At 51.0% G+C, this 56,044-nt stretch carries 54 protein-coding genes, 2 tRNA genes and 1 pseudogene (1 of these 57 cut by a window edge); 30 read left to right on the forward strand and 27 right to left on the reverse strand.

Translation table 11 applies throughout. The annotated features are described in order from the left end of the window. Positions 1-760: 760 nt before the first annotated feature. The 9 genes from VGN67_RS03845 to VGN67_RS03885 all read right to left on the reverse strand — a co-directional run bounded on the left by VGN67_RS03845 (position 761) and on the right by VGN67_RS03885 (position 6,721). On the reverse strand, positions 761-1,570 hold the full coding sequence (locus VGN67_RS03845) for a relaxase/mobilization nuclease domain-containing protein (protein ID WP_327485450.1): 810 nt from the start codon (positions 1,568-1,570) through the stop codon (positions 761-763). Beyond that, positions 1,567-1,896 (reverse strand): plasmid mobilization protein, encoded by a 330-nt coding sequence (locus VGN67_RS03850; protein ID WP_327485451.1) that lies wholly within the window; start codon positions 1,894-1,896, stop codon positions 1,567-1,569. The genes VGN67_RS03845 and VGN67_RS03850 overlap by 4 nt, the downstream gene beginning before the upstream one ends. A gap of 237 nt (positions 1,897-2,133) precedes the next feature. Continuing rightward, on the reverse strand, positions 2,134-2,664 hold the full coding sequence (locus VGN67_RS03855; RefSeq protein WP_327485452.1) for a hypothetical protein: 531 nt from the start codon (positions 2,662-2,664) through the stop codon (positions 2,134-2,136). After that, the gene (locus tag VGN67_RS03860) at positions 2,645-3,355 is read right to left on the reverse strand and encodes a hypothetical protein (RefSeq protein ID WP_327485453.1); all 711 of its coding nucleotides are present in this window, start codon (positions 3,353-3,355) and stop codon (positions 2,645-2,647) included. Before VGN67_RS03860 ends, VGN67_RS03855 begins: the two co-directional genes overlap by 20 nt. Further along, complete coding sequence (locus tag VGN67_RS03865) at positions 3,352-3,708, reverse strand: hypothetical protein (RefSeq protein ID WP_327485454.1); 357 nt, start codon at positions 3,706-3,708, stop codon at positions 3,352-3,354. The genes VGN67_RS03860 and VGN67_RS03865 overlap by 4 nt, the downstream gene beginning before the upstream one ends. Beyond that, the gene (locus tag VGN67_RS03870) at positions 3,656-4,564 is read right to left on the reverse strand and encodes a toprim domain-containing protein (protein WP_327485455.1); all 909 of its coding nucleotides are present in this window, start codon (positions 4,562-4,564) and stop codon (positions 3,656-3,658) included. Before VGN67_RS03870 ends, VGN67_RS03865 begins: the two co-directional genes overlap by 53 nt. A 369-nt stretch (positions 4,565-4,933) precedes the next feature. Further along, on the reverse strand, positions 4,934-5,911 hold the full coding sequence (locus VGN67_RS03875; RefSeq protein ID WP_327485456.1) for an AAA family ATPase: 978 nt from the start codon (positions 5,909-5,911) through the stop codon (positions 4,934-4,936). A gap of 45 nt (positions 5,912-5,956) precedes the next feature. Beyond that, entirely contained in the window at positions 5,957-6,250 is a 294-nt protein-coding gene (locus VGN67_RS03880; RefSeq protein ID WP_327485457.1) for a helix-turn-helix domain-containing protein, read from the reverse strand. 398 nt (positions 6,251-6,648) lie between these two features. Then, a tRNA-Phe gene (locus VGN67_RS03885) sits at positions 6,649-6,721 on the reverse strand. Positions 6,722-6,983: 262 nt separating this feature from the next. On the opposite strand from VGN67_RS03885, the gene VGN67_RS03890 reads away from it, so the two are divergent. From VGN67_RS03890 to VGN67_RS03915, 6 genes are read left to right on the forward strand one after another with little or no spacing between them, the layout of a single operon-like run. Continuing rightward, positions 6,984-8,327 carry a (Fe-S)-binding protein gene (locus VGN67_RS03890; RefSeq protein WP_327485458.1) on the forward strand — a complete coding sequence of 448 codons (1,344 nt, stop codon included), beginning with the start codon at positions 6,984-6,986 and terminating at the stop codon, positions 8,325-8,327. 31 nt (positions 8,328-8,358) lie between these two features. Next, the gene (locus tag VGN67_RS03895; RefSeq protein WP_327485459.1) at positions 8,359-8,646 is read left to right on the forward strand and encodes a nucleotidyltransferase family protein; all 288 of its coding nucleotides are present in this window, start codon (positions 8,359-8,361) and stop codon (positions 8,644-8,646) included. Next, complete coding sequence (locus tag VGN67_RS03900) at positions 8,636-8,992, forward strand: DUF86 domain-containing protein (RefSeq protein WP_327485460.1); 357 nt, start codon at positions 8,636-8,638, stop codon at positions 8,990-8,992. The genes VGN67_RS03895 and VGN67_RS03900 overlap by 11 nt, the downstream gene beginning before the upstream one ends. Then, positions 8,989-9,126, forward strand: a complete 138-nt coding sequence (locus VGN67_RS03905; protein WP_327485461.1) for a hypothetical protein — start codon at positions 8,989-8,991, stop codon at positions 9,124-9,126. Before VGN67_RS03900 ends, VGN67_RS03905 begins: the two co-directional genes overlap by 4 nt. An 11-nt stretch (positions 9,127-9,137) precedes the next feature. Beyond that, a complete protein-coding gene (locus VGN67_RS03910; protein ID WP_327485462.1) occupies positions 9,138-9,461 on the forward strand; it encodes a DUF3784 domain-containing protein in 324 nt (107 codons plus the stop codon). A 36-nt stretch (positions 9,462-9,497) separates the two neighbouring features. Beyond that, positions 9,498-10,295, forward strand: a complete 798-nt coding sequence (locus tag VGN67_RS03915; RefSeq protein ID WP_327485463.1) for a (Fe-S)-binding protein — start codon at positions 9,498-9,500, stop codon at positions 10,293-10,295. Positions 10,296-10,360: 65 nt separating this feature from the next. Here VGN67_RS03915 and VGN67_RS03920 read toward each other — a convergent pair whose 3' ends face one another. The 3 genes from VGN67_RS03920 to VGN67_RS03930 all read right to left on the reverse strand — a co-directional run bounded on the left by VGN67_RS03920 (position 10,361) and on the right by VGN67_RS03930 (position 14,934). Then, positions 10,361-10,873: a GNAT family N-acetyltransferase gene (locus VGN67_RS03920; protein ID WP_327485464.1), complete on the reverse strand. Its 513-nt coding sequence runs from the start codon at positions 10,871-10,873 to the stop codon at positions 10,361-10,363. A gap of 138 nt (positions 10,874-11,011) precedes the next feature. Continuing rightward, positions 11,012-13,921: a PVC-type heme-binding CxxCH protein gene (locus VGN67_RS03925; RefSeq protein ID WP_327485465.1), complete on the reverse strand. Its 2,910-nt coding sequence runs from the start codon at positions 13,919-13,921 to the stop codon at positions 11,012-11,014. 158 nt (positions 13,922-14,079) lie between these two features. Continuing rightward, entirely contained in the window at positions 14,080-14,934 is an 855-nt protein-coding gene (locus VGN67_RS03930; RefSeq protein ID WP_327485466.1) for a sugar phosphate isomerase/epimerase family protein, read from the reverse strand. A gap of 154 nt (positions 14,935-15,088) precedes the next feature. On the opposite strand from VGN67_RS03930, the gene VGN67_RS03935 reads away from it, so the two are divergent. Genes VGN67_RS03935 through VGN67_RS03945 form a run of 3 tightly spaced genes read left to right on the forward strand, consistent with a single transcriptional unit; the run spans position 15,089 to position 16,772 of the window. Next, on the forward strand, positions 15,089-15,586 hold the full coding sequence (locus tag VGN67_RS03935) for a hypothetical protein (RefSeq protein ID WP_327485467.1): 498 nt from the start codon (positions 15,089-15,091) through the stop codon (positions 15,584-15,586). A gap of 58 nt (positions 15,587-15,644) precedes the next feature. Further along, complete coding sequence (locus VGN67_RS03940; protein WP_327485468.1) at positions 15,645-16,133, forward strand: gliding motility lipoprotein GldH; 489 nt, start codon at positions 15,645-15,647, stop codon at positions 16,131-16,133. Positions 16,134-16,142: 9 nt separating this feature from the next. Next, a complete protein-coding gene (locus tag VGN67_RS03945; protein ID WP_327485469.1) occupies positions 16,143-16,772 on the forward strand; it encodes an LON peptidase substrate-binding domain-containing protein in 630 nt (209 codons plus the stop codon). Here VGN67_RS03945 and VGN67_RS03950 read toward each other — a convergent pair. Beyond that, on the reverse strand, positions 16,744-18,024 hold the full coding sequence (locus tag VGN67_RS03950) for an AI-2E family transporter (protein ID WP_327485470.1): 1,281 nt from the start codon (positions 18,022-18,024) through the stop codon (positions 16,744-16,746). The two genes, VGN67_RS03945 and VGN67_RS03950, sit on opposite strands and share 29 nt — an antisense overlap. Positions 18,025-18,029: 5 nt before the next feature. On the opposite strand from VGN67_RS03950, the gene VGN67_RS03955 reads away from it, so the two are divergent. Together VGN67_RS03955 and VGN67_RS03960 are read left to right on the forward strand one after the other, a co-directional pair. Continuing rightward, complete coding sequence (locus VGN67_RS03955; RefSeq protein ID WP_327485471.1) at positions 18,030-18,857, forward strand: hypothetical protein; 828 nt, start codon at positions 18,030-18,032, stop codon at positions 18,855-18,857. Positions 18,858-18,953: 96 nt separating this feature from the next. Next, positions 18,954-19,661 (forward strand): response regulator transcription factor, encoded by a 708-nt coding sequence (locus VGN67_RS03960; RefSeq protein ID WP_327485472.1) that lies wholly within the window; start codon positions 18,954-18,956, stop codon positions 19,659-19,661. A 24-nt stretch (positions 19,662-19,685) separates the two neighbouring features. Here VGN67_RS03960 and VGN67_RS03965 read toward each other — a convergent pair whose 3' ends face one another. Continuing rightward, the gene (locus VGN67_RS03965; RefSeq protein WP_327485473.1) at positions 19,686-20,366 is read right to left on the reverse strand and encodes a hypothetical protein; all 681 of its coding nucleotides are present in this window, start codon (positions 20,364-20,366) and stop codon (positions 19,686-19,688) included. 147 nt (positions 20,367-20,513) lie between these two features. On the opposite strand from VGN67_RS03965, the gene VGN67_RS03970 reads away from it, so the two are divergent. Then, positions 20,514-21,977: an NADH-quinone oxidoreductase subunit N gene (locus VGN67_RS03970; RefSeq protein ID WP_327485474.1), complete on the forward strand. Its 1,464-nt coding sequence runs from the start codon at positions 20,514-20,516 to the stop codon at positions 21,975-21,977. A 20-nt stretch (positions 21,978-21,997) separates the two neighbouring features. Here VGN67_RS03970 and VGN67_RS03975 read toward each other — a convergent pair whose 3' ends face one another. After that, positions 21,998-22,870 (reverse strand): TraB/GumN family protein, encoded by an 873-nt coding sequence (locus VGN67_RS03975; RefSeq protein ID WP_327485475.1) that lies wholly within the window; start codon positions 22,868-22,870, stop codon positions 21,998-22,000. A gap of 301 nt (positions 22,871-23,171) precedes the next feature. Here VGN67_RS03975 and VGN67_RS03980 point away from each other — a divergent pair, with 301 nt between their 5' ends. Continuing rightward, positions 23,172-25,064: an amidophosphoribosyltransferase gene (locus tag VGN67_RS03980; protein WP_327485476.1), complete on the forward strand. Its 1,893-nt coding sequence runs from the start codon at positions 23,172-23,174 to the stop codon at positions 25,062-25,064. 64 nt (positions 25,065-25,128) lie between these two features. Here VGN67_RS03980 and VGN67_RS03985 read toward each other — a convergent pair whose 3' ends face one another. Continuing rightward, positions 25,129-26,523 carry a vanadium-dependent haloperoxidase gene (locus VGN67_RS03985; protein WP_327485477.1) on the reverse strand — a complete coding sequence of 465 codons (1,395 nt, stop codon included), beginning with the start codon at positions 26,521-26,523 and terminating at the stop codon, positions 25,129-25,131. A gap of 280 nt (positions 26,524-26,803) precedes the next feature. Beyond that, the gene (locus VGN67_RS03990; protein WP_327485478.1) at positions 26,804-28,453 is read right to left on the reverse strand and encodes an OmpA family protein; all 1,650 of its coding nucleotides are present in this window, start codon (positions 28,451-28,453) and stop codon (positions 26,804-26,806) included. A gap of 183 nt (positions 28,454-28,636) precedes the next feature. Here VGN67_RS03990 and ubiE point away from each other — a divergent pair, with 183 nt between their 5' ends. The 3 genes from ubiE to VGN67_RS04005 all read left to right on the forward strand — a co-directional run bounded on the left by ubiE (position 28,637) and on the right by VGN67_RS04005 (position 30,228). Beyond that, on the forward strand, positions 28,637-29,359 hold the full coding sequence (ubiE, locus tag VGN67_RS03995; protein ID WP_327485479.1) for a bifunctional demethylmenaquinone methyltransferase/2-methoxy-6-polyprenyl-1,4-benzoquinol methylase UbiE: 723 nt from the start codon (positions 28,637-28,639) through the stop codon (positions 29,357-29,359). Positions 29,360-29,364: 5 nt separating this feature from the next. Then, positions 29,365-30,045: a porin family protein gene (locus VGN67_RS04000; protein ID WP_327485480.1), complete on the forward strand. Its 681-nt coding sequence runs from the start codon at positions 29,365-29,367 to the stop codon at positions 30,043-30,045. A 108-nt stretch (positions 30,046-30,153) separates the two neighbouring features. After that, positions 30,154-30,228, forward strand: a tRNA-Val gene (locus VGN67_RS04005). A 293-nt stretch (positions 30,229-30,521) separates the two neighbouring features. Here the strand turns inward: VGN67_RS04005 and VGN67_RS04010 are convergent. Continuing rightward, positions 30,522-31,607, reverse strand: a complete 1,086-nt coding sequence (locus tag VGN67_RS04010) for a hypothetical protein (RefSeq protein ID WP_327485481.1) — start codon at positions 31,605-31,607, stop codon at positions 30,522-30,524. A 478-nt stretch (positions 31,608-32,085) separates the two neighbouring features. After that, positions 32,086-32,426 (reverse strand): annotated as a pseudogene (locus tag VGN67_RS24485) (Fic/DOC family N-terminal domain-containing protein). Positions 32,427-32,882: 456 nt separating this feature from the next. Here VGN67_RS24485 and VGN67_RS04015 point away from each other — a divergent pair. The 9 genes from VGN67_RS04015 to VGN67_RS04055 all read left to right on the forward strand — a co-directional run bounded on the left by VGN67_RS04015 (position 32,883) and on the right by VGN67_RS04055 (position 42,338). After that, positions 32,883-34,994 (forward strand): bi-domain-containing oxidoreductase, encoded by a 2,112-nt coding sequence (locus tag VGN67_RS04015; protein WP_327485482.1) that lies wholly within the window; start codon positions 32,883-32,885, stop codon positions 34,992-34,994. A gap of 24 nt (positions 34,995-35,018) precedes the next feature. Beyond that, positions 35,019-36,926, forward strand: a complete 1,908-nt coding sequence (locus VGN67_RS04020; RefSeq protein WP_327485483.1) for an alginate lyase family protein — start codon at positions 35,019-35,021, stop codon at positions 36,924-36,926. Positions 36,927-36,938: 12 nt separating this feature from the next. Continuing rightward, a complete protein-coding gene (locus VGN67_RS04025) occupies positions 36,939-38,168 on the forward strand; it encodes a glycosyltransferase family 4 protein (RefSeq protein WP_327485484.1) in 1,230 nt (409 codons plus the stop codon). Positions 38,169-38,229: 61 nt separating this feature from the next. Beyond that, the gene (locus tag VGN67_RS04030) at positions 38,230-38,682 is read left to right on the forward strand and encodes a methylglyoxal synthase (RefSeq protein WP_327485485.1); all 453 of its coding nucleotides are present in this window, start codon (positions 38,230-38,232) and stop codon (positions 38,680-38,682) included. A gap of 157 nt (positions 38,683-38,839) precedes the next feature. Next, on the forward strand, positions 38,840-40,306 hold the full coding sequence (locus VGN67_RS04035; protein ID WP_327485486.1) for a 4Fe-4S binding protein: 1,467 nt from the start codon (positions 38,840-38,842) through the stop codon (positions 40,304-40,306). A gap of 124 nt (positions 40,307-40,430) precedes the next feature. After that, entirely contained in the window at positions 40,431-40,952 is a 522-nt protein-coding gene (locus tag VGN67_RS04040) for an NADH-quinone oxidoreductase subunit J (protein WP_327485487.1), read from the forward strand. Beyond that, positions 40,949-41,260 carry an NADH-quinone oxidoreductase subunit NuoK gene (gene nuoK / locus VGN67_RS04045; RefSeq protein ID WP_327485488.1) on the forward strand — a complete coding sequence of 104 codons (312 nt, stop codon included), beginning with the start codon at positions 40,949-40,951 and terminating at the stop codon, positions 41,258-41,260. The genes VGN67_RS04040 and nuoK overlap by 4 nt, the downstream gene beginning before the upstream one ends. A gap of 46 nt (positions 41,261-41,306) precedes the next feature. After that, complete coding sequence (locus VGN67_RS04050; RefSeq protein WP_327485489.1) at positions 41,307-41,753, forward strand: DMT family transporter; 447 nt, start codon at positions 41,307-41,309, stop codon at positions 41,751-41,753. Between the two features lie 15 nt (positions 41,754-41,768). Continuing rightward, the gene (locus tag VGN67_RS04055; protein WP_327485490.1) at positions 41,769-42,338 is read left to right on the forward strand and encodes a hypothetical protein; all 570 of its coding nucleotides are present in this window, start codon (positions 41,769-41,771) and stop codon (positions 42,336-42,338) included. Positions 42,339-42,367: 29 nt separating this feature from the next. Here VGN67_RS04055 and VGN67_RS04060 read toward each other — a convergent pair whose 3' ends face one another. The 6 genes from VGN67_RS04060 to VGN67_RS04085 form a co-directional block, all read right to left on the reverse strand. Then, positions 42,368-42,874, reverse strand: coding sequence for a DUF6265 family protein (locus tag VGN67_RS04060; RefSeq protein WP_327485491.1), 507 nt, complete (start codon positions 42,872-42,874; stop codon positions 42,368-42,370). Between the two features lie 84 nt (positions 42,875-42,958). Then, complete coding sequence (locus VGN67_RS04065) at positions 42,959-44,092, reverse strand: ATP-binding protein (protein WP_327485492.1); 1,134 nt, start codon at positions 44,090-44,092, stop codon at positions 42,959-42,961. A 148-nt stretch (positions 44,093-44,240) separates the two neighbouring features. Continuing rightward, on the reverse strand, positions 44,241-47,678 hold the full coding sequence (locus VGN67_RS04070; RefSeq protein WP_327485493.1) for an efflux RND transporter permease subunit: 3,438 nt from the start codon (positions 47,676-47,678) through the stop codon (positions 44,241-44,243). A 90-nt stretch (positions 47,679-47,768) separates the two neighbouring features. Continuing rightward, a complete protein-coding gene (locus VGN67_RS04075) occupies positions 47,769-48,902 on the reverse strand; it encodes an efflux RND transporter periplasmic adaptor subunit (protein ID WP_327485494.1) in 1,134 nt (377 codons plus the stop codon). 49 nt (positions 48,903-48,951) lie between these two features. Continuing rightward, a complete protein-coding gene (locus VGN67_RS04080) occupies positions 48,952-50,322 on the reverse strand; it encodes a TolC family protein (protein WP_327485495.1) in 1,371 nt (456 codons plus the stop codon). Beyond that, a complete protein-coding gene (locus VGN67_RS04085; RefSeq protein WP_327485496.1) occupies positions 50,319-50,939 on the reverse strand; it encodes a TetR/AcrR family transcriptional regulator in 621 nt (206 codons plus the stop codon). The genes VGN67_RS04080 and VGN67_RS04085 overlap by 4 nt, the downstream gene beginning before the upstream one ends. Positions 50,940-51,359: 420 nt before the next feature. Here VGN67_RS04085 and VGN67_RS04090 point away from each other — a divergent pair, with 420 nt between their 5' ends. Then, entirely contained in the window at positions 51,360-52,844 is a 1,485-nt protein-coding gene (locus tag VGN67_RS04090) for an arginine decarboxylase (protein ID WP_327485497.1), read from the forward strand. Between the two features lie 142 nt (positions 52,845-52,986). Continuing rightward, entirely contained in the window at positions 52,987-53,112 is a 126-nt protein-coding gene (locus VGN67_RS04095; RefSeq protein WP_327485498.1) for a hypothetical protein, read from the forward strand. On the opposite strand, the gene VGN67_RS04100 is transcribed toward VGN67_RS04095, so the two are convergent. Continuing rightward, positions 53,109-53,642 carry an HAD family hydrolase gene (locus VGN67_RS04100; protein ID WP_327485499.1) on the reverse strand — a complete coding sequence of 178 codons (534 nt, stop codon included), beginning with the start codon at positions 53,640-53,642 and terminating at the stop codon, positions 53,109-53,111. The two genes, VGN67_RS04095 and VGN67_RS04100, sit on opposite strands and share 4 nt — an antisense overlap. A 137-nt stretch (positions 53,643-53,779) precedes the next feature. Between VGN67_RS04100 and VGN67_RS04105 the strand changes: the two genes are divergently transcribed. Further along, on the forward strand, positions 53,780-54,169 hold the full coding sequence (locus VGN67_RS04105) for a VOC family protein (protein ID WP_327485500.1): 390 nt from the start codon (positions 53,780-53,782) through the stop codon (positions 54,167-54,169). 15 nt (positions 54,170-54,184) lie between these two features. Here the strand turns inward: VGN67_RS04105 and hemE are convergent, their stop codons facing one another. Further along, positions 54,185-55,213, reverse strand: a complete 1,029-nt coding sequence (hemE, locus tag VGN67_RS04110) for a uroporphyrinogen decarboxylase (RefSeq protein ID WP_327485501.1) — start codon at positions 55,211-55,213, stop codon at positions 54,185-54,187. Between the two features lie 91 nt (positions 55,214-55,304). On the opposite strand from hemE, the gene VGN67_RS04115 reads away from it, so the two are divergent. Together VGN67_RS04115 and VGN67_RS04120 are read left to right on the forward strand one after the other, a co-directional pair. Then, positions 55,305-55,838, forward strand: a complete 534-nt coding sequence (locus tag VGN67_RS04115; RefSeq protein ID WP_327485502.1) for a DUF4442 domain-containing protein — start codon at positions 55,305-55,307, stop codon at positions 55,836-55,838. Positions 55,839-55,858: 20 nt separating this feature from the next. Continuing rightward, positions 55,859-56,044, forward strand: partial view of a DinB family protein gene (locus tag VGN67_RS04120; protein WP_327485503.1) — the 5' end (the start) only. 294 nt of this gene lie beyond the right edge of the window; 186 of the gene's 480 nt are visible here — the first part of the coding sequence; its start codon is at positions 55,859-55,861; its stop codon lies off the right edge, out of view.

Below are 56,044 nucleotides of genomic sequence, written 5' to 3' on the forward strand. Positions count from 1 at the left end.
GTAGGCAACGGACTGACCATTAGCCAACATTTTGAGCACTTCTGCTTTGAAATCTGCATCGTACTTCCGACGTTTTTTTACGTACTGCATAGTCTTGCTAAGTTAAGCAAGTTTACTGTGCCGATAAACCGGACCATCTCATATTACCAAATTTAGTATATAGCTGGGACATGGACAACTTCCTGCTTCTGAGTGGCATTACCCACTAATCGGGTAGTTCCATAACGGCCAGGTAGACCAGTTTAAGCAGGTTCCTGTCTGAGGTGAGCACGCCTTTGGCCTTACTTACTTTCCTGATTTGTCTGTGCATTCCTCAATGGCATTGGTCGTATAAATAACTCGTCGGATATCGGTGTCATACACATAGAAGGCTGACAGGTTCACCCAGAAGTCCACCTAAGGTTTAACCAACAAAGGATACTTATTTCCCTATTTTTCCTCAAATTCAACCAGATTCTCATAGTCTAGATATGCGCTAACAGTCTTATTGAACGGTTTTATATTTTGGGCTACAGCCCCTTTGTCCTTTCAAAGATATAGCGTAGGCAGGTTCATGTTTGGTGAATGTACTAAGCAGGCCCTGGTTTTAGGAAAGACTGCGGCGACCGCTTCACGGATATCATTCTCATGCACCTTTAAATGTCCCACGTTTAGACTCCTGACCGTCATGTGTTGCCCTGATAAAAGTTGACACCTTTTCGTGCCTCTTATAATTCTTACTTTCAAAAAACACCAATTATCGTAGCTTTTACTATACCTCCTACCTCTTTAGCTTTGGTCTCCCAAGCCGTTCAAGGGACTTAATCTTATGATCTTCAGATATCAGTAAGTTCTTGTCCAGCCTAGCCTGCAGTTGCTTAGCTGTAAACCCTACGTCCTGCCCTTTGATGGGTATGCCCTGATAGCAATAGCTGGAGTATTTCAATTTTCCTCCTTCCAACTGATACCTACATTCGATCCCCTTTTCTTTCAGCCGTCGCTCTATGTCTGCTGGGCTTTTTAATTTGGCCTTCAATGCTTCCTGAATGGCCAATTGAACTACTTGCTGAGCTTCTAATTGGTTAGGAGCTACATGCCGTAGCTGCCCTTCTTTGATTCGTTCTACTTTGGCAAAGCCCATTTCCTGACTTATCTCCCTGCATATTCGTTCGTTTCGGGCATAGTTATGTGAGGTAGCCAGAGCTGGACCTCCATCGGTAGGTACCCTGTTAATGTATATGTGAATATGCCGGTGAGGCTGGTCATGGTGTTGGTACACTACGATCTGATGATCGGTAGGATCAGCCCCCATCTTCTGACAGTAGCTATTCGCCGCTACGATCATCTGCTCCCGCGTAGGATGTTCCTCCGGCTTCCAGCTCAGGGAAGTGTGCCAGACGGGCTTCTTACACCGTCCGTAGGCAGCCTCTTGCTGCATCTCAGCGGCAATCCCTTTAGGATCCTGTGATATAACATTGTTGAGAAGCAATAACTCTGCTTTCCCTTTGATTATAGTCCCGTCCAGACGATACCCTGCACCATAGTGAATGGCTCCGTGGAAGTCTGAGCCGATAGTGGTTTTTGCAATCATTCCTTTAAGAGGTTTTTGAGTTTATCCAGCACTTCCAGCAGCGGCTTTTCATACAGGAGGCCTTTATGCGCATAGGCCGTTAGCTGATTTAGGTTATTCCCGATGCCCTGTAGATTTCTCTTTTCTTCCTTCTCAAAGCGGGCTTTTACCGGATGGTTTGTGCCCAGCCTCCGGAGGTAGTTCGATACGCTAAGACCAGCCAGGGTAGCGTTGGATTTGATGGTTTCATACTCTTTCTGATTGACCCGCAACAAGATCGTCTTATCTTTCTTTTCCCGCTTTGAAATAGTTGTCTTGCGGGGTTCATAATGAGGGTTATCTTCCATAGCTATGGTAGTAGGATTAACTAATAAGGGGCTTGGGGATGATCCCCAACAAGGCAAGGGAGGAACGACCGTTGTGTTTGTATATACTGTTCGTAAGAATGTATATACAAACACATGGCTTGCTTTACTCAGCAAAAAGGTCGTAGCATAATCGGGTCGAAAAAAGTCGAAACAGGCCGTATTGGTTAGTTTCAGTTCTATTTCGTTCGATTTGGGTTGAACTGGTTCGAATTAAGGTCACTTCTTGGGCTCCAAAGGCATCAGGATGGCATCATCAGTTTTCAGGTAGTAACAGTCCAGGCCTGCCCGGGTATCCGACAGGCTCTTTTGAGGTTTGAGAACCAGGTAATGTCTGCCTCTTATCTCTTCCACCCAACTCTCCTTAATTACCTGCCGAAATAGTCTGGCTTTGGGAGAGGCATTCAAAAGAGTATTCATTTCCTGGTAGTCCTGTGACTGGCTGACAAAGTAGGCCGTAATAAGTACTGCTACCAAACCAACTACCGAAGGTGCCAGCCACTTTCCCAGGCCGTACAGGAAAGCCTCCTTAGTATTGCAGAAATAGACCGGCTGGATTTGTCCCTTGATTAACCGACTGGCCTTATCGATGGACTGAACGGAGCTTTGCACCTCGTTATTGAACTGGTAAAACTTCTCGTTGATTTCGGTCATTAGAACTGCCGTCCATTCATCCATTTCAAAGCCGTATTTGGCCTGAAACTTTCCTTTGATCCGGATCAGTTCCTCCTTACTGATGGATGAGCTCATCTTTGAAATGATCGTTTAGTTCCTTGTTCAGCCGGATTCGTGCTCCTGTCTGGTACTCGTCGCGGCCGTATCCCCTCCTGATTCCATCCAGAATCTGGCTGCCCAGGTTAGAACCAGGATCAAAATCCCCAAAGGTTCTGAACCGTAGTCCCAGGTTCTCACAGTTTGCTTTCAGCTCCGTAGCCAAGGCAGGAAAGTTGTTGAAGGTGGTAATACTCTGCCATACGATGACCTGAAATTGCAGGTTCAGCGCTCTGAGCAGCCGCTGTAGATATTCAACTGATGCCTTGTAAGCTCCACCCCCGCCAATGACCACGTGAAAAACAGCCTGGTAATTCATAGCATCCGTAAATTCTTGGAATGGGAGATCACGCTCCAGCAGAGCTGGAAACTGTTCTGATTCCGGTGCCCCAAAGTCAAAGTAGATGCGCTGGAAAGGGGAATCTGACAGGCTCTCCAGATAAGAGATAAGATTGTCCCGGACCAGGACTTCTTTCTCATTCAGAAGAGACAGGGCTTCCATACGGGCTTCACCCAAAAATTTAAGCTGCCGACTGGAGGTTTCGGTCGAGCTGTCTACATCCACAAACAGGGTTTGTTCCGAGTGTTGATTAGCCAGGCCCAACAGGTAGGCCAGCAGGCTTTTACCCACACCACCCTTTGACTGTAAAATGAAATGAAGTTCTTTCATCGTTTTGAAAATTTAGATTTGACTGGATTATTTAAATTAAAGTTCTGATCATCGGGGTCCGTCCAGGAAACCTCCTTGCCTGACTCTTTCTTGCCCACAGGTACTTTACTCTCCCTGTGGGCACTACTTATTGTAGCGGGTCTGGACGTGGCTTTCCCGGAGAAATAGTACCGGCAATACTTAACATCGGCCTCGGAAACCATTTCTTCCTGCCCCAATTCCTGATTGATTAATCCGGCTATAAACCGTAGAGAGGCATTTAACTGAATGGTATCACTGAACAGGTCAAAAAGGACGCGTCTACGCTTTCGGTCCTGTTTCTGATATAGTTGAATCACAAGCTCTTTGCTCATTAGAAATGGGGTTTTGAGTTAAAAAGTCATTCAGGTCTTTATGACCGGAGTAAAAGACTGACATGTCAATCACCTGAGAATGCCCGGCTCTTAGTTGACCGGACGCTTTCATTCCTGCCTTGTCATTATCCAGAAAGAGATATAGTCGCTCGTACCTGGATATGTAGGCTGAGATACGGCTTAGAAAAGAAAGCGAATTCAAAATCAGGTAATCAGAATCAACTACATGAAAAACAGGCAGCATCTGGTAGGACAGAAAGTCCATGAAACCCTCGAAAATAGACAGCTTAGCTCCACCATTGGCAAGAAAGGAGATATCCTTCGGAGCCAGAGTGGATTTAAAACCCGGACCGCTCAGCTCATATCCTCGTGAGACATTTTCAAAGGCTATACTGCGAAACAGTCTGCCTTTATTTTCGTAGACCAGTTCCGTACAGAACTGGCTGGCGACATCAGGTGCAATCCCTCGTGACTGCAGGTACTCCATCAGCTTAGGATCTCGTAGCTCATGCTTTTCGATTACGTGTAGCCCTTTGCTTTTCCCCGTTGAGATGAAGCTGGCGGTTGGGTGCGGGTGAAAAGAAAAAAAGCTGCTTTTGATTTCCCCCATGACCCGCTTCACATCATCCGTCCGGAAAAGAAGACAGGCCAAGTCAATGAGGTTACCTCCTTTGCCAATTCCGTGATCATACCACAAATTCCTGTCAGCATCCACCTTGAAGGAAGCGGTCTGCTCGGTTTCACGAATCATGGATTGATACCAGTAGTTGGCACCTTTGATGCTGACAGGCTGAAAGCCTTTGACCGTTAAAAATTCCACCAGGGAATACTGTTGATTGATCTGTTTAGCATTCATATTTTTTCTTTTTCACCCGCAACTGTCCCGTCCCGTCCCATTTCCCGTTTGTCCCACTTGTCCCATTTGTCCCATTTTGAAAAACGGGCCTTGATAATCAGGGACTTAGCTTTTCATGCCTTTTTACCCCGGAAAAAATGGGACAAATGGGACGGAATGGAACAGATGGAACATCTGGGACAAGTGGGATTTATGGGACAAATGGGACAAATTCAGCTATTTTAAGCCTAAATGGGATAAGTGGGACGGAATGGAACATGTGGGACGAATGGGATAGTTGGGACAAATGGAACAAATGGGACAACTCAATACTAAATGGGACAAACGGGACAAGTGGAACAGTTGGGACAAATGGGACAAACGAAACGCTTATTCACTCAGCCATCGGTGAATGGTTGATCTTCCCCGATTTAAGATTCGTGCAATCTGATCTATTGATTTTCCCTGATTTCTGAGTTCCTTCGCCAGATCCTTTTGCTCGTCCTTTTCGGGCAGTACATCAGCACCTATATGCTGAGACTCGTCAATGTTATCCTGTACGAAATCGAACCACAACGAATCCGGATTCAGCCTCAGAAGCTTAGCTCCGTCCGTTTCCTCGCAGTGCCTGGATTTGGATCGCTTGAAGATTCGGTACTGAATATCCTGCTTGCTCTTCCGGAGAAACATATCACTGTCGGTCAAATCAGATTTGACACCCGAGCCACTCTGCAAATCACTATCCGTAAGCAGGTGCCGGGTGTGTTTTCGGGTATGGTCCGTAATGATGATCGTGGTATTGAGCATATCCCGTAGGGTCAGGATCAGGCGCATGGCCTTAGCCACCTCCTTGTTGTTATTGGTATCCGAATTCAGAAAAGCCACCCGAAAGTTGTCCAGGACAATCAGTACAGGCTTATGGATACTGGACATTTCAATAATGGCCTGGACTTCTTCTTCCAGGCTGTTTTTGGTAGTGTACACCAGGCTGCGGTAGTTAGGAAAGCTAATCGTACGAGGTGGCTCCTCGAACAGTTTGGAAAGTCGGCGGCTGATGGTGTCTTCGCTAAGCTCACAATTAATGAAAAGTGTGTTGCCATGGTACTCAATCGGCTCGTTCCAGAGGGACTCCCACTCGGCGGAAATAGCAATGCACAATTGCAGACCCAGTAAGGTTTTGCCGGTTCCGCGTTCGGCGGCGAAGATCACGGAGGAGTTCTCAAGGATGTAGTTGCCCAAGAGCCTCTTAAGTGGAGCGAGGGTTTTACCCCGGCGGGCCAGTTCTTCCATCCCTGAAAGGGATGAGCTGGATATAATCTTTCCTGCCAAATGGTTGGATAAACCATTCAGTCCGTTTATTTTTGTCATATCGGATTTCTTTTAAAGTTATTTGGGGATAGCGCGGACGAGGCGCTATCCCTTTTTCTTTTTCTTCTGATTGGAGTGCATGTATTCCAGCACTTCTGATTTAATGAAATAGATCCGCCGGTGCAGCCGGTGGTAAGGGAGTCCATCCTTCTGCCACTGGTGCAGGGTCACAAGCGACACGTCCAGTTCTTTGGCCATCTGGACTCGCGTCAGGAAGGGCTCCTGTTTAGGGGTGTCAAATTGTCCGTTGGGGTAGAGCGCCTTTCTGATTTCCTCCTGGATCAGATTACCGGCAAACGCCTTAAACTCCTCAAATTCGATAAGCACTAATTTCGTCATGGCGCAATGGGTTTATGATTTTGCTGGCCGAATATGGAGAGTGAATTTGAAAAATGTCGGTAGGAATCTGGTAGGAATAACCTAAACCGCGTTTAAACGCATCTGGACGGGTTTTGGAGGAGTGCTGGTTCAGGGGCCACTGACAAAAAAACAGCCAATTAGGATAAGTAAAATAAAGATTGAAGGTAAAATGGGGGCTGGTTGTTTAGCTGGATAGAGCCAAATTGACTCTAAATTGGAAGAGTTCCGACGGTATCTTTGGATAAGTTCTCTACTTCTGATACAGGATTCGTGAGTAGAAATACGGGAAGCAGGAAGAGACTGTAAACTGGAATGTAAACTAAACAAAAAACCGCTCGACAATCTATTGATTATCAAGCGGTTTGCTTTGCATTCTGTGGTGATGGACGGAATCGAACCGCCGACACAAGGATTTTCAGTCCTTTGCTCTACCAACTGAGCTACATCACCATTCAGTTGGCTTGTTTTGGGACTGCAAAAATAGGAGGCGACTTTTGCTTTGCAAAACATTTTTGCAAAATCTTTTCAATTACTTCACTACAGTAAACATCTGCCTGTACTAATAGGTTGATTTATCAGTTTTTACGTACTTATTCCTAAATTATTCCCAACTTATCCCTTGGCAGACAATTCCTTTTTTCGATATTTGTGATAGTATGCTTGCATACTATTGCCTGAACTAGTTTATACATCCTATATAAAGTAAGTGACTATGGAGCTTTTCCAACGCATCCTATTTGCTATTGTTTTAGGAACAGTAGGTTGGTTGATTTACCGTCGCATTAAATTAATAAGAGATACCATACGCCTGGGGCAACCCGAAGACCGCACTGACCGCCCTTCTGAGCGACTGGGCACAATGCTGCGCGTGGCATTCGGCCAGAAGAAAATGTTTGACCGGCCGCTGGTAGGTATTTTGCACTTTATACTTTATGCTGGCTTTCTGCTCATCAACATTGAAGTACTTGAAATCATCCTGGATGGCCTATCGGGGCAGCACCGGATGTTTGCCCCATTTTTTGGTACTGTCTACCACTACCTGATAGATTTCTTTGAGTTTCTGGCGGTAGCGGTGCTGGTGGTCTGTGTTATATTCTTGATACGCCGAAATATTGTACGGGTAGACCGCCTACAGGCGGAGCGCCACCGTGAACTCATCGGATTTCCCTCGGTGGATGGTAACCTGATCCTGATCTTTGAAATTGTGCTCATGCTCGCTATTCTGACGATGAACGCGGCCGACACTGTATTGCAGGATATGAACAGCGCTCACTATACCCCGACGGGCGACTATATGTTCAGCCAGTTTCTGAAGCCACTCTTTGCGGGCTGGAGCGAAGGAGGCCTGATTGCCCTTGAGCGGGGAGCCTGGTGGTTTCATATCCTGGGCATACTAGGATTTGCCCTGTACGTGACCCATTCCAAGCACCTGCACATTGCGCTGGCATTCCCTAATACGTACTTTGCCCGGCTGGCTCCCCGGGGCAAAATGGAAAATATGCCTGCCATTACCAAAGAAGTAAAACTAATGCTGGGCATGGATACCGCTACTGATGCCCCACCTACCGAAGGTGGCTCGGATATTCCCGAGCGTTTTGGGGCAAAGGACGTCATGGACCTGCACTGGAAAAACCTGATGGATGCCTACTCCTGTACCGAATGCGGACGCTGTACGGCCAACTGTCCGGCTAATATTACGGGGAAGCTCCTTTCGCCGCGCAAAATCATGATGGATACCCGCGACCGACTGGAAGACCTGGGGCGTAACATGCAGGCCAACGGAGGTAAGGTGGTGGAAGACGGGAAAGCCCTGTTGGGCGACTATATCCTGGTAGAAGAAATAATGGCCTGTACCACCTGCACCGCCTGCGTGGAAGCCTGTCCGGTACTGATTAATCCGCTGGACATTATTCTGCAGCTGCGTCGCTACAAGATTATGGACGAAGCTCAGGCGCCCGGCTCCTGGAACATGATGTTCCAGAACATGGAAACCAGTCAGGCTCCCTGGAAATTTTCACCCGGCGACCGGTTCAACTGGGCTAATAATTTAAAATGATACTCCTAAACCAGACCAAAGAGTATTTACTATGGAGTATAACCATTTACAGAAGCAACTGGAAAAAGTTCTGGCGGGTAAGCCCATTGCCAAAGCATACCTTTTTGGGTCGCGTGCCCGGGGCGAGTCCCACCCCGAAAGCGACTTCGATATTTTAGTTGAGCTTGATGGGAAACTCACGCTTTTTGAACTGGCGCGAATCCAGCTTGACATCGAAGATGCGCTGGGACATAGGGTAGATATAGTAACCAGCGAAGGGGTACGGCCTCGTCTTAAACCCTATATTGAAGCTGATAAAATACTAGTGTATGAAAAGTAATTTGGGTGATAAAGAACGCCTGATTCATATACTGGAATGTATTATCTTGATAGAGGAGTTTACGGTCGGCGTTGACTACCCCTCCTACAACCAGGACTTAAAACTCCGCCTGGCACTCGTCAAGCTGCTTGAAACTATCGGGGAAGCCGCAGGCTTTGTTAGCTCAGAGCTGAAAAATGAGTTTGATGAGGTGGACTGGCGGGTCTTAAAGGCTGTTCGTAACCTGCTTATTCACGAATATTTTGGTATCAATTACGAGATAGTATGGGAATCAATTCGAAATGATATCCCACCTCTCAAAGAAAAGGTCAACCATATACTTAAAAAGAAATTTCCGGCTCCATGAGCGATAACACCTCCATAGCCGGGCTGGCCGCCAAAAGCGAGAATATGATGTTTCAGAACATGGAAAACAGCCAGTATCCATGGAAAATTTCACCTGGCGACCGGTTCTACTGGGCCAGTAGCCTCAGACAGTAACACTAAATAAGATGGAAGTCCTGCTTATATTTGGGCTTATAGCCTTGTTCCTCGTTGGCTTGGGTATCTTTATCTGGAAAAAGGAGGCTACGTACCTGCTGGCCAATTTCCCAAAGGACCCCCGGCAGATTCGCGACCCGAAGGGGCTCGCGCGTTGGGCAGGATTGTTCCTGCTCATGCTGGCCGGAATTATGCTGCTGGAAGGTTTCCTGCTCTGGAAGCTGGAAGGTACCCGCTACGAACTGGTACCGGCAGTAGTAATGATACCGGTCGTAAGTTTGCTGACTATACTCTTTTTAGTGGGCGGACAGCGCTTTATTTCATACAAAAATTGATATTACCGGCTCTATATAAGTACCTACTGAAAATATATGTCTGATACCACCTATCAAGTACCTACCATGGCCGAAATGGCCGCCAATGGCGAAACGCCCGAAATTCTGTTCTGGGTGGGCTGCCTGGGGTCGTTTGACGACCGCTACAAAAAAGTGACGATTGCCTTTGTAAAGATATTGAATAAAGTAGGGGTGAAGTTTGCGGTGCTGGGTACCGAAGAAAGCTGCACCGGCGACCCCGCCCGGCGGGCCGGCAACGAGTTTCTTTTCCAGATGCAGGCCATGACCAATATTCAGGTGCTGAACATGTACGAGGTGAAGAAAATAGTGACGGCCTGCCCGCACTGCTTCAATACGCTCAAAAACGAGTACCCCGAGCTGGGCGGCAACTACGAAGTCATTCACCACTCTACCTTCCTGCAGCAGCTTATCAACGAAGGACGAGTACGCCTGGAAGGCGGAGGTACCTTCAAAGGCCGCAAGATTACCTTTCATGACCCCTGCTACCTGGGCCGGGCTAACGGGGTATACGAAGCGCCGCGTGAGGTAATGGAGGCGCTGGATGCCGAGCTGGTGGAGATGAAACGCATTCGTTCCAAGGGCCTGTGCTGCGGAGCTGGGGGTGCCCAGATGTTCAAAGAACCGGAGCCGGGCCGTAAGGATGTCAATATTGAACGTACCGAAGAAGCACTCAACACCGGAGCCGACACCATAGCCGTGGCTTGCCCGTTCTGTATGGTGATGATGACGGATGGTGTAAAAAACAAAGAGCGCGAGGATTCGGTAAAGGTACTGGACCTGGCCGAGCTGATTGCCCAGGGGCAAGGGCTGTAACAAGAGCTACTATTTCATCTTCAAACAACGAAGGCGGGTACCCCACAAAGGTATCCTCTTTTGCTTCATACCCACTTCCGCATAAGGTCGTCGGTTTGCGGGTCGGTACCCAGCAGGAAGGTAGCTTCGCCTACTTTTTCGAAACTCAGCTTCTGGTAAAAGCGCACCGCCCGCGGGTTTTGCGGCCACACGCCGAGCCACGCCAGCTCGTAGCCTTCCGAATGCATCCAGTCCAGGCAGTGCTGCATGAACAGCCGGGCCAGTCCGGTACCCTGCTGGGGCGTATCCACATAAAATCGTGCTATCTCTACGGCTTTCGGCTCCGGCGCGGGAGGAAGCGGGCTGTCCAGCATCAGCTTTGTGTAGGCAAGAATATGCTTCTGTTCCACCGCCAGCCAGTACCTTACCTGCGATTTATTAAAATCAGCCGCAAAGGGTACTTCGGAAAACGCCTGCTGTACGTACAAAGCCATATTATCTGGTGTATTGAGTGCTTGGTAAGTATCAATAAACAGGCGCTGGCTGAATTGGCGTAAGGGTTCTAAGTCCTCGGGTAAAGCTATTCGGTAGTGTATCATTTCCTTTATAGTTTTTCCACAGAGTTAGGAGAGTACCTACACAGCGTTTCACAGAGGTATTACTCTTTGAACTCCGTGCTATAATTCCCTAAACTCCGTGGTAAAAATAGAGGCTTCCGAAGCTGCTTTACAAGTTTCTTAGTTTTTAAAACTCAGTAGGTACCCCGTCAAGTCGGCCAGGGCCTGCTCGTCGAGACCCAGTACCGTGGGCTCCGGCATGAGCGACTGCGGCATCTTTATCTTATCCTTGATCTGACTGGCTTTGATGGCGTGTTGTTTACCGGCGGCATCTTTAAGTACTACCGTAGCACCGTCGCTGAGCAGGAAGCCAAAGTAGGTATCGCCTTTTTTAGTAGTTACCGTGTACGCTTCGTAGCCGAATACCATACTGGCCGACGGATTCACGATGGCATCCAGCAGCGCCAGCTTGTCAAACTTCTGGTGAATCTGGGTCAGGTCAGGGCCTATTTCCGCGCCGTTTTCACCGTGGCGGTGGCAGGTGGCGCAGTTGGTAGCGAAGAGAGTTTTGCCTTTCTCCGCATTTCCGTTCATGCGGGCGATGAAGTCTATTTTAAGTACCTTTCCGTTGCGCGGAAAAAACTGACTCGCCAGTACCCGCACGTTCTGATCGGGATTGGCGAATATTTGCTCGCTCACTGCCTCGGTAATGGGCTCCGGTAGCTGTCCCTGCGCTTTCAGATCTACCAGCATGTTTCCCCCGTCGGCATCGGATGCCATCTTTTTTGCTGATTCTATCCGGGCCTCCAGGGGCTGGTTCTTGTCGGCCACCTGCTTTTTCAGGTTCAGCATCTGCCGGTAAGCAGGCGTAGTGGCCTGCGCGGTAGCTACTTCCCAGTCCAGCAAGTCGGCCCAGTCGTTGGTTTTTCGGAAATTGAGCCACCAGCCCGCCCCCGTGGCTACGTCGGGCAAAGCAGAAGCCGATAAACCCAACATGGCTTCCGCCGCTTTTTTATCCTGAATAAAACCCAGCGCTGTCAATGCCTTACGCCGCTCGTCGGCCGATACTTTGGCCGAACCGGCCCGTAGTTTCAGGTCCTCTACCGCCTGCCGGGGGTGCAGCCGCCAGGTCAGGTTGGCCCGCTGCGGCGACCAGACTTCCGGCTCGCCCTTATACAGCTCACGAACCAGTTGATACGTTTCATTTTCTTTTCCGTCGGCAGCCGTACCCAGGGCTTCGAGATACCAGCGGTCCTGTCCGTTGTACTGTTTCAGCAGCTTTGTAAGTACTGGTTTGGCTTGCTCAAAAGGTACATCGCGCAGGGCAATGGCAACCTCCCGGCGCACGGCGGCATTGGCATCATCGGCCATGAGCAGCGCGTAGGGGAGTACATCTTTAGTAATAGCCCGCAGGGCGCGAAAGGCCGTCAGGCGCAAGTTTTCGTCGGTACTTTGCAGGAGTTTTTCGGTTTCCTTTATCCCCAGCTTACCCAACTGCGGCAGCAGCCACACCGCCCGGGCCCGGTGGTAGGGATTTTCGGCCGAAAGTAAGGTTCTTACCTCACCCACTACCGCTTCACCTTTGCGGCGGAGGGCTTCAAAACCCAGCAGCCGCACATTCACCGCCGGACTTTTCAGAGCATCAATCATGCCTGCTGTAGTAGTAAGATTAAGTACCGGAGTACTAAGTTTTTTACCTTTGGGCGTAACGCGGTAGATGCGGCCGTAGCCTTTTTTGTCGTGCATGGCGTGGCCCCCCACGATGGGGTCGTACCAGTCGGCGATGTAAAGGGCGCCGTCGGGACCGGCGGCTATGTCGGAGGGGCGAAACCACTTGCGGGTGTCGGTATTGGTCTCAAACCATTCGTAACGCTCGGAAGCCTGTGGGAAGGAGCTAATCAGGTCGCGGCGCTGTAATTTAAATCCAGCGCCATCCTTCTGGGGCTGATAGGCAAATACTACGTTACGCCCGGCCTCGCAGCTCAGCAACGTACCCCGGTACTGCGGCCCCAGCGCATCGCCTTCGTAGTAAAGTACTCCGGTGGGTGAGCCCGCGCCGGTGTTATCGCCCGCAGGCATAACGCCCGGGTCTTCCTGGTGCCAGTGGGAGGTGAACATATCCTGACCGGGACGGCGGTCGGCCTGCCAGTAGCGGGTACCATCGGCGGAGAAGTACCCGGCGTTGCCGTTTTCGGGCAGGAAGGAGGTACGGCAGGTAATGACCTGGTCGTCGTTGTCGTTCTGCCACATGTTGCCGTAGCTGTCGAGAGCTACCTCGTAGTTGTTCCGAAAATTATGCCCCAGTACCTTCAGTCCGGTGCCGTCGGGATTGATGCGCAGCGCCAGTCCGCCTACCCACACGCGGCCATCGTCCGACTTTCTGTTGCCCCCATTTTCTTTGTTGTAGGGGGTACCACCGGTGTAGAGGCTGCCACTTCGGAGCGTCCAGCCGCTGCGGTCGGTCACCGTGTGCGGACCGGCGTTGCCGGTATTGAAGTACCAGCGACCGTCGGGTCCGGCTACCAGGGCGTGCAGGGAGTGGTCGTGGTCAAAGCCGCCGAAGCCGGTCAGCAAGACCTCGCGGCGGTCGGGGCGGTCGTCGCCATCGTCGTCGGTGTACACCAGCAGGTTGGGTGCACAGGATACAATCACTTTATTACCAATGACCGCTATCCCCAGCGGGGCCGTCAGCAGCGAATCTTCTACGAATACCTTAGAGCTTTCGGCTTTGCCGTCGCCGTCTTTGTCTTCCAATATCACCACGCGGTCGCCCTTTCGCCGGTGCGACAGCCGCTCGCCCGGCTTGGTGTTGAAGTCGCGGTAGTTGACGGCTTCGGTAATCCATACCCGGCCCCGGGCGTCGATGTCCATGTTGGTCGGATTATGAAACATCGGTGCTTCGGCCCATAGCGTCACGTCCAGGTCGTCAGGTACGTACAGTCGGGAGGAATCTTCTGCCGCTACGGGTATTGAAGCGGACTTTTGCGGAGTGGGTGCAGGCAGGTAGGAGGTACCGGCCAGTGCGCTAACAACAGCAGCCAGGGTGAAGGCGACCCGTCTGGGTAAGGGAAGAGGCAGAGATATAGTCATGGGTAAGTACCTGTATTATTAAATGCTTAAAATGTGCCGCCACTACGGGGCTTCTTTACTTGGGATAAAAACTTCTGGTATCGTCGGCTGTACAAGTGTATTCCGACCCTGCAACCTACTGGTTTAAGTTAAAACCTAACCACCTAACTCCTACCATCCTAAAACTTAAACAGCTTCTCGAGGTACTGGCGGTTGTGGCGGTAGCAATCTACAATATCGGCGTCTTTGGGGCTGGCCCACTCAATCTGCATCCAGCCCTGGTAGCCAATGTCCTGAACGGCGCGGGCAATGCGGGGCCAGTCGAGGGTACCTTCGCCGAGGCGGAAGCCATTTTCCTTCATGTGAATCTCGCAAATCTGCTCTTTGCCCAGCAGCGGTATCTCCTCGTATATATCGTAGCCGGCGTCGGCCGCGTTGCGGAAGTCATAGTATACCTTTACGGCCGGTGAGCCGACTGCCTGCATGATGTCCAGATGCTCCTGCGCGCTCAGGTACGATTCTATACCTAATATAACTTTCTGCTTTTCGGCGTGGGGCGCTACTTTCTTAAGACGCTCAATGACCGCTTTTTTACCGGCTTCATCGTTCCGAAGGTCTCCTTTTGAGAAAAAGGCCAGCAACACCACCGGTGCCCCCAGTGCTTTGGCGGCGTCTACACTATTCCACACCCACTCCTCCGTCCGGGCTTCTGACTTGTAGGGTACCTGATTCAGCTGCCCGATAGCCAGGCTTGATACCCGCACGCCCGTGCGTTTGGCCGCGTCACGAATAGACCGCAGCGTAGCCTGATTGGATAGCCCTGCCTCATCCTTACCCGTATTATAGCTGACCTGCAGGCCCTGTAGGCCAATCTGACGGGCCAGATCGAAGGCTTCGGGACTCATGGCTTTTCCTACCGACCAGTCGCAGGCACCCAGGTGATAGTGGGGTTTCGGTGCGGCGGAGAGGTCAAGGGTGGCGGTTGCGCCCAGCCACAAGGCAGCTCTTTGAATGGCTTCTCGGCGAGTAAGCATGATTTTTTTGTTTACATTTATATAAAAAATGAAAAGTAGTCAATCTACTGTAACCGAACCCGGAGCTGGCGGTGTACGTTGAAATTAGACAAAAAGGAAATAATTCAGCTTTGAATATTTTATCAATTCAGTACTAATCAATTCTTCTACAACTATGTATGTTCCATTTGACAAGATAGATTTTGGTGCCCGCCTTTGGATTTACCAAGCTTCCCGTGAACTTACCGACGCGGAAGTAGGTACTATAACCGAAACTCTCAAGGCCGCCCTCGATGACTGGGAGGCCCATAATAAGCCTTTGCTCTCGTCGGGCAAGGTTTTTCATAATCGTTTTGTGGTGATAGCGGTGGACGAAAAGCGCGAGCTGCCCAGCGGCTGCTCCATTGACAAAACCGTACACTGGCTGCAGGAAATCGGGCAAAGGCTCAACGTTGATTTCTTCGACCGTTCGGTTGCCTACCTGGATGCCCAGGGTAAAGTAAAAACCCTATCCATCGCTGAGGTCAAGCAGGCCATTGCCGACGAACAGCTTACACCTTCTACCACCGTGTTTGACAATCTGGTCAGTACCAAGTCGCAGTGGATGACCCGCTGGAAAGTAACGGCTGGCAGTACTTGGCTGAAGCGGTACTTTAAGCAGCAAACCACCTGAGCGTTTTGAAAGGTGCCCATTCGGAAGTAGATTTGCCCTGTACTTTATCTGATTCCGAATGAGACTTTTGACGATAGCAGGCGTAGTAACCTTGTGCCTCTGGCTAACGGGCTGTAACGACCCCAACACCGTATATAAAGCTTACGAGGATATTGATGATGGCCTTTGGTACGTCAATAATACCCCTACTTTCAAGATTGAAATTACAGACAGTACCCAGCGCTACAACCTCTACTACTTGGTACGGAACGGCCTGCAGTACCCGTACTATAACCTGTACCTGACGCGCAAAATTACCGGGCCGGACGGGCAGGTACTGTCGGCCCGCCTGGAAGAGCTGTATTTATCCAATGAAACCACCGGCAAACCGTACGGAAGTGGCTTAGGCGACCTGTTTGACCACAAGATTCCTTTTCTTCAGAATTACCGCTTTCCCCGCACGGGTACCTATACCCTCACCATTGAGCAGTCTATGCGTCAGAACCCGCTTCCATTTATACTGGGCATTGGGGTAAGCGTAGAAAAAGCTGGTCCAGGTACCCCTTAAGCTCACTTTATGCTTTCTTTTCTTCCCTTATTCCCGCTGAATCTGGTAGCTTATCCCGGTGAGGTACTTAATCTGCATATTTTTGAGCTTCGCTACCGGCAGCTTGTCAATGAATGTATTGACGAGCAGAAAACCTTTGGTATACCCGTTTACCTGAACGACAACTTGCCGGGCTTCGGTACCGAGGTAGAGATAGTGGCTCTGCACAAGCGCTACGACGATGGCCGGATGGACATATCTACCAGGGGTCGGCGCGTATTTGAGGTAGAAAACTTTGAAAACCCCGTGGAGGGAAAGCTTTATGCCGGAGGTGAAGTTACGTTTTCAACCGACCTGGTGGATCTCAGCCAGCCCCTGCCCGAGCTGCTGAAGCTACTCGACAGCCTGTACGAGCTACTTTCTATCAGTGTAGAATATGACAAAGAAGCAACGCAGTTTTCTTTTCAGGTGGCTCACAGGATAGGGATGTCGCTGGACGACGAGTACCAGCTACTCACCATGCCGCGGGAAAGTGAGCGACAGCAGTTCCTGATCCGGCACCTACAGAAAGTACTACCCATTGTAGCCGACATGGAGCACACCAAAGCCCGTATTAAGCTAAACGGCCACTTCAAGAACCTTGATCCTCTGAACTTTTAGGTCCCGGCGGAGATGGACGGGGAGCCCGCGGGGGCCTGGGCGTACCGGGGGTAGTACCTTCGGGTTGATTGGAGGCTGGTTTGTTCCGGTTTCGATGGCGGGGTGGACGGCGGCGTTTGGGCGGTTCTTCCCTATCCGGACGCCCTACTTCTTTGGCTTTTTCTTCGGCTACTTCCTGCTCGGGTTCGCCCAGCAGGTACCCGTAGGGTTCAAGACTGGGATTGGAGTCCAGTATTACTTTTGTAATGGCGGTCAGCGGTAAGGCCAGGATCAGGCCGGATAGCCCCCACAGTTGTCCCCCCAGAAACAACGCCACAATGGCCGCCAGCGGATTGATACTTACCTTGGAACCCACAATATTGGGCGTAATGAAGTTACCTTCCAGAAACTGCACAAAGGCCATAACCCCGATAACCCCCAGCGCATAAATAGGCGAGTCTTCGGTGACGATACTCATAAGGGCCGGCAGGATGGAGCCAATCAAGATACCGACGTAGGGAATCAGGATCAGGAAAGCCGCCAGAAAACCAAAGAAGATGGCGTTGTCAATGCCCAGCAGCAGCAGACCTATGGTATTCAATATACCCACGATTCCTATGACCAGCACCAGGCCGGCCAGGTAGCTCCGGATGACAACGTAAATTTTCTGTAGGATCTGGTCCAGCCTGTTGTCCGGCACCCGCTTGAACGCTTTGTGCAGAAAGCGCCGGAAGAAGTCGCGGTAGAGCAGGAAAAAGAAAACGTAAAGAGGTACCAGTATGGCCGTAGTGAGGGTACCGGTGGTAGATACAATGGTATTGAGCAACATGGTACGACTTTCGCCCAGCGCGTTCAGAAAGTACCTTTTCCCTTCGGTTACCTGCTGGGTACGGCTTACATTAAAGTACCGCTCCCCCATGGTAAGCAGCTGCTCGAGCAGGCTCTCCGCTTTTTGGGTAATGCGGGGAATCTCATCGGCAAAACCGGCGATCTGGATGGAAGCCAGGTAAATCAGTCCGGCCAGTACCACGATAAAAATAAGGAGGCTAATCAGGATAGCGAGCACCCGCGGTATACGCCAGCGCTCAAAACGCAGGCACAGGGGATGCAGCAGAATAGCGAACAAAACCGAAAAAGCCAGGGGAATCAGGGTTTCCCGGAGTACGAAAAGAATATAGACGCCCGCCAGTAACGCCACCAGAATAGAGGCGATTTTCAGGTAAGCAGGCAATTTCATATCTTTGGTTTGTTCAGAACCCGTAGAGGCGTTCATATATTATGAAGATTTTTTATCTGTGGTTTTTATTTAAAACAATGCTGTGCGGCTGTCAGCCAGACCGCCAGCAACATAGCTTCGACAAGGTACGCCCGAAGTACAAAATTACCAAAACTGGTACCTTACCGGCTGTGGTCAGGGAGAGTTCGGGACTGGCCCGGGTACGGGGTAAAAGTACCTTCTGGACCCACAATGACAGCGGAGGAGCGGCTGAATTATACGAAATAGACCAACGGGGGGCTCTGGTTTCCACCTTTCAGGTACCTGACGTCTCCAATGTTGACTGGGAAGACCTGGCCCAAAGCCCGGAAGGCATCCTGTACATAGCCGATACGGGCAACAACGACAACACCCGCCGCTCTCTGCGTATCTACGCCGTTTCCACCGAAAGCACTGCTATTCAAACCATTACCTTTCGCTACGCCGACCACACCCACTCAGACGCTCAATACTTCGACAGCGAAGCCCTTTTTTACCACAATCAGAAACTGTATTTATTCTCCAAAAACAGGATCAAAACGGAGCAGTACCACAAGCTATACGAACTACCAGCCCAGCCGGGCGACTATGTGGTATCCGCTACCGACAGTATTCTTATACAGGGACAAGTAACGGGTGCCGACATCAGCCCGGATGGCCGGACATTCGCCCTACTAACTTATGGTAAAATCTTATTGTTTGGAATTCGGGCCGGAAAGATAGATTTCAGCCAGCCGCAGGAATGTATCCGGTTTGTAAAAAAGCAAACGGAAGCAATTTTGTTTCTGAATAATACCGACCTGCTGGTGACGAATGAACAAAGGCAGCTATTCCGGTTAACGCGCCGTTGATGTTAAATTTGTGTTAAGACTCCAGCCCTAGGAGTAATATCAGTTTCGCATCTGCTAATTTCGAATCACTAATAGTACCTCCAATAAAAGCACCGTATGAGCGCCGCAAAAGCAACCCAGGTAGTTCCGAAAGTACTCGTGGTTGACGATGATCCGGATATTGTAGAACTGCTGGAATATAACCTTCAGAAAGAAGGCTATGATGTAGAGACGGCTTCCAATGGAAAAAAAGCGATTGAGATAGCCAAAGATTTTGTTCCGGACCTGATCCTGCTGGACATTATGATGCCTCAGCTCGATGGCATCGAAACTGCCCGTATCCTGCGTCAGACGGCCGAACTTCGCCACGTGTATATCCTGTTTCTTACGGCACGGTCAGAAGAGTACTCAGAGGTAGCGGCATTTGAAATAGGCGCCGACGACTACATTACCAAGCCCATAAAGCCCCGGGCCCTGATGAGCCGCATCAACGCACTCTTCCGCCGGGAAGCCCAAAAGGCCGACCCCGGTGATGAAGTCACGCTGGTCGACCTTTCGATTAATCGTAAGAACTATACGGTTACGCAGGGCAATAAATCGATTATTCTTCCCAAGAAAGAATTTGAGCTCCTGTTCTTTCTGGCCCAGAGCCCCAACAAAGTATTCAGCCGCGAAGAGCTGCTTCAGAAAATCTGGGGAGCTGATATTTATGTACTGGAGCGTACCGTTGATGTACATATCCGGAAGCTCCGCGAAAAGCTGGGCGAAGGCTACATCAAAACGCTCAAGGGGGTTGGGTACATGGTAACCGACCAACCCGAGTAAACCCCTTTCTGTTTGCCTTACTCACTACCGGGGATCGCTGTCTCCGGCTTTGTAAGCATCGTACTCTTCCAGCACCTTTACCATATCCAACTCTGACTTGAGGTTTAGCTGCTGCTCTTTGATGTTATACTCCATCAGCTTTCGCTTATCGCTCAGCAGACTGATCAGCTTCTTTTTATCGCCTTTCTTGATGGGGTGCATCTTACCCTGCTTCAGAATATACAGGTTTTCGCTGGGAACAAACCGGTTGACCCTGGTGGCCGAATTATACTGCTTCTCTTCGCGTTGCCTGGTTTCAAAGCGCTTGAGCATTTTGGTATTACCGTCGTGCAGTACCCGGTAAAAACTCGCTTCGGTCTGGTCATCAACTGCTGGAAACCCCCGGCGGAAAATGTACAGTGCGTCGCCGGTGGGCATCACAAACTCTACGATTTCTTTGGCACCCACCCGGTATAGCTTGCCTTCGTTTTCGTATTCGAGTTCATCTTTAAAAATATCGTACTTCATTTTTACGCCATCCACCACTTTATCGTTTGTGGTGCGGATGGTCCCGGTTATCCACTGGTCGTTGAGCAGATAAGGAGATCCGTCGGTATCCGTATATTTGTATTCTGATACAACGCGTCCATTGACGTCGGTCATGTACTGAGCGTGGGCAGGTACCAGGAACGCTGCTACTACCAGGCTCGCGATGAATTTTTTCATGGTTATTACAGGTTATGATTTCTTACCGAAATTATAAATGAATTAAGTGAAAAAGTGTGATTTAATATAATTGGCCCTTAATCTCACATTTTTTCGTGAGGCCAGCTATCTTGTGCATATTTTTGTTAAAAAATTGTTCCAACGATTTTGTATCTCAACGAACAGATCCTTCATATTCGTCAGAGTCTGGCCGGAATCGGTCCTGAACTCTTTCTGACCCTGCTTTTTCTATTTCTTCTTACGGCCGAACTACTACTTACCCCCCGGTTTGGCAAAGACAAGACCGCCCGCTGGCTACAGCTGGCTACTATAGTCGGGGCTTTGCTGACTTTGGGGCTGGTACTTGCACAGTGGGAAAACGAACCGGCCTACCGGTTTGAGCCCCTGCTGTTTCTGGACGCCAAAGCGGTTTTCTTCAAAGGGCTGGTAGTAGTTGCCTGGCTGGGTACCTTGCTGCATATCCGGTACCTGCGCTATAACTTTCCTATCGAGTTGAACGCGATCATGGTGGTGGCGGTACTAGGTATGTGCCTGCTGTGTATGGCCACCCATCTGCTGACTATTTATCTTTCGCTGGAATTGCTGTCTCTGTGTTCGTACCTGCTGGTGGCTCTTTCGCCTTACCGCAAAGCCGCTGAGGGCGGGATCAAGTACTTGCTGTACGGTGCCATCAGTTCCGCCATTATGCTCTATGGTATATCACTGCTGTATGGTCTTACGGGTACCCTCGATATTACAAACGAAGCCATGCGGGCCGGACTGGCTGCTAATCCACCCTTCGTTATGCAGGTAGCTCTGCTGCTCACGCTGGGCGGTCTGCTCTTTAAGCTATCGCTGGTACCTTTTCACGTCTGGACCCCCGATGTGTACGAGGCGGCTCCCACTCCGCTGGTTTCGTTTGTGTCGGTCGCCCCCAAAGCCGCCGCGCTTCTGGTACTGATGCGGCTTTCGAACGCACTACCGCCCGACCTGCTCCCCACGCTGGGCGGCATTGCCCTGCTCAGCATAACAGCGGGTAACGTCGCGGCGCTCTGGCAGCAGAATGCCCGTCGTCTGCTGGCCTACTCGTCCATTGCCCAGGCCGGGTACCTGATTGTGGGCGTAGTAGCTTACACCGAACCGGGCTTTGAAGCGGCTACCTTTTATACCGCCGCCTACGTAGTACTTAACATGGCTGCTTTCTTTCTGATTGACCTGCTGCATCCCCGCTCCGATACCTCGCTGCCTGCCTTCGCGGGCCTGGGGCGACGGCAGGCGGGGGTAAGTGTGGCGCTTACGCTGGTAATGGTGGCGCTGGCGGGCCTGCCCCCTACGGTAGGCTTTACGGCCAAGTGGCTGGTGTTCTCGGCCCTTTGGGATAGTTACCAGCAAGCCAATGAGTCGTGGATGCTGTGGCTGCTCATCGGGGGTATTCTCAATGCCGCCATTTCTTTGGCCTACTACCTGCGTCTGCCGTTTTTGCTCTTTTTCCGGACCGAAACCGAAAGCCACACTGCCCTTTCCGCTACCGACCAGGCTGCCAACCGGGTACTGGCGGGACTCTTACTGGCGCTGGTGGTACTTTTATTCTTTAAGCCTGGCTGGCTCATGCACTGGATCGGGCAGCTATAAATGTAGGTAAAGTAGCATCACTACTGCCGTACGGGCTTTACCGTGTAGCCCTGCTTTCTGAGTAAAGTTATTACTCCTTCTTCACCGCCCAAATGTGCGGCACCAACAGCAAAAAAGGTAGGTTTCTGCGTCATCATAGTTGCCATGAGGGGTATCCACCGGCGGTTGCGCCCGTTGAGTAGTACTTCTTCCTGGCCCTGCATGTCAAAGTCGCTTTCGCGGGTCATGCGGTACAGCCCGGCTACATCCTGCTTCTTATACAGGTCCACCATTTGTACAAATTCCGTACGGGCTTTGGGTAAATTATCAATCATCTGTACCAGCATCCGGGCCTGGTCCTGGTAAGGAATGCTATCAAAAACGGCCATTTGCTCCTTAACCGTTTCCAGCCCTACTACCTCCATTTGCTGTTTTTTAGCCAGTCCCATCAGCATCATTTCGTAAGACTGCGGCTGACAGTTCAGGACCCGGTTAAAGAGCAGACTCATCAGGACAAACGGCTTGGCCCGCTCAAACGGACCAATGTTCATGCCCACCGAATCCCGAAAAAACCGGTTCAGCCGGGTGTAGTCGGTTTGGTTCAGCAGGCCACTCAGCTGTTTATTCTCCTGCATCAGCATGAGCTGAGCCATAGACATCATCATACCGGGATCATCCATGTCCAGCTCCAGGGCCAGCTGTTCGGTGCGCTGGAGGCGTTGCTTTAACGTATCGCTTAGCACGAAGTCGCCAGGGCAGATCAGGTGTATGGTACCGTATAGGTACGAGGGCCTGGTTAGGCCCTTACCGGTGATCTCCCACAGCAGCGACGGTTCGGCCGGAGCCTGCGCCCGGACCGTAAATCCCGCTACGGTCAAAACCACAAGTAGCCAATGGTATCTTTTTTTTATCATATCGGTAAATCTTTTTTTGTCTGTTTCTATTTAAAATTTACAATTATGTGCTCCTCAGGGGCGTCACTGGTAAAAAACAAACTGGCCGGGTACTTCTCCAGACATAACGCCGACAAGTAACGGAAAATATATTGAATTTTTTCGGGTACCTGATCGTTCCAACACTGCAAGGAATTTGTACCTTTGTTTTATTCAATACTTACTAAACCAGCCCGCGGGAGTTTAGCAAGTATGACAAACAGAGAGGAAGTTTTGCAACGAATTGATTGCCAATTTCATACTATAACACTCTCATCTTCTTATGAGTGATGCCATTAAGCATGAGTGCGGAATCGCCCTCATCCGTCTGCGCAAACCTTATCAGTACTTCATTGATAAGTATCACACGCCCCTCTACGCCGTACACAAGCTTTCCGTGATGATGGAAAAGCAGGTGAACCGTGGACAAGACGGAGCCGGTGTAGCCAACATCAAAATAGAAGTACCTCCCGGTCGCCGGTACATCAGCCGGTACCGCTCCGTAGAACCTCAGCCCGTCGCAGATATCTTCGCGAAAGTTCACAAAAAATTTCGCAAAGCTTTAAAAGATAATAAGGACCGCGCCACTGACGCCAAATGGCTGCAGGAAAACGTGGCCTTTACGGGCGAGCTTTGGCTGGGACACCTTCGCTACGGTACGCACGGTGCCAACGAGGTAGAAAACTGTCACCCCATGCTACGCCAGAGCAACTGGCGGAGCCGGAACCTGGTAATGGCGGGTAACTTCAACATGACCAACGTGGACGAACTGTTCGGTAAGCTGGTTTCGCTGGGGCAGCACCCCAAGGAAAAGGTGGATACCGTTACGGTAATGGAAAAAATAGGCCACTTCCTGGACGAGGAAAACCAACGGGTATTTGACCGCTTCAAGGGTATTTTCGAAAACCCTACGCTGTCGGATGTCATAGAAGATAACATTGATCTCCAGCGCGTGCTACACCGCTCGTGCCGTGACTTTGACGGAGGCTACGCCATGTGCGGACTTACCGGCCACGGCTCTGCCTTTATCATGCGTGACCCGGCCGGTATCCGGCCTGCTTACTACTACGCTGATGACGAAGTAGTAGTGGTAGCTTCGGAGAAGCAGGCTATTAAGGCGGCTTTCAACGTAGAATACAGCCAGATTCAGGAAATTACGCCCGGTGCCGCCCTTATCATTAACAAGGAAGGTGAATTTAACGAGCTTACGATTTTGCCTCAGGCCGAGAAACGTTCGTGCAGCTTTGAACGGATTTATTTTTCCCGCGGTACCGATCCGGATATTTATAACGAACGGAAAAAGCTGGGGAAATTGCTGATCCCGCAGATCCTGGAAGAAATTGATTACGACCTCGAAAACACGGTTTTTTCCTATATCCCCAATACGGCCGAGACTTCATTTTTCGGAATGATAGAAGGGCTGGAAGAGTACCTGGCCAAAAAGCGTAAGCACGCTATTATGGAAGGTATACTGTTCGAAGAAGAACTGGACAAGCTGCTCTCCTTCCGCCCGCGTATTGAGAAACTGGTCACCAAGGATGTAAAGTCCCGTACCTTTATTACGGCCGATGAGCTTCGCGACGATATGGTTTCCAGCGTGTACGATACTACCTTTGAAGTAGTTCGTAAAGGAATTGATACAGTAGTGGTTATTGATGACTCTATTGTAAGGGGTACTACCCTGGAAAAGAGTATCCTGAAAATGCTGGACCGCCTTGGTCCGAAGAAGATTGTAATTGTGTCGTCGGCGCCCCAAATCCGCTTTCCGGATTGCTACGGTATAGACATGTCTAAGTTGAAGGATTTTGTAGCTTTCAGGGCCACGCTCAAATTGCTGGAAGAACGGGGACTGGATTATCTGCGGGAAGAGGTATATACCCAATGTGCTGGTACGCTGGCTTCCAAGAATGCCTACTCCACAAACTTTGTAAAGGCCTTATACGAGCCGTTTACTGACGAGGAAGTTTCTAAAAAGGTAGCTGAAATTATTCGTCCTGCTGGTTTGAAAGCGGAGTTATCGGTTATTTTCCAGAACGTTGACAACCTGCATAAAGCCTGTCCTGACCATTTGGGCGACTGGTACTTTACCGGGAACTACCCCACCCAGGGCGGAAACAAAGTAGTAAATAAAGCGTACGTCAATTTCCACGAAGGCAAACTGGTGCGCGCTTACTGATACGCTGTTTTTTTCTTATTGTAGCGGTGGCACGGTTTTGAACCGTGCCACCGTTTTTTATGGTCTATTTCGTCCAGGCCAGGTCATTGATATTCTGTCCGATTTTACGGCCTTCTTTTAGCCCCGTATCATTGTCCTGACGGGTATGAATCCCGCCCAGAAAGCGTGAATAGGCCGACTCTTCGGCGGTTTCCCAGAAAGAACTAAAGCTTCGGGCTTTGAAGTCAGTATTCCTTGCGGTATCCCGGATACGACTCACGTGGGTATCGTCGGTAAATTTGAAATTATTACCAAACACGGCAGCCAGTACTGTAGCCGCCGCCCCCGACTGGGAAGCGTGCCCGGAAGTATAGGCGGGAAAAGGAGGGGCGGGCCAGAAGGGAATCCAGTTGGGGTCAATGGCCCGACGAACAAACGTATAGGGGCGCTCCACACTGAAAGCATATTTACACTTCCAGCACAGTATAAAGGCATCGGCCACCGCTATGCCCGTACGGGCCAGGGCTTCGGCCGCTTTTCCCAAATCAACTTTAGCCGTTTTAATAGCTATGCGGGCCAGGTTATAGGAGTGTCCGGGCGGGGTGAAGGTTTCACTGGGGTCATCGGCCCACCAGATGGATATCTCCTTCTCTTCCTGGGTTAGGGCTTTATTTTTGGAATATAATTCCAGATGCTGCGCATAGTACTGCGAGGTAGGCGAGGTAGAAACCGCCAAGGGCTGCGGTAGCGGCATCACCGAGTTCCGTATCACAAAGGTGCGGTTCTTGCCCCAGTAAGGCTGCATGGGATTAACCCGTCCGTTTTCGGTTGGTTTCCAGGAGCCGTTAAAAACCGGCACTACGTAGTCGGTAGGAAAATTCCGGTTGTAGCCCTCGTGTCCGCCATCTCTCTTCGACCACTCAAATATAGCCGCCGCAATAGCTTTACCAAACGCTTCGGACCGTTCCACCACTTCAGCCGCCTCTTCCACGGCATAATCGGTACGCAAAGCTGCTTTGAGCGAATCAAGGGTCACTTTGTTGGCAGCCGAGGTAGTAGGATAGAGGTTCTTGAGAATCTCAGCCTGAGCAGCATTAGCGCTCAACGCCCAGTTGTACGTTTGTCCCGCCTCAATGGCTGGCAACGCCTGGAGTCCGTTGAGCTGTCCGGCCAGGGACTTGTAGTCGGGCAGGCCAGGTACTACTGCTTCGTAAAGGGTGAGGCCGGCGTAACCCAGGGCGCGGGAGGCCACGGGCGGCGAAAAACCGGGGGTGGTACGGGTGAGCTTCAGCGTAAGCGCCGCCCATTTTTCAGCTACTTCTGAGCTGTACTTATCAGCCGTTTTGACCTCTGGCTCTACCTCGGTAGTATCAGGCGAACAACCGTTTATTGCAACCAGCAAGAAACCAGCTACCGCTATGGGGATATACTTTTTCAAAAAGTCTGCCGAGGGCAGGCGTGGAAGTAGTGTGTTTTGCATAGTATATTATAAAGAGGAAAGAGCTTAACTACTGAATTATATGGTCTAAAATCCTGACTCCCTACCCGCTTCTCCTACTGCTTGTTAGTCAATAATTATGCCAAGTAAAACTATATACGTTTGAGGTATTTACCAACTTTCTGCCTCTGTTACCAACCATTGTTTTACCCTATAACCGCATACGCTCCGGTGGGGCATGCGGTTATAGGGTAAGCTGTTCTGGCAGGCTTCGGGGTAGTTATAAAAGGCCGGGTAGTCTCAGCGGCTACTGCTTTGCCACCTAATCTCTCAGACGTATTACCACACGGCGGTTGCGGATCCGGCCTTCGGGAGTACTGTTGTCAGCAATCGGGCGGGTATCACCCAAGCCCTGGGCGTTCAACAGAAAACCACTCACTCCCTGATAAATCAGGTACTGCTCCACCGCCGAGGCCCGCCTTTCCGATAGTTTCTGATTCGCTTCCGGATTTCCCAGGTTATCCGTATGCCCCTCCACCACAAACCGAACTGTTGGGTACCTCCTCAGCCTTTCCGCAACGGTATTCAGTACCGTGTAGGACGACCGGTCAATCTCATCCGTATTGGTAGCAAAACGAATAGGTAACGTCAGGAGCGAATCCAGCTGGCTTTGCAGCGTTCGTCTTTCGGTAGAGCTTACCAGAGGGCATCCATCCCGATTACGCGGTCCGGCCTCAGCAGGACATTTATCAATGCCGTCGTGTACACCGTCACCGTCCGTGTCGGGGCAGCCACCATTGGCGTAGGTACCTGGCCGGTCAGGGCACAGGTCAACGTGGTCGCCGATACCGTCACCGTCTGTATCAGGACAGCCACCAAAGCGGGGGTCACCAGCTACATCAGGACAGCCATCCCGGCTGTCTATTACCCCGTCGCCATCGCGGTCGGGGCAGCCATTGACGGTTCCGGCCTCGTTGGGGCAGGGATCGTTCTGGTCTACTACGCCGTCGCCGTCGCTATCGGGGCAGCCACGGGCAGCCGCGGAGCCCGCCACCGTTGGGCAGCGGTCAACGTAGTCGGGTATATCGTCTCCGTCCGTATCAGGACAACCAAAAAACCGGGCCGTTCCGGCAACTTCCGGGCAACGGTCACGGTCGTCAGGTATGCCATCTTTATCGGTGTCGCGGATATTATGGCTGAAGCGGTAGGTAATCGTCGCTGATAAAAAACTAAACTTATCGTTGGGGGTGTCGCTGTAAGAGTCAGACTCTTCGGGATTAATAAGTCTGCGTCCGGAGGTAGCATCTACTTTATCGGACCGGACCAGGTAAAACCGGTAGTCAAGTCCCAGGTTCCAGGCCCGTGCCAGCCGGTAGTCAATATTAAAACCAAGAGGTACAGTCCGTTCGTGGGTTTTCTTGATACCCGACCGGCCCCTGGGATTGCCCCAGCGCAGGAAAAGCGGATTCCGGCCGCTGAGTTCACTATTTGTAAACCTCACCAGCTCGTTACTGGTCAGGTCATAGGCCTCAGCGCTGAACATCATTAACCCAATGCCACCGTATATACTGTAATGTACCCGTTGGTCGTCGTAGCGGCCAAACTGCTCCGTCAGGTCCCACTTGGTCAGCAGGTTTATGGTATTGTATTCGTTGATAAAGTAGGAGTTAAAGAAATCGACCTTCTGCCCTCCTACCTTACCGGCAGTAAAATCAAGGCTCATGGTAAACGCCCGCTGCACCTTCCGGCTCAGGCTAATGCCTACCATCGACTGCATATCCTGCTCATTGAGTTCACCAAAAAACTGCGTCAGTCCGCCCCGCACCGTTACTGAGTAAGGCGACAACTGCCGGGCGGTAAGGTTTCCTACCGTAGCGTCGGAAGCGGGCGTTTGCGTACTAATACGGCTTTGCCCCATAGTCAGGAGTGACAGCAATAAAAGACAACAGGCGAGTGTAGATATACGAAGCATAGACATAGAAGCTTAGTGGTAGAGTTAGCAAAGATAAAAATCCGGGCCTGAGCCTTAAACACCGGGCCTGAACCTTAAACATTTGTATACTAAAATCACTATCCTACAATAACTTTCCTCAGGACGAATAGTTTACAGACATAAATACCTGTTAGTTTTGCTCCTGAAAAAAATACAATACGAATGGCGGTAGTACCCTATAAGGATAAGGACAATAGTAAAAGAGAGCAAGTGGCCGAAATGTTTGACAATATTTCGCCTAAGTACGACTTTCTGAACCACTTACTGAGCGGTGGCATTGATATTTACTGGCGCAAACGGGCCATAAAATTACTTCGCCAGGCCCAGCCCCGTACCATACTGGACATTGCTACCGGCACGGGCGACTTCGCCATTGAAGCCCTGGCCCTGAAGCCCGAAAAAATTATTGGCGTTGATATTTCGGAAGGGATGCTGGCCGTAGGCCGGGAGAAAATAAAAAAGCTGGGCAAGCAGCATATTATCGAACTGCGTACCGGCGACTCCGAAAGTTTGCCTTTTGCAGACAATTATTTCGACGCCGTTATCGTTTCGTTTGGAGTACGTAATTTTGAAAATCTGTTGGCGGGTCTGAGTGACATGAATCGTGTGATGCGTCCGGGGGGTACTTGCGTTGTCGTTGAATTTTCAAAACCCCGCAGCTTTCTGTTTAGGCACCTGTACAACTTCTATTTCAGGTACATCCTTCCCACCATTGGTAAGATTGTTTCAAAGGATAGTTCGGCCTATACGTACCTGCCCGAATCGGTACAGGCGTTTCCCGATGGCCGTGACTTCCTGACTATTTTCGAACAAGCTGGTTTTAAAAATACTAAATGCATATTACTTACTTTCGGAATTTGCTCCATTTACACCGGTCAAAAATAGTTCTTTTGGCAATTTTATGCGGGCTGCTTACGGCGCACGAGTCCCGGGCGCAGGGGCAGGGGTACATACGGCGGCACATGGAGTTTTATGACGACAAACCCATTCACTATGGCTTCCTGTTTGGGGTACCTTTCACCCGCTTCAACATACAGCGTAGTGAATCCTTCTTACAGTCAGACTCCGCTTTTCTGATTCAGTCACCTACGCTGCCCGCTTTTCGTATGGGCTTTATTGTCAATGCATTCCTGAACGAGCGCTTTGACCTCCGCACTACCCCCTCGGTGTCGCTGTACGAGCGGCAGGTCAAGTACAGCTACCCGTCCGGTGACGAGCGCACCGAAAAGCGGGAGTCGACCTGGGTAGAGATTCCCCTGCTGCTGAAGTACAAGTCGAACCGGCGCATTAATACACGTATGTACATGCTGGCGGGCGTTACGCTGGGCATTGAAACCAACGTCAAGCGCAGGGAAGGAGGAAGTTTTAACCGCCTCAATACAGCAACATCTGACCTGTCGCTGGACTACGGAGTAGGGTTCGAGCAGTTCTTTGAGTTCTTCAAATTCTCACCGGAGCTTCGTTTTTCGCACGGTTTGGGTAATATGCTCCAACCGGCTAATAACTCCGTCAGTACCGGCATCAACCGCCTGTCTACGCACACGGTTACGCTTTATTTGAACTTTGAATAAATGTCCATTGGCTGTCAGCGACTTCTGTTCTTTTTGAAAATTTTTCCAAAAAATAGTTGCAAACAAGAAATCACTCCTACATATTTGCATTCCCAAACGGAAACGTAGGGGCTCTTAGCTCAGCTGGTTCAGAGCACCTGCCTTACAAGCAGGGGGTCGGGGGTTCGAATCCCTCAGGGCCCACCCAAGCCGCTAAATCGCATGATTTAGCGGCTTTCTTATATATAATTGTGCACGAAATGCAGGTTTTAACACATTTAGGCTGTATACAATTCCGCATTTGAGCTACTTTCAAACCACCTTTGTCACACTACTGTGTTAATCAATTGCAGCTTGGTGATTGATTTTATATCCGGTCGGCCGTCCCCGAGGAGTTTCGTAATCATTACCCGCACTTTAGACCGCCAGCCGAGTCATTGAGCGTAGCAGCCTAACCCGCGCGGCCTTTAGTTTTGAGTGCTGGTAAGATTCCAAGATTAAGTAGCTTGCCGGGCTACTGTTGATGCCAGGTCATTCTCCACGTTATGAAGAAAGGCTCTGTCCAGTTTTTTTAGGAGTTGAAGGTGAATCTGTGCCGATTTTAACTGATTCCAGCCGCGCTGAAACGACCAGTAGGGCACGCCTCTCGCGTGGTTCTGCCGAGCAATGCGCGCCAGCACAGACCAGTGGTGTATCACGATTCGGTAAGCCTGCCAGAGCGAGTTTCCGTTTCCATAGACGTGGTGCGGGGCTGCTCCCGCGCCGTTAAATTCAAGAATTGAAAAATTGCGGCCCGCTTTGAGGTCATCTATAGACGCACATTTGATGTCATATCGTCCGAAATAAAAGTGCCCTGCATAATGGCTCAGAGCATCAAAGACGCCGAGTAGCCGTTGGTCTTTTTCGTGGGCAAGACTTACCAACCGGCTACCCCTGGTTTGGTTGAGGGCATTACCCAGGCGATACCCGTCGCCGTTGGGAACCACGTAGTCCAGGCGGTTGGCGTGTTTTGCCCGCATCTCATCCAGTCGGAAGCGGGCCGGCGGATACTGTTGGAGCAGCTCCCAAAGCGTTGACTGTCCGTCGCCAATTACATCCAAGAAATCTTTTCTGACAAACCCAGTGATCGTGCCGGTTGAGTCGCCGGGAAACCGGTAGTAGAATACACTAACCTCGATAGGGTAGGTGATCAGCTCCTGAACGATGTATTCTACTGGCATCTGCTGGTGGTATAGGCGTAACTCATTCGCCGTGTGAATAACCCGAAATAACAGCCCCATCATGCCTACATTAGGTTTCACCGCAACTGGATAAGCGTCAAAATGAGTCGCTACCAATTGCTCTACCTCATCGGCCGAATTAGTCGGCGCTATATAGAAACTCTTTGGGCATAGATCCGGCGGTAGCTGCTCATACATTTCCCGTTTGGTTTCTCCCTCGAAGCCCCCAAAGGTAAGCGTTGGGTTGGCAGGCGTGAAAAACCACCACGACCGTGACCGCCCACAGTGCCACAGCCAGACGGGAATCAGCGGAATTAATTTTACGCGATAATCCCAAGCTTCCCAGTGCGTGAGTCGATACATGGCTTTTTTAATCATTGGTAAGGCTTTACAACAAAGATATGTGTAACGTACCGACCACAGCGACTTTGAGCTATTCAGGGCTTTAAAAATAGGTTACAAGACAAAACTTAATTAATGGACCTTCAACCCAAACTTGTAACACCATCTATTTTCACCGTCCTAAACGCTCATTATCTCAGAACCAAATGCCTACTATTCGGCCGATTTTAGAAAAGAGTCACCAGCGTGAGTTCGAGTCCCTCTCCCTCTGTAAAGCCTCAAACGATAAGTTCTGAGGCTTTTTTGCATACGATTTCACGTCTGATCTGGTACTAGTCGGAATTCCAGTTGATACAAATCGGCGGCTGAAGATCGAGCCTAATAGCTGGGAGCATTTCACAGTGCTAGAATATTGCCCCGTGGGCTATGCCGTGATGTCGTTCTGGTTTAAAGGCTCCTGTCAAACTACCACCTACAGAATCGAAGTGCTGCTAAATACTTAATCTCCGAGCTTTGTACAAGTAGCGCAAGAGATTCGATGTGTTTGTCTTAAAAGACGGGAAGAGATTGGAAGTGTTTTCAATTCTTCAATAGCATAATTCAACGCCCTTATGTAGTTGTTTACTTCCTTCCAATCATTCTTTCTTTCTGGTGCTATTTCGTCCTTTCTTTCTGGTGCTATTTCGTCCTCACTTAAAAGGGCCTCATCGATCTGAGTTTGGGTGCTTTCTATACGACTGCCTCTTTAGTTACATGGAGCTGTATGAACAAGTCAATGTTAGGAACAAGCTTAGCATAAGAATTTAGTTCGCCTAGTTTTATGGCGACCTTCTCTAACAAGCTGTTAATCTGTCGATTATTCCAAGATCAAGCGTCATTTACAAGAGTAGGAACAAAGTATCTATATCCAGTTGGGCTTAGTTCTTGGTGGCCTGATGTATATTCCTCTAGTTGTATCATAGCTAGTTTTTCCATCTATACAAAACTAAAATAAGAATTCGGTTATTTTAGTTTCCGTAGCTCAAAGTAAAATATAAAGTTTTTTATTTTACTTTCGGTTATCTTTTTTCTCTTCATATACCTTTTCAATCTAGGGATTGAACTTGCAATAAAAACTGGTCAATGACCTGTGAAATGTGCTCTGGTTGCTTTCCCATTGTTTAGAAAGGCACACATTTTATAGAAGCAGAGCGCCCAACGTTCTGCTTTTTTTGTTACTACTCTATTATCTATCTTGCAGCCTCACAATCGGAGCAAGTACCACCTCCGTGGATATAAATATTGCCCCCGTTTCCCATGAAACAACTTATCCAGAATCTTAAAACCGGACAAACGATACTTCAGGAGGTACCTGCCCCGCAGGTGAAGCGCGGCTGCGTCCTGATCAGGACCCGCCGGAGCCTGGTATCGCTAGGTACGGAGCGGATGCTGGTGGAATTCGGAAAGGCTAATCTGCTCGAGAAAGCCCGCCAGCAGCCGGATAAGGTAAAGATGGTTCTGGACAAAATCCAGTCGGATGGGTTGATGCCTACGCTGGAGGCCGTTTTTAACAAGCTTGAGCAGCCGCTCCCGCTGGGGTACTGTAACGTGGGAGAAGTAGTGGCGGTGGGAGAGGGTATACCCGACATCAGGGTAGGAGACAGGGTAGCGAGCAACGGCCCCCACGCCGAGTTGGTGTGCGTGCCGAGGAATCTGGTTACGAAGGTACCAACTGGGGTTTCTGACGAGGAGGCGGCTTTTACGGTAATAGGCTCCATAGGTTTGCAGGGAATACGTCTCCTGAACCCAACGCTGGGCGAAACAGTAGTGGTAGTAGGGCTGGGACTAATTGGTTTGCTCACGGCTGAGTTGCTCCGGCTCAACGGTTGTCAGGTTATTGGTATTGACCTGGACGAGCAGAAGCTGAAATTAGCGGCTGCCCGGGGCATTACTACCTGTAATCCGGCCCGGGGCGATGACCCGGTTAAGTTTGTGGAAGATTTCACGCAGGGTACCGGTGCCGACGGAGTCATTATTACGGCTTCGGCCAAAACCAACGATATTATTTCGCAGGCAGCCCGAATGTCGCGCAAACGCGGTTGCATTGTCCTGATTGGGGTAGTGGGGCTGGATATAAGCCGGGCGGAGTTTTATGAGAAGGAGCTGACGTTTCAGGTATCGTGCTCGTACGGCCCCGGCCGCTACGACGACGACTACGAACAAAAAGGCCACGACTACCCGCTGCCCTACGTACGCTGGACCGAAAACCGCAATTTTCAGACTATCCTGCAGCTGCTTTCGTCGGGCCTGCTGGATGTAAAACCACTCATTACGGAACTGGTGCCGCTGGAAGAGTACGACCGGATATACGGAAACATAGGTACTTCCCACGCCATAGCCTCTATTCTGGAATATCCCGAACAGACCGACCTCAGCTCTTTAGTCCGCTATCACGACACCTCCTTTACCGGAAAAAGAGGTACCGTTGGTATTGTAGGAGCGGGAAATTTTACCAAGATGACCATGCTACCCGCCCTGAGGGAGACTTCCATCAAGTACATCGCCAGCGCCAACGGCCTGTCGGGTACGGCGCTGGCCCAGAAGTACGGCATCGCGCACAGTACTACCGACTACCACGAACTCCTGCGCGACCCGGACGTAGACCTGGTACTCGTCACAACCCGCCATAACCAGCATGCCCGCATGGCCGTGGAAGCGCTGCGGGCCGGGAAGCACGTATTTGTAGAGAAGCCGCTGGCCCTCTACCCGGAAGAACTGGATGAAATTATAGCTACCTACGTAGAACTGCCCGAAAGCCGCAGCCTGACCGTTGGCTTCAACCGGCGGTTTTCGCCCCACGCCCAGAAAATGAAAGCCTTACTCGGCAGCGCCCCCATGAACGTGGTAGCTACCATGAACGCGGGTTTTATTCCGGCCAACTCCTGGGTACACGACCGGGCCGTGGGCGGAGGGCGTATCCTGGGCGAAGCCTGCCACTTCATAGACCTTATCACCTACCTTACCGGTAGCCGGGTAGAGGCCGTTTGTATGAATGCCATGGGCACGCATCCTTCCGAAACAACCGACAGCGCTTCGATGTTGCTTAAGTACCAGAATGGCTCCACCGGCGTTATTAACTACTTTGCTAACGGAAGTAAGGCCTATTCCAAGGAGCGCATGGAGGTATATTCGCAGGAACGTACCCTGGTACTGGACAACTTCCGGACGCTGACGGGCTACGGCTTCAAAGGATTTTCCAAAATGAATACCCGCCAGGATAAGGGCCATCGGGAGCAGTTCCGGCGGCTGCTCGACCGCATTCGGACGGGGGGTAGTTCCCTGATTTCTTTTGATGAACTGGTAAATACAACACAAGCCACTTTTGCAGCACTGGAAAGCCTGAAGCGGGGCGAATGGGTGAAGGTATAGAGGTTTTCTCTTTATATTTAGCGTATGAAGCGTTTGTTTTCACTCACTCAGATCATTCAGAATATGGGCCTGCGCTATGTGCTGTTTCGTCTCTGGCACGAAATTCAGGCGCGTACCGGTCTGCTGAAACTGCGTTTTTCCATTCAGTCCAAACCCCGGGAATTCACCACCCTGGCCGACTGGCGCGCCGCTGATACCCGCTTTTTTTTTGACGGCCCACCCGATGCCAAAGCCCCCTTGTCGGCGGCAGACCGCGCTGCACTTTCCCAACGAATAAAAGCCTTTCGGGAGAGGAAGCTGCTGTTTTTTGGCTCTACCTGGCATACCGTCACCGACTGGCTCACCAACCCCATCACGGGCTACCGCTACGACCCTACCCTGCACTGGACCCAGATTCCGGATTTATCTCCCGAGGCCGGAGACATCAAGTACGTCTGGGAAAAGTCCCGTTTTACGTTCCTGTATGACCTCATCCGTTACGATTTTCACTGGCACAAAGACCAGTCCGAAACCGTATTCGCCGAAATAGAAAGCTGGATAGAGGCCAATCCGGTCAACTGTGGGCCCAACTGGCGGTGCAGCCAGGAAATTACGCTCCGGGTACTTAACTGGACCTTTGCCCTGCACTACTACCGGTACTCGCCGCAGCTGACCGAGGAGCGCTTCGCGCGCATCCTCAATAGCCTGTACCGTCAAATGCAGCACGTAGCATCCAATATCCGCTTCTCCCGAATTGCCGTACGTAACAACCACGCCCTCACCGAAACCCTGGGGCTGTACCTGGTCGGGCTGCTGTACCCGTTCTTTCCCCAAAGTACCCGCTGGAAAGAGCGGGGAAAACAGTGGTTTGAAGAGGAAATAGCCTACCAGATTTATCAGGATGGTACTTTTCTGCAATTCTCAATGAACTACCACCGGGTGGTGGTGCAGCTCCTGACGTGGGCGCTCCAGCTGGCGCACCGCAACGGGGAGCGCTGGGCCGACATCGTCTACGACCGGGCCCGCAAGTCGGTGCAGTTCCTGCGTACCTGCCAGGATAACAGTACCGGTCAATTGCCCAACTACGGTAATAACGACGGCGCGCTTTTCTTCCCGCTGAGCGAATCCCACTTCCGGGACTACCGCCCCCAGCTATACGCGCTGGCTGCTACCCTGGGCGAAGTACCTGACTACGGAAAAGGCCCCTGGCTGGAAGAAGCGTACTGGCTGGTGGGAAAAATAAACCAACCCACCCGACCACCCAAGCGAGCACGCCCCGACCTGCCTGCCACCCACTCGTTCCATACCGGCGGGTACTATATCGTGCGGGAGGATACTACCCTTACTTTTATACGCTGTGGCAGCTACCGGGACCGCCCCTTTCAGGCCGATAACCTGCATCTGGACCTTTGGGTAGAGGGGGAGAATATCCTGCGCGACGCGGGTACTTACCAGTACAATACCGACGAACGCTGGACGAGCTACTTTGCGGGTACCGCTTCCCACAATACGTGCATGCTGGGTGACTACGACCAGATGCGGAAAGGCCCCCGCTTTATCTGGTACGACTGGATAAAAAGAGCCGAAGGCGAGTGGAAGGAAGAAAAAACGGGGGTGACTTTCAGGGGCTGGTATGAAGGCTTCAGCCACGTAAAGCCCTCCATTATTCATACCCGCCGCGTTACCAAAGTGGCTGGCGCGCTGCACTGGATTATTGAGGACGAGCTACTGGGCGCGCCTCGCAACCTGCCCCTGCACCAGCTGTGGCATCCGTCGGAGGCATTCTTTGATCAGTACGAAATAAAGGCTTACACCCACCAGGGGGAACCCATCCTGCCGGTGGAGACCGAGGGCTGGTACTCCGGCCTGTACGGTGTTAAAGTGTCCACTCCCCGCCTTGTCTTTACGACCGCCGAGCGGTTCATACGGACGGAGATCCGGCTAAAATCGTAATTTAGTGCCTCTATGCGCATTCTCCTTATTCACCAGTACTTTCTGGAAGACAACGACGGCGGAGGCTCCCGCTGGAACGAAATGAGCCGGATCTGGACCGAAGCGGGCCACGAGGTAGTAGTACTGGCGGGAATGGTACACTACATGGGCCACCGGCCGCCGCACTACCGGGGCAGGTACTTTTATCCTTATACCAATCGCGACGGGGTACAGGTACTGCGCTGTCATGTATCAGAGAGCTACAACAAGAGTTTCCTGGGGCGGCTCTGGGCGTACTTTTCGTTTACGTTTTCCAGCATTTGGGGCGGCATAAAACATATTAAAGGTACCTTCGACGTCATAGTAGTTACTTCACCGCCGCTTTTTGTGGGCATTACGGCCGTGGTACTTTCGTGGTGGAAACGCACGCCTTTTCTGTTTGAAATCCGCGACCTCTGGCCCGAATCGGCTATTGATACGGGGGTACTTACCAATCGCCGGATCATTAAGTTCGCTTTCTGGTTTGAATGTTTTGTTTACAGAAAAGCCCGACTCATCAATGTACTGACGCCGGCCTTCCGGCAAACCCTGCTGACCAAAAAAGGGGTACCGGCCGAAAAGATTATTTTCATACCCAATGCCGCCGATTTTGCGCTATCGGAAGAAGTAATGCGGGACTTTGACCCTTCCCAATTCAGGCGGGAGCATCAGCTGGAGGGTCATTTTGTAATTACCTACGTGGGCGCCCACGGGGTAGCCAACCACCTGGTGCAGGTACTGGACACCGCTGAGCTCCTGCATGATACGAACGTCTTGTTTTTGCTCATTGGCGATGGTATGCAGAAAAAAGAGCTACAGCTTGAAGCGCAGCGGCGCGGTCTGACCAATGTCCGCTTTGTGGGCTCCGTGCCCAAGCGGGAGGTATTCCGGTACATACTGGCGTCAGACATGGGTACTTCCGTGCTGAAAAAAGTAGATACTTTCAAGACCGTTTACTCCAACAAAACCTTTGACTATTTCTCCTGCAAAAAGCCCGTGCTGATGGCAATTGACGGCGTATCGCGTGAGTTGGTAGAAGAAGCAGAAGCGGGCATGTATGTAGAGCCGGAGCATCCGGCTGACTTCGCCGAAAAGGTAAGGTACTATCTGAAAAACCCTAATCAAATTGCTCAGCAGGGGCAAAATGGCTATCAATACGCCCGTAGGTACTTTGACCGGGATGTTCTGGCTAAAAAATATTTAGAACAAATCAGGCTCATTTGATTTATGATAGCAGGTACCCGGGGTATTCCTTTAGGTACTTCTTTTTTACCAATACCTACTTATGACACTTTCCCGCAAATTTCTCGCCCGCAAGCGCATCGCGCTGGTTGCTCACGATAATAAAAAAGACGATATCAAAGAATGGGCTTATTATAACCGGACTATCCTGGCGCGCCACCAGCTCTATGCCACCGGTACCACCGGCAAGCTCCTGGAAGAAACGCTGGACCAGCCTATTACCAAGCTACTCAGCGGTCCGCTGGGTGGCGACCAGCAACTGGGTTCGCTTATTGCCGAAGGTAAAGTCGACGCGCTTATTTTTTTCTGGGACCCCATGTCGGCCCAGCCGCACGACCCGGATATCAAGGCGCTGCTGCGGCTGGGGGTGGTCTGGAATATACCCATGGCCTGCAACCGCGCCACCGCCGACTTTATTCTTACCTCGCCGCTCGTGAATGAGGAGTACGAAGCCAAACAGACCGATTTCAATGACTACATAACGCGCAAAACCTGAACTGAAGCCCTAAGTGAGGGGTTTTATTAACGGTGAATAATCCTTTCCTAAAACAGCTGGTACAGCGGTAAACCAATTACTGACCGCCATCCTGTATCTTTGCCCTAGGTAAGGATTTATTCCTTTTTCCGGACTGTTTTTGACCTTTGTATAGATAATGTCTTCCCCTTATTTTAAAAATATTGCTGAGGGTATCTCGACTACGTTGACGGGTATGCGCCTGACGCTCCGTCACCTGTGGGACGCCCGCAAGCGTCGCCAGCCGATGGATGTGCGCTCGGATAGTTTTTTTGCGCAGGAAGAAGGCCTGGTGACTATTCAGTACCCTTTTGAAACCATACCTATTCCGGACAACGGGCGGTACCGCCTGCACAACGAAATGGACGATTGTATTGTCTGTGATAAATGTGCCAAAATATGTCCCGTCGACTGCATCGAAATTGAACCTATAAAAGCTACCGAAGAGGTAGGCCGGGCTTCGGATGGTTCTCCCATTCGTTTGTACGCGGCTAAGTTTGATATTGATATGGCCAAGTGCTGCTACTGCGGCCTGTGTACTACCGTGTGCCCTACCGAGTGCCTCACCATGACCAAGACCTTTGATTACAGTGAGGTAGATATTCGGGACATGGTATACCACTACGCTAACCTGTCGCCCGAGCAGGCCGAAGAGAAACGTTTACTGCTTGACCAGTTCCAGCGCGAGAAAGAAGCCCTTAAAGCCAGTCAGAAAGCCGCCACGGCAGGGGCAGAAACGGTAGCCAGGCCCGCGGCTCCGCGCCCGGCCTTCAAGCCTACCGCCCGGCCTAAGCCCGCGGAAGCAGCTACTACCGACGAAACAACTGACAGCGCCGCTGCCCCGGCTACCGAGCCTAAACCCGCCTTCCGGCCGGGCATGAAGCCCAAAGCAGCTCCGGCACCGACTTCAGAAAAGCCCGAAACCGAAGCTCAGGACAAATCAGCTCAGGATAAACCGGCTTTCCGGCCCGGTATGAAGCCAAAAGAGGCCCAGACAGACGACCAGCCAGCGGCCAGCGAAGAAAGCCCAAAACCAGCGGCCAAAGCGCCGTTCCGGCCGAGCATGAAGCCAAAAATGGATGAACTGCCTAAGTCCGACCCGGCAGCGGAGCCAGAAGCCAGTACCGAAAGCCCCGCTCCCAAACCTGCCTTTAAACCTTCCATGAAACCCAGGGCGGCAGAAGAGGCGAAGCCGGAGCCAACGGTAGTTCCGGAAGCTACCCCTGAACAGGCACCCCCAAAGCCCGCCTTCAAACCGACGATGAAACCCAAGGCTGACGCCCAGCCCAAACCGGAAGCAGCGCAGGAGCCCGAGGCTAAAACGGATAGTCCGGCTCCCCGGCCGGCCTTTAAGCCAACTATGAAGCCCAAAGCCACCCCGGCTCCCGAACAAGGTACTACTGAAAGTACCCCGGAAGTACCGGCCGAAGCTGCCCCGCCGAAGCCGGCCTTTAAGCCAACTATGAAACCAAAGGCTGCCGCTCCGGAAACAGAACCTCCGGAGGAAACTAAGGAGCAAGAGGCGGAGAAGGAGAAGACCAAACCGGCTTTCCGGCCTACCATGAAGCCTAAAGGTACTCCGCCCCCCTCGGGTACTACCGACTAAGGCGGGTATTTTAAAAGTTAGCGCGGCGCACCCGGTAAGATATACCCGGTGCGCCGCATTTTTTGGTACCTTTGCGGCACACCGGGTATGGAACGCCCGGTGTACAAGCCTATTTATTACCGGAATGGAACAAGTAGCCTTTTATGGCTTTTCGGCGTTAGCCATTGGTTCGGCCTTATTTATACTCCTGACGCGCAACCTCATGTACGCCGCCTTCGGGCTGTTTCTGGCATTGCTGGGTGTGGCCGCACTCTATGTACTGGCCGGAGCCGATTTCCTGGCAATTACGCAACTGCTGGTGTACGTAGGCGGCATACTAGTCCTGCTCATATTTGGTATTATGCTTACCCGCCCGGCTGGCGAGCGCCCCGATGCCTCCCAGCCTAACCGGGTCGTTGTTGTGAACGACCGGCGTTTCTGGGGCCTGCTCCTGTCTGTTCTCCTCTTTTGTCTGTTTTCCTTTACCATACTGGCCGGTAACTTTGCCCTTGTAGGCGATACCCTCATCAGCCGCTCCACCATTCGTACACTGGGCGTAGAGCTCATGACGAGCCACCTGCTGCCTTTTGAGATAGCCGGAGTACTGCTACTGGTAGCATTGGTCGGCGCGGCTTACCTGGCTGTTAACCGAAACCCCTCCGCATGAGTACCATTCCACTTACCCACTATTTAGTCGTAGCGGCGGCTCTGTTCAGTATAGGGCTGGCGGTGGCTATTACCAAGCGCAACGCCATTGGTGTACTGCTGGGGCTCGAGCTCATGCTAAACGCCGTTAACCTGAATCTGGTAGCGTTCAGCCGCCACGATCCCGAACTGATTCGGGGCCAGTTGTTTGCTTTGTTTGTTATCGTCGTAGCGACCGTGGAAGTAACCGTGGCGCTGGCTATTGTGTTACGGGTATATAGCCACTACCGCACCATTGACCCCGATCAGGTGAGTGACCTTAGGAGGTAAATAAAGCCGCCGAAGACGGACCATTACCATTGACTGACTGCTATTGATGAACTATTTTTTTCTGCTTCTGGCCTTTTTGATTGGAGTAGGTACTGCCGTTCAGGGAGGAGTTAATTCACAGCTCCGGCTTTCGCTCGGTAATCCCATCCTGGCGGCGCTTTTCTCGTTTGTGATAGGACTGCTGGCGCTGCTGATTGCCTTCGCCGCCTTCAACCAGAACGACCTCCCTTCGGTACATACCATCCGGCATATTAGCTGGTGGAAGTTTCTGGGCGGCCTGTTTGGTGCTTTTTATGTACTAACGGTTATCTTCGTCGTACGCGACATCGGGCAGGGGGCGCTGGTATGCCTGGCGGTGGCCGGGCAGCTTATTGCCGCCGTGGTCATCGATCATTACGGACTGCTCGGTTTTGCGGTACACCAGGTGAGCCTGCCCCGGCTGCTGGGGGTGGTACTTCTTATCATCGGGGCCGTACTGATTGTAAGGCATTAACCCAACTACCAGGCTATGATCCGCTACCGGTTTTATCCTACCTTGCTCAATACCTTCGCCCGCTACCAGCGGGGCTACCTCCCCGAGCAGGAACTGCTGGACCGGATTAACCGGGTGCCTATCCCCCAAACCGAGGCGCAGGCCCGGGGCGTATCCTTTGAAGAAGCCGTAATAAAAGGTACTGACGAGGAGTATTTCAACGAAGAGGTACTTCGAAAAGCCCGCGCGCTGCTGCCCCGCCCCATGGTAGCGACCCAGGTATACTGCCAGTACGAGCTGGACGATGTACTGCTGTATGGCTACGTAGATGTAATAGGGCGTACGCTGGCCGTCGATCTGAAAACGACCGGTAGCTATTCGCCCGGCCGCTTCGTGTACAACCACCAGAATTTTTACCTGCTGGCGTTGCGCCCCAAGGGCATTCGTACCCTGCGTTATGTCATTACCGACTTCCGGGAAGTATACCAGGAAGAATACGATCTGAACATGGACTTTTCACAGCAAGAGCAGCAGATTAAAGCCTTCTGTGACTTTCTGGAAACGCACCGTGCGCTGATTTCCGATAAAAAGGTATTCGTAGAATAAAGCGTTTTACCCCACGAATACCCCCGGCCTTACTTAATACGGTTGAATACAAACAGGTCAACAAAGGACCATTTACCGCCCTCCTGCTTTCCGCGCTGAATCACTAGCTGGTCGTCACCGCGTTTTTCATAAATGATACGGGTCTGTCCGTTTTCTAATTCAAACAGCGCCTGATTCTTCTTGGCTTCAATAAACTTGTAGCGGTCGGCCTGCTCTTTTTCTTCCACGCTGATCATACCCGGCCGGAAGTGCTTCACCATGGCTACGGGACCATTTTCGGTTTGTTCAAAGGCAAATATTTCGTAGAGAGTAGCCTTGTCGTCTTTCATCATCCGGATAAAGCCCGCCACGTTGTTCCCGGCGGGAGCCGTCCAGGCGGCGTCAATGGGGCCGCCGTTGAAGGTACCCTGCCAGCGGCCTTCCAGAAAGTTGATGTCATTAAGGGTACCTTTCGAGGTACTTTGCGAGTGCGCAGCAAGGCTGGTGAGCAGGCATACAAGCAGCAGAAATGACCGGCAGCGAGTCAATTGGTTCATACGGATTTGTTTTTTTGTATAGAATAAAATAGGCTGAATCAGATTCAGACCAGTACTTTCACAAAAGCCGCCCGGGTACCTGCCTTACCCACCGATAAAGGATAAATAGTTGGCAGAGGTGATAAGCTCAAAGGTGGCTTCGGGGTAGGCGTTGGCAAAGGCTTTGGGTACCCGGGCCCGCTGAGTTTTCCATTTAAATTCAAAGGCTGACAACCGGCCATTTTCGTATTCAAGCCAATCTATTTCCTGCTGGTCGTAGGTACGCCAGAAAAAATATTCCGGCTGTCGCTGCGCATAGTGCAGGTACTTTATCCTTTCGCTTATCAGGTAGGTCTCCCATAGTTCGCCCACGTCTGTTCGTAAAGCCAGCGGGCGAAAGTCATTAACTACTGCATTACGTACGCCCGTATCCTGAAAGTACCAGCGGGAGGTTTTGGTTACTTCCTTTCGTAGATTACGGCTAAACCCACCCACTTTGCGGAGCACAAATACCTTTGTCAGTAAGTCCAGGTACTTTTCAACGGTATTTTTGCTGAGCTGCAACTGTTTGCCCAACTCATCCATGGATACTTCTTTTCCGGCCTGAAAAGCAATAAGTCGTAGCAGGTCTTTTACTTTATCCGTATTTCGTATTCCTTCGTAGGCAAGAATATCTTTCAGGAGGTACGCCTGGACCAGTTCCCGAAGGTACCGCTCTTTCTCTCGGGGAGTTTCTAACTGAAATAACTCTGGATAACCGCCAAAAAGAAGGCGTTCTTCCTGGTACTGAAGTACCTGAAGCGGGGTTTCGTACGCATTAAGTTCCTGCTGCGCAATTGGGTAAAGATAATGATAGAACGACCGGCCGGTTAGCGGTTCGCCCGAGCGCTGGGTCAGGTCAAAAGCCGATGATCCCGTAACCAGTACACGAATGCCGGGGATGTGATCCACGATTAATTTGAGAATCTTACCAATTTCCGGAATCGCCTGCGCTTCATCAATAACCAATAATTCAATGCCCGCCAGGATACGCTGATAATTAGCAATACTCCGCTCCGCAAGCAACAACTGTACTTGTACATCTTCTCCTTCCAGAACAAGTAAAGAATAGGGTACTTCCCGCCCGATTTTCTGGATCAGGTGCGTTTTGCCCACACGTCGGGTGCCCACCAGTACATTCACTTTACCCGGCTTAAGAGACTGTTTAAGTAAAGTCTCCACAGATCGCCTTATTTCCATAAATAAGCTAAATTCAGTCATTATATTGACGCAATTTAGCTGAAATTAGTCAACGCGTTGACAGAATTTGCATTTTAACAAAAAAACAGCCACCCCGGAAGCTCGGGGTGGCTGTATGCTTTTAACCAAACTACTTACTTGTATTAGCTTATACCAGCGGGGCCGCTTCCAGTTCTTTGGGCTCGGCTTCGGCCTGCTTGTTTTTACGGAACCACTTGTCCCGGATGCGCTCGTTGACATAGTACATACAAGGTACTATGACCAGCGTCAGTACCGTCGAGAACGTCAGACCGAAAATTATGGTCCAGGCCAGAATGTTCCAGAAGGCGGCGCTGTCGCCACCGATGACCAGGTGCGGGTCCAGGTCGCGGAAAAGGCTTACAAAATCAATGGTCAGTCCCAGCGCCAGCGGAATCAGACCCAGTACCGCCGCGGAGGCCGTTAAAAGTACCGGATTCAGACGAATAGCGCCTCCTTCGATAATGGCCTCGCGCAGGGGATAACCGCGATCCCGCAGCTCGTCGATGAACTCAATGAGCAGAATACCGTTTTTCACGACAATACCGGCCAGCGCAATAATACCTACTCCCGACATGATGACCGAGAAGGTTTTGCCGAAGGCCATAAACCCAAGCAGTACCCCGATGAGCGACAGTACAATGGTGAAGAAGATAATGAACGGCTTCACCACCGAGTTGAACTGCGTAGCCAGAATCAGGTAAATCAAGAGGATAGCCGCGCCAAACGCGCCCATCAGGAACTGCATAGACTCCTGCTGGTCTTCCTGCTCACCGCCCATCTTGATGGTATAGCCGTTGGGTACTTCCATTTCTTCCACCACGTCCTGGATCTGGGCTACGATCTCGTTGGCGTTGTAGCCGGGTAGTACGTCAGATCCCAAGGTCACGATACGCTCCTGGTTCTTCCGGTTGATCTGGCTGAACGTAGTGGAGTACCGTACGTCGGCTACGGAGGTAACAGGTACCTGCCGCAACGCGCCGCCGGAATTCATGTCGCGGTACACGATGTTCAGGCTCAGCAGCCGCTCGATCTGCTCGCGGTCGTCCTTTTTGAGCCGTACCATAATGGGGTACTCATCCTCGGCATCGCGGAATTTAGAAACTTCGGCACCGAAAAGCGCGGTACGTACGGCAAAGGCTATCTGCTGTGAGCTAATTCCTTCGCGCTGGGCTTTATCCCGGTCAATATCAATGGTGATCTCGGGCTTGTTGGTGACCAGGTCAGACCGGAGCTGGTCTATACCTTCTATACCCGACTCCTGAATCTTTTGAAACACATCTTTTTCCAGTTTCTGCAGGGTAGCAAAATCATCCCCCAGGATTTCAATGGAAATGGGCTTACCCGTGGGCGGACCATTCGCTTCGCGCTCCACGGAGATTTCCGAACCCGGAATACCCACCAGCGCTTCGCGTATTTTAATGAGGAGCGCTTCGGTAGAACGCCCCTGGCGCTCTTCATTAGGTACGAAAGCTACTGTAACCTTGGACTTATGAGGAGTAGCTGAGCGGTCAGGATTACTCGGGTCACCGGCGTTTTTACCCACGTTCGAGATCATGGAATTCACCATAGACATCGCGTCATTCTGCTCAATGACCTCAAATACCTTCTTCTCGATTACCTTGGTGACAGAGTCAGTTATGCGCGCGTCGGTACCTACCGGCATCTTGTTATATACATATACATAATCCGGCTCACCGCTGGGAAAGAAGATTACCTTGGGCTGGACAATGCCCGTCAGGAAAAAGGTAAAAATAAGCAGTACCACCATCATGGCGATAGCACCTACCGGCCGCCAGCCCTGGATCACCCAGGAAATAAGCTTGCGGTAGTTGTTCTTAAGCGACGGGAGCAGACGGTCCTGGAAAGGTACCAGAATGCGGGGCGTCAAGATGTAGTGGTTAAAGATGTACAGTCCCAGAATGAACACGAGGAAGTTACCAACGCCCCGGTCGATGAAGTACCCAACCAAGGCGGCTGCGCCCAGTACAATAACGGGTCGGCGAATGGCTTTGAAACTGGTATCGTGCCCTTCTTTTTCTTCATCATGCCGCCCCATGAATGACACGGCAAATACCGGGTTCATGACGTAGGCCACAAAGAGCGAGGCCATGAGCGTCAGGATTAGCGTCAGGGGCAGGAATTTCATAAATTCACCCACTATACCCGGCCAGAACAAGAGCGGGAAGAAGGGCGCGATGGTTGTAAGGGTACCCGAAAGTACGGGCACAAATACTTCACCGGCGGCGGCCTTTACTGCCTGTTGAATGGTCCAGTCCTTGTGCTGGTTGAAGAGGCGGTGGGTGTTCTCAATCACCACAATGGCGTCGTCCACTACCAGACCAATCCCCAGCAGGAACGCGAAAAGTACAATGGTATTGAGGGTAAAAGCAGTACCTACCATGGGGCCGATGATGGGCATCAATACTACCGCTACCAGCGCCGACAACGGTACCGACAGCCCCACGAAGATAGCGTCACGGACGCCCATAAAGAACATCAGGATCAGTACCACGAAGATGAAACCCAGTATTACGGTATTGATCAAATCATGAAGTTCGGCCCGGGTCCGCTCCGACTGATCGGCGGTGATTTTGATGTCCAGTCCCTGCGGGAAACGATTCTCCTGGTACTCATCAATAGTACTTTCGATGCGGTCAGAGGCAGTAATCAGGTTGGCTCCGGCGCGCTTGATCACGTTCAGGGTTACTACCGACTTATTATCCAGGCGGGCAAAATCCTGCTGTTCTTCGAAGCTGTCGCGAACATCGGCTACATCGCCCAGGCGCACAATGGCTCCCGTTCCCGTGCGCAGGCGCAGGTTGGCGATCTCTTCTACCTGATTGAACTCTCCTTTTACCCTGAGCGTACGGCGCACACCTTCCACGCTCAGGTCACCACCCGATACGTTTACGTTTTCGCCCTGTACGGCCGACTGAATATCAAAAAACGTAAGGCCAGCGGCCTGCATACGGGCCAAATCCACGTTGATCTGTACCTCCCGGTTCAGGGCGCCCACAATATCCACGCGGCTGATCTCGGGCATGGCCTCGATGGCGTCCTGTAGGTCTTCGGCGTACTCTTTCAGTTGCTTTAGGGAATAGTTACCGGCTATGTTGATGTTCATGATCGGGAACTCTGAGAAATTTACATCCTGGGCCGTAGGGCCGGAGTCCAGCTTCTGGGGCAGGTCCCGCTTGGCTTTGTCGATGGCATCGCGCACCCGTTGCAGGGCCACGGGTACGTCCACATCCGGGTTAAATTCAACCAGGATGACGGATACGTCCTGTAAGGCGTTGGACTTGATACGCTTTACCCCCGAGATGGACTTGAGCTGCTTCTCAATGGGTTTGTTGATGGTGTTCTCCACGTCGGCCGGGGCCGTACCGAAGTATACCGTATTGATGTAAACCTGCGGGATTTTGATGTCCGGAAACTGCTCCTTGGGCAGGTTGTTGTACACCACCAGCCCCGCCAGCGTAATAATAAACGTAAAGATGTAAATGGTGGTCCGGTTCTCTACGCACCAGTTGGTGAAGCTGAGGGACTTGTACTCATTAAATTTCATAATGTTTCCTGATTAGCTCCGAAGGGCAGGGCCTTCGGAGGCGTTGTTTTACTGTTTCACAACTGCACTTAATCCAGGTCGTGGCTACCCTTAGTAGCTGATCGCCTGTCCGTCAGCTACTTCCTGATAACCCAGCGTAATCAGTTGGTCACCAGTCTGAAGCCCTTCTACTATTTCTACCTGTCCGTTGTAGCTCAGGCCCGTTTTTACGGTTTTGGCTTTGGCTACTTTCCGGTTGCCTTCGGTAGCCGCCACGTACACCACCTGACCCTTTTCGGTACTTTGTACCAGGTTCTGGTCTATGACCAGCGCGTCTTTCTTCACCGCGTCGTTGATCTGTACCTGCGCCAGCATGTTAGGCTTGATGTCACTGCTGGAAGGCAGGTTAGCCTCAATCGTGAACGTACGGCTGAGCGGGTCAACGGTAGTACTTACAAAGGCTACCCGGGCATTGTACTTGCGGTTCAGGTCCGGAAAATTGATGATAACATCATCGCCCTTTTTAACACTTGCTACATAGGCGTCAGCGACCTTGGCCACTACTTTCAGGTTGCTCAGGTTTACAATGCGGGCAACTCCCATTCCCGGAGCGGCCATTTCACCTACCTTTACGTTGACTTTGTCCACTACGCCGGCCAGGGGAGATACTACCCGGGCCTGCGACAGTTGGGTATTCAGGGTAGACAGTCGCTTCTCGAGCGACTCTTTGTTGCTGGCGGCCTGCAGGTACTGCATTTCGGTACCTATTTTCTGATCCCACAGGTTTTTCTGCTTTTCATAAACGGTAGTAGCCAGGGACAGCTGGCTCTTTACTTCCTCAATTGACTGCCTCAAAATGCTGTCGTCTACCCGGGCCAGTACGGTACCAGCTTTTACATAATCGCCTTCCTTTACGTACACGGCCGTCAGGGCACCGCCCATCTGGGGCGTTACGAGTACGTTGTTTTTGGCATCAACAGTACCTTGTACTTCTACGTAGTGACGAAACGTGTTGTTGGCTACGGGGGTAACGGTTACGGCTTTTATACGGTTTTCGGCGGCTTTGGCCGGGTCCAGTTTCGCTAAATCGCCCTCCAGCGACTTGATCTTTTTATCCAGTTCGCGCTGCTCGGTCTTGAGCTTGGCCAGCTCTTCGCGCTTGGCTTCTACGCCTTCCTTTTTCTCGCCCCCACAGGCGGCGAACAGGAAGCTAACTGCGGCTACTATAATGATATTGCTTTTCATGAGTGTTATGACAGGCTATTTCTGTGATGTATTTTGAAAGAAGGTTTACTTAATTACCCGGGTCGGCGGTATATAGTACCCCCAGCGATTTGCTCAGGTCCACCTTGGCGATGAGCAGGTCGTAGAGGGAAGCGTAGTAGTTGGTCTGGGATTCCCGGAACGATGACTCCGCCGTAATTACCTCAATATTGGAACCTACACCTTCCTGGTACTTGATCTTGGATACCCGCACTACCTCCTGGGCCAGCTCCACGTTGCGGCGCTGTGTTTCCAGGGTTTCGAGGGCATTCCGCAGGTTTATATTGGCTTGCTTAACCTGCAGGTCAATGGACTGCTCCAGCAGATTCTGCCCCAGCCGTACCTTATCCAGGGTAATGCGGGCTTGCTGTAGCCGGTAGTGCTTAGACATTCCGTCAAAGATGGGGATCTGTACGTTGATGCCCAACAGGGAGTTATTAAACCAGCGGCTCGTAAACAGGTTGCCTAGTTCATCACGGCCGTTGTTGTGGCCGTACGTAAGTACACCCGCCACCGAGGGCAGGTACCCGCTTTTGATATTCTGTATATCCAGCTCGGCCAGCTTGCCCTGGGTGTTCAGTACCGAGTACTCAACCCGGTTGGTATAGGTAATTACCGCCTCCGAAGCCGCCTTGATTTCTGCCAGATCCAGTTCGGTAATTTTTTCTTCCAGATAAATTTTTTCGGTCAGGGGCATACCCATCTGGTACTTAAGTAGCTCGTAGCTCAGCTCAATCAGGTTTTGTACCTTCTGCCGCTCGGTCCGGAGGTTGTTGAGTTGTACTTCCAGCCGGTTTACATCAATCAGTTCCACAAAACCGCTCTGATTCAAGGCCCGGGTATCGCGCAGCAGGGTGTCAAGCCGGGTAATATTCAGTCCCAGTACTTTGGCGCGCTCTTCGGCAACCAGCGCCGAGTAGTAGGCCTTGGTCACGGCTTCGGCTACAGTTACCTTCGACTGAACTACGTTTTTCTGGGCCAGCTCACGGTAGGTCGCGGCCGCCTTCAGCCCCACCAGGTAGGAACCGTTAAAGATCATCTGGTTCAGGGTTACACCGGCATTACCAGAGTACTTCACCCCAAAGGGCACTGCTATGGGTGGAGCGTTTTCTGGAGCACTCGAGTCCAGAAATCTGGCTGGCAGAAAGACTCGCTGAATAATTAAATTATCGTTAAAGCCAAGTTGTGCGTTGATTTGTGGGAGTCCGGCGGCCCGGATTTCCCCAATACGCGCCTCCGCCGAAAGAGCATCAAGCTGGGTACTTTTTATGTTAAGATTCTTGCTTAACGCGTAGTCAATAGCCTCCTGCAACGAGTAGCCAGCCTGAGCCCATAGCGGACTTATGCTTACTAACAGCGCAAGTGCCAGTAGTCCATTTCGTAGTAGTTTTACATGTTTCATTGGATTTTTACTTCGGTTGCTGTTTGGTCTACGTATTGATTATATACTTGAAATCCTTTTTCGGTAAGCAGGCCCCGCAGGAAGTGATGCAGGAACTGAAGCTGTACATCGACCAAATTATAGCGGTCGGGCGGGAATACGGAGGTATCAAACCCCATTTCTATCTGCTCAATGTGCAGCCGGGCCAGCATATCCACGTTCAGGTCCGGCCGGTATAGCCCTTGTTCAATACCCTGTTCCAGATTTCTCCGGATGCTCTTGATAATATGCTGCTGCTTGTGGCTCTGAAACAACTCCCAGGCTTTATGGTGGTATTTTTTCAGGTCATAAAGCAGTACGGGGTTTACGTTGGTCAGGGCAGTCCGTATGTACCTGGAGGCACTTATCACCTGATCAATGGGATTGGTAGCCTCACATTCCATGCGTTCCATGTCTTCTTTTTCACAGGCCAGCTCCTGCCTGATAACCTCTTCGATTATAGCGTCTTTATCCGGAAAATGCTGATAGATAGTCTTCTTGGAGATACCTATCTCCCGGGCAATATCATCCATGGTTACACTTTTGATACCGTACTTATAAAATAACCCTACCGCTGCCTTTAGTATTCGTTCTTTCACCTATCCTCTAATTGTAATTTTTTAATGCAAAGAACTGTGGAAACTTTCAAATAATTCAGGGTTTCCATATTTTTTTTAGGTTAACATCGTTCAATTCTTCGTATTGGTTGTTTTCAAGGATAAGCGGTAAATTTCCTTTATAATTGGTATAAAATAATAATACTAAATTTTTGCACTTTTTTTATTTGTACTTTTAAGAGTTCGGACAAACATAGCCCAGCGCGTGGGTGCTGGTCAACTATAATTAGACGAAACCCTTATAATGGCTTACGAACCATGAAAAAAGCGGGACAAAGTGTAAAGGGGGGGAATGATTTATATAGTAACCGTGTTAGGATTAGACGCAGTTTTTTGGGAAATTCGCACCCTTTAACTGCTTAGTAAATCAACGAATTAACATTTTAGGCACCGTATAGAAGGATGAAAAGCTACATTGACCTGATTCAGCAGACGTTTGAGTTTCCTACCATGGAATTTAACGTGGATGATAATGAATTGCTGTTCAACAATGTACCTCTGATGGACATCATCAAGGAACATGGTACCCCCCTTAAGCTGAATTACCTTCCCAAAATCGGCGAACACATTGAAAACGCCCGGATGTTTTTCCGGAACGCTTTCAAACGCCACAATTACAAGGGAAGCTATACTTATTGCTATTGTACCAAATCGTCGCACTTCAGCTTTGTGCTGGAAGAAGCGCTCAAACATAATATTCACCTTGAAACGTCATCGTCTTTTGATGTACCCATTATCAGAGAGCTGTACCGCCGGGGTAAGGTAAACAAGTCGACTTATATACTGGCCAACGGCTACAAGCGGCCGCTGTATACCCAGTACCTGAGCGAGCTGATCAACGAAGGCTTTAACTGTATTCCGATCCTGGATAATCTAAAGGAGATCGAGTCGTACGAACAACTGGTTACGGCCGATTCGGTGAATCTGGGTATCCGGATTGCAACGGACGAAGAACCTAATTTTGCGTTCTATACGTCACGGTTGGGTATTCGCTACAACGATGTGCAGCAGCTGTATAAGGAAAAGATTGAGAATAATCCGAAGTTCAAGCTCAAAATGCTGCACTTCTTCATTAATACGGGCATCAAAGACAGCGCGTACTACTGGAGCGAGCTAACCCGCTTTATGTTTAAGTACTGCGACATGGTCAAGATTTGTCCGGATCTGGATTCGATCGACATCGGCGGCGGGTTACCTATTCAGACGTCGCTGCAGTCCAACTACGACTATCAACAAATGATTGATGAAATCGTGGAGAACATTCAGTGGATCTGTAACAAGAACAACGTACCGGTTCCGCATATTTTTACGGAGTTTGGCAGCTATACCGTGGGCGAAAGCGGCGCGGTCATTTATAAAGTCATTGACAAAAAGCTCCAGAACGACAAAGAGCTCTGGTACATGATCGACGGCTCGTTCATTACGCAGCTACCCGACTCGTGGGGGATGAATCAGAAGTATATCATGCTGCCGATCAACAACTGGGACAACCCTTACCAGAAGGTAAACCTGGGCGGACTGACGTGCGACTCGCAGGATTTTTATAATACCGAGATGCACAGCGCCGACTTGTATATGCCTATTTTTGGGGAGGACGAAACGCAGTACATCGGCTTTTTCCACACGGGTGCTTACCAGGAGTCGCTGGGAGGTTACGGCGGAATTCAGCACTGCCTGATTCCGGCCCCCAAGCACGTACTGGTAGACCGCGACGACGATGGCCGTATTACAACGCGGGTATTCGCCGACGAGCAGGACAGCGAGATTATGTTACGCATCCTGGGCTTCCGTGATGAATCCTACGTGCGCAGCGAAACCCGGAACGGCAAAGCCGACGAGGCCGATGAAAAAGAGGCCGTTGCTGAACTGGCCGCTTCAAAAAATTAAGCTGCTGGGATAACTTACATGCAGTGAAATCGTTATAAAGCAAGAGTCCGTACTGACTTACCGGTACTGACTCTGCTTTTATGGCATTAAGTTTGTTTCTTATTAATCAATAAAAGATAGATTTTACACTTTACTTCTTACGATGAAAAAGGTTTTGTTAGTAGCGGCTGTGGGAGGAATGTTGTGGATGTCGTCCTGCACCCGTAAGGCGTGTCCGGCCTATGGTACTACTCAGGTTGAGCAGAGTACTGTTAAGCACCGCGCCTAAATCTTCTCCCGCCCGACAATCAGCCGGGCTGCTTCCAGCAGATTAAGCGCCGTATAGTCACCGGCCGGGGCATCGCCTTCGGTCAGGATATGTATGGTACGCACACCGGCTTTTTTTCCTGCCTCCATATCGCGCGCCCGGTCGCCAATCATCCAGGATTGAGACGGATCAATCGTGTATTTGGCAATGGCCTTTTCCAGCATCAGTGACTCGGGTTTACGCGACAGCGAGCGGGAACTGTGCGCCGGATGGTGGGGCGCGAAATAAATAGCATCCAAAAGATTCCCACATTCTTCCTGCATACACTGGTGAATGGCGTGTACCGCCTCGTGCCCGTACATTCCTTTGGCAATACCCGCCTGATTGGTCACTACGATAAGCAGGTACCCTGCCTCTTTCAGGAGTTGAAGGCCCTCGGCCATTCCCACCGGAAACACCAGGTCCTCAAGCCGGTGCATGTAATCACCAATCTCTTCATTAAGTACCCCGTCACGGTCCAGAAATACGCACTTATTTTTAGGGTTTTGCATATTTTGCATTATTCATTCAGGCTATTGCTATTTCCTAATCCGAACTGGTGTTCCTATGGGCCAATACTTTTCCTTACCAACAGTCCACGGTAAATTTAGTTATTTAGAAGTACCAAAGGGCTTATAACCTACCACCTATGCAGTTTACTCAAATTAAGGAAACCTGCCTCTACGTAAAGGACCTGGAACAGACCCGGGCTTTTTATGAGGAGCAACTGGGGCTGGAGGTTATTTCATTCGTAGAAAACAGCCACGTATTTTTTAGGGCGGGTACTTCGGTCCTGCTGTGTTTCCTGCCCGAAGTATCCCGCGCCAAGCAGTCTCCGCCTCCGCACTACGCCGAGGGCAAGCAGCACATTGCTTTTGAAGCGCCCCAGGGACAGTATGAAACGCTGCTAAGCGCAATACAGGAACGGGATATTAACGTGTATCACCACGAAGTATGGGCACGCGGGGCCCGATCCTTTTACTTCGACGACCCCGACGGCCATGTGCTGGAGGTGGTGGAAGCCGGTATGTGGGACTAAGAGTAGTCCTACTGGCTACCGCGCCGAGTACTCCTTCACCGCTTCAATAAAGCAACGTACCTTATCGGGGTCAGTATCGGGGTATACTCCGTGGCCTAAGTTGGCAATGTAACGCTGGGTCCCGAAAAGATCCACCATCTTTTTCACCTCCGCCCTGATCTGATCATAGGTAGCGTACAGCACGCAGGGGTCCAGGTTGCCCTGTAGGGTTTTGTCAGGAATCAGCTCACGCGACTCCGCCGCGTCCATGTTCCAGTCTAACCCAACTACCTCGCAGTTCAGCGCTCCGATTTCTTTACGGGCAAAGAAAGCACCTTTGGCAAACACCGTAACAGGTACTTCGTTAATAGCGTCACAAATCTGTTTGATGTAGGGTAGCGAAAAGGTCCTGTACTGCTCCGGCGACAGGATCCCCGCCCAGGAATCGAAAATCTGGAGCAGATTAGCACCCGCCACGGCCTGCGCTTTCAGGTAGGCAATAGTACTGTCGGTAATTTTTTGTAGCAGGGCGTGCGAAAATTCCGGATCAGTATAAAGCAATTTTTTGGCAACGGAGAATGTCTTGGAGCCTTTGCCTTCGGTCATGTAGCAGAAAATGGTAAAGGGCGCTCCCGCGAAGCCTATGAGGGGTACCCGGCCGTTGAGGTCACGCTTCACAATCCGGATGGCTTCCAGCACGTAGCCCAGGTCACCCTCGGGGTCGGCTATTCGTAAAGAGTCCAGATCGGCGGAGGTACGTACGGTACGTGGGAATACGGGTCCGCGCTGCTCGACCATTTCGTAGGGCAGACCCATGCCTTCGGGTACCACCAGTATATCCGAAAAGATAATGGCCGCATCAACCCCCAGCAGGTCTACGGGCTGGATGGTAACCTCGGCGGCTAGCTCGGGCGTTGTAGCCAGTTGTATAAAACTACCCGCTTTCTCGCGGACGGCGCGGTATTCAGCCAGGATTCGGCCGGCCTGACGCATCATCCATACAGGTGTGCGCTCCACCTTTTCGCCCCGCGCCGCTCTTAGTAATAAGTCATTCTGTAAGTTCATGCTGCAAAGGTAGTCAGAAAGGGTTTGTACCCGTTCACCAATTCTTTTAATAAATTTTGTTAGATTTCCCCTCCAATTAACCCTAACCACTATGAATACCCCTTTCACTAACGAGCTGCAGAAAACCGTGCGGCGGTTTATGGAAATGCCTAAAGGGTTGCAAATGCCCATGCTTTCGTACGCTATTGGCAACGTGGTACGCTACGTAGGTACCACCGGCGTCCGTTTTGAGCTCATGACCGAGCGGGAGGTAGTAGTCGCCCTGCCCAACCGAAAGAAAGTCCAGAACCATATCAAACAGATACACGCCGGAGCCATGATTTTGCTGGCCGAAACGGCTTCGGGCATGGTAGTGGGAATGAATGTTTCGGATACCTGCGTGCCGGTCATCAAGACCATCAAGGCGGACTTCGTGAAACGCTCGCAGGGCGCTATGCGCGCTACGGCCCGCCTCACCGACGAGCAGATTCAGCTGATACGGGAAACCGAAAAAGGGGAAACTACCGTAGAGGTACACGTCGTAGACGCCGAAGGAAAAGAGCCGGTGCTGGTACAGGCCGTCTGGGCCTGGATACCCAAGCAGCGTCCGGCTAAAGAACCGGTGGAACCAACTACTACTAAGTAAGTACCTGAATCGTATCCTATATGAATGCTTTATCGTTTTTACAGAAAGGTCTGCAGTACCACAACAACAAAGTCGCTAAGGCTACGGAAGGGGTTAGTCAGGCCGAGGCTTTGTTCCGCCCCTATAGTACCGCCAACTCCCTGCTGTGGGAGGCAGGGCACCTGGCTTTCTTCCGTAATACCTGCCTGAAATTACTAAGGCCCGGT

Source organism: Telluribacter sp. (genome assembly GCF_035998675.1).
Classification (GTDB): domain Bacteria; phylum Bacteroidota; class Bacteroidia; order Cytophagales; family Spirosomataceae; genus Telluribacter.

What these genes read in the sequence shown, in the direction of transcription:
- VGN67_RS04015 (WP_327485482.1), top strand. Translation starts at nt 32,883, where the DNA reads ATGAAACAACTTATCCAGAATCTTAAAACCGGACAAACGATACTTCAG.
- VGN67_RS04020 (WP_327485483.1), top strand. Translation starts at nt 35,019, where the DNA reads ATGAAGCGTTTGTTTTCACTCACTCAGATCATTCAGAATATGGGCCTG.
- VGN67_RS03845 (WP_327485450.1), bottom strand. Translation starts at nt 1,570, where the DNA reads ATGATTGCAAAAACCACTATCGGCTCAGACTTCCACGGAGCCATTCAC.
- VGN67_RS03890 (WP_327485458.1), top strand. Translation starts at nt 6,984, where the DNA reads ATGGAGCTTTTCCAACGCATCCTATTTGCTATTGTTTTAGGAACAGTA.
- VGN67_RS03980 (WP_327485476.1), top strand. Translation starts at nt 23,172, where the DNA reads ATGAGTGATGCCATTAAGCATGAGTGCGGAATCGCCCTCATCCGTCTG.
- VGN67_RS03875 (WP_327485456.1), bottom strand. Translation starts at nt 5,911, where the DNA reads ATGACAAAAATAAACGGACTGAATGGTTTATCCAACCATTTGGCAGGA.
- VGN67_RS03990 (WP_327485478.1), bottom strand. Translation starts at nt 28,453, where the DNA reads ATGCTTCGTATATCTACACTCGCCTGTTGTCTTTTATTGCTGTCACTC.
- VGN67_RS03850 (WP_327485451.1), bottom strand. Translation starts at nt 1,896, where the DNA reads ATGGAAGATAACCCTCATTATGAACCCCGCAAGACAACTATTTCAAAG.
- VGN67_RS03965 (WP_327485473.1), bottom strand. Translation starts at nt 20,366, where the DNA reads ATGAAAAAATTCATCGCGAGCCTGGTAGTAGCAGCGTTCCTGGTACCT.
- VGN67_RS04075 (WP_327485494.1), bottom strand. Translation starts at nt 48,902, where the DNA reads ATGAAAAGCAATATCATTATAGTAGCCGCAGTTAGCTTCCTGTTCGCC.
- VGN67_RS03895 (WP_327485459.1), top strand. Translation starts at nt 8,359, where the DNA reads ATGGAGTATAACCATTTACAGAAGCAACTGGAAAAAGTTCTGGCGGGT.
- VGN67_RS04115 (WP_327485502.1), top strand. Translation starts at nt 55,305, where the DNA reads ATGAATACCCCTTTCACTAACGAGCTGCAGAAAACCGTGCGGCGGTTT.
- VGN67_RS03860 (WP_327485453.1), bottom strand. Translation starts at nt 3,355, where the DNA reads ATGAAAGAACTTCATTTCATTTTACAGTCAAAGGGTGGTGTGGGTAAA.
- VGN67_RS03920 (WP_327485464.1), bottom strand. Translation starts at nt 10,873, where the DNA reads ATGATACACTACCGAATAGCTTTACCCGAGGACTTAGAACCCTTACGC.
- VGN67_RS03975 (WP_327485475.1), bottom strand. Translation starts at nt 22,870, where the DNA reads ATGATAAAAAAAAGATACCATTGGCTACTTGTGGTTTTGACCGTAGCG.
- VGN67_RS04080 (WP_327485495.1), bottom strand. Translation starts at nt 50,322, where the DNA reads ATGAAACATGTAAAACTACTACGAAATGGACTACTGGCACTTGCGCTG.
- VGN67_RS04055 (WP_327485490.1), top strand. Translation starts at nt 41,769, where the DNA reads ATGATCCGCTACCGGTTTTATCCTACCTTGCTCAATACCTTCGCCCGC.
- VGN67_RS04010 (WP_327485481.1), bottom strand. Translation starts at nt 31,607, where the DNA reads ATGTATCGACTCACGCACTGGGAAGCTTGGGATTATCGCGTAAAATTA.
- VGN67_RS03935 (WP_327485467.1), top strand. Translation starts at nt 15,089, where the DNA reads ATGTATGTTCCATTTGACAAGATAGATTTTGGTGCCCGCCTTTGGATT.
- VGN67_RS04030 (WP_327485485.1), top strand. Translation starts at nt 38,230, where the DNA reads ATGACACTTTCCCGCAAATTTCTCGCCCGCAAGCGCATCGCGCTGGTT.
- VGN67_RS03960 (WP_327485472.1), top strand. Translation starts at nt 18,954, where the DNA reads ATGAGCGCCGCAAAAGCAACCCAGGTAGTTCCGAAAGTACTCGTGGTT.
- VGN67_RS03930 (WP_327485466.1), bottom strand. Translation starts at nt 14,934, where the DNA reads ATGCTTACTCGCCGAGAAGCCATTCAAAGAGCTGCCTTGTGGCTGGGC.
- VGN67_RS03910 (WP_327485462.1), top strand. Translation starts at nt 9,138, where the DNA reads ATGGAAGTCCTGCTTATATTTGGGCTTATAGCCTTGTTCCTCGTTGGC.
- VGN67_RS03915 (WP_327485463.1), top strand. Translation starts at nt 9,498, where the DNA reads ATGTCTGATACCACCTATCAAGTACCTACCATGGCCGAAATGGCCGCC.
- VGN67_RS04100 (WP_327485499.1), bottom strand. Translation starts at nt 53,642, where the DNA reads ATGCAAAACCCTAAAAATAAGTGCGTATTTCTGGACCGTGACGGGGTA.
- VGN67_RS03985 (WP_327485477.1), bottom strand. Translation starts at nt 26,523, where the DNA reads ATGCAAAACACACTACTTCCACGCCTGCCCTCGGCAGACTTTTTGAAA.
- VGN67_RS03880 (WP_327485457.1), bottom strand. Translation starts at nt 6,250, where the DNA reads ATGACGAAATTAGTGCTTATCGAATTTGAGGAGTTTAAGGCGTTTGCC.
- nuoK (WP_327485488.1), top strand. Translation starts at nt 40,949, where the DNA reads ATGAGTACCATTCCACTTACCCACTATTTAGTCGTAGCGGCGGCTCTG.
- VGN67_RS03905 (WP_327485461.1), top strand. Translation starts at nt 8,989, where the DNA reads ATGAGCGATAACACCTCCATAGCCGGGCTGGCCGCCAAAAGCGAGAAT.
- VGN67_RS04105 (WP_327485500.1), top strand. Translation starts at nt 53,780, where the DNA reads ATGCAGTTTACTCAAATTAAGGAAACCTGCCTCTACGTAAAGGACCTG.
- VGN67_RS03940 (WP_327485468.1), top strand. Translation starts at nt 15,645, where the DNA reads ATGAGACTTTTGACGATAGCAGGCGTAGTAACCTTGTGCCTCTGGCTA.
- VGN67_RS04090 (WP_327485497.1), top strand. Translation starts at nt 51,360, where the DNA reads ATGAAAAGCTACATTGACCTGATTCAGCAGACGTTTGAGTTTCCTACC.
- hemE (WP_327485501.1), bottom strand. Translation starts at nt 55,213, where the DNA reads ATGAACTTACAGAATGACTTATTACTAAGAGCGGCGCGGGGCGAAAAG.
- VGN67_RS04050 (WP_327485489.1), top strand. Translation starts at nt 41,307, where the DNA reads ATGAACTATTTTTTTCTGCTTCTGGCCTTTTTGATTGGAGTAGGTACT.
- VGN67_RS03870 (WP_327485455.1), bottom strand. Translation starts at nt 4,564, where the DNA reads ATGAATGCTAAACAGATCAATCAACAGTATTCCCTGGTGGAATTTTTA.
- VGN67_RS04070 (WP_327485493.1), bottom strand. Translation starts at nt 47,678, where the DNA reads ATGAAATTTAATGAGTACAAGTCCCTCAGCTTCACCAACTGGTGCGTA.
- VGN67_RS03855 (WP_327485452.1), bottom strand. Translation starts at nt 2,664, where the DNA reads ATGAGCTCATCCATCAGTAAGGAGGAACTGATCCGGATCAAAGGAAAG.
- VGN67_RS04095 (WP_327485498.1), top strand. Translation starts at nt 52,987, where the DNA reads ATGAAAAAGGTTTTGTTAGTAGCGGCTGTGGGAGGAATGTTGTGGATG.
- VGN67_RS04060 (WP_327485491.1), bottom strand. Translation starts at nt 42,874, where the DNA reads ATGAACCAATTGACTCGCTGCCGGTCATTTCTGCTGCTTGTATGCCTG.
- VGN67_RS04025 (WP_327485484.1), top strand. Translation starts at nt 36,939, where the DNA reads ATGCGCATTCTCCTTATTCACCAGTACTTTCTGGAAGACAACGACGGC.
- VGN67_RS03865 (WP_327485454.1), bottom strand. Translation starts at nt 3,708, where the DNA reads ATGAGCAAAGAGCTTGTGATTCAACTATATCAGAAACAGGACCGAAAG.
- ubiE (WP_327485479.1), top strand. Translation starts at nt 28,637, where the DNA reads ATGGCGGTAGTACCCTATAAGGATAAGGACAATAGTAAAAGAGAGCAA.
- VGN67_RS04040 (WP_327485487.1), top strand. Translation starts at nt 40,431, where the DNA reads ATGGAACAAGTAGCCTTTTATGGCTTTTCGGCGTTAGCCATTGGTTCG.
- VGN67_RS03945 (WP_327485469.1), top strand. Translation starts at nt 16,143, where the DNA reads ATGCTTTCTTTTCTTCCCTTATTCCCGCTGAATCTGGTAGCTTATCCC.
- VGN67_RS03950 (WP_327485470.1), bottom strand. Translation starts at nt 18,024, where the DNA reads ATGAACGCCTCTACGGGTTCTGAACAAACCAAAGATATGAAATTGCCT.
- VGN67_RS03955 (WP_327485471.1), top strand. Translation starts at nt 18,030, where the DNA reads ATGAAGATTTTTTATCTGTGGTTTTTATTTAAAACAATGCTGTGCGGC.
- VGN67_RS04035 (WP_327485486.1), top strand. Translation starts at nt 38,840, where the DNA reads ATGTCTTCCCCTTATTTTAAAAATATTGCTGAGGGTATCTCGACTACG.
- VGN67_RS03900 (WP_327485460.1), top strand. Translation starts at nt 8,636, where the DNA reads ATGAAAAGTAATTTGGGTGATAAAGAACGCCTGATTCATATACTGGAA.
- VGN67_RS04065 (WP_327485492.1), bottom strand. Translation starts at nt 44,092, where the DNA reads ATGGAAATAAGGCGATCTGTGGAGACTTTACTTAAACAGTCTCTTAAG.
- VGN67_RS03925 (WP_327485465.1), bottom strand. Translation starts at nt 13,921, where the DNA reads ATGACTATATCTCTGCCTCTTCCCTTACCCAGACGGGTCGCCTTCACC.